This window comes from Bacillus sp. C1, assembly GCF_054570475.1.
The window spans coordinates 1-57,671 of sequence record NZ_JBTMZT010000017.1 but is presented as its reverse complement, the minus strand read 5'-3'; the positions used below and the strand labels follow the sequence as shown (position 1 = coordinate 57,671).

Here is a 57,671-nt window from a genome sequence, read left to right as displayed (position 1 = left end):
TGTGATGTCGTATTATCATATTGACACTTTACAACGTTATATCCAGCAAATAGGTTTTAAAAATATTAATAATCGCTCTATTAAAGTAAATGTGAATGGGACGACAGCTGATAACTCTTTCTATTCTCCCTCAACGAAAGCCTTAACATTCGGAACTGGTGGAGTAGATGATGCAGAGGATGCAGGAATTATTGCACATGAATATGGGCATTCCATTCAAGATAATCAAGTTCCAGGCTTCGGGAATTCTGCAGAAGGCGGGGCAATGGGAGAAGGGTTTGGAGATTTCTTAGGTGCAACATATGAAGATGCTACCTCAACTACGGGATACGGAAAAGCGTGCATTGGAGAGTGGGATGCAGCGGCATATTCCAGTTCGAATCCAACATGTTTACGCCGATTAGATAATAATAAAGTATATCCAAAAGATATCAAAAATGAAGTTCATGCAGACGGAGAAATTTGGGCGCAAGGAGAGTATGAAATGGCTCAAGTCTTTGGACGTGATGTGGCAACGAAAATTATTTTACAGTCTCATTGGTCACTTACTCCAAATGCAACATTCCGTGATGGAGCAAAAGCAATTAAGCAAGCAGATGCACTACTTTACGGGGGGCAACATGCAGCGGAAATTGATCGGATTTGGTCAGCAAGAGGAATTAGTACGAATTAATATCGCAAATAAGAAAAGAGCTGTGATGGAATGGAAAATCACAGCTCCTTTTTGCTACATACTTATTTTGCAATGTCTTTAAAAACAAAATGTTCTTTAAACTTTCTACTTTCCACTTTCTGACCATTCCGCATTGCGCGGAATGGGTGCTCTTGCCATGTAATCATGACATCTACTTCGCTTGCTTTCACGGAAACAGGAAAATTTGTATGCTCAAATCCTGTTTTTCCGCTTGCTAATCGCGCTTCTTTTAAAGAAAATAGTTCATATTTTGTCTCTGTGTTTGGTTCATTTCGGAATACTTCTACTTGAACGTTATAAACTTCATTCTTTCCAATGTTTTGTACTGAGAAGTGATACGTGTGAAAAACACCTTTTTTAGGTTGTAACATGCCTTTGTTTGTTTTCTTTACATCATCGATATTGACTTTCCATTGTTTTGAGTGTTGTGAGACAGGTAAAGATTGCGGAGAATAAGCGGATGCTTGATTTGGTATAATGAAGCATAATAGTAATAGTGAGAAACCTACAATTTTTCTCATGTATAGACCTCCAAAAGAAATTTACTCATAATATGTGTGGAAAGGTAAAGTGTTATGTAATGAAATGAAAATGATGTTATTTTAGTAAATGGATCATAAGGGGAGTATAAAAAGATGGTTTCAAAAAATAGATTCGATTTTAAAGTCAGAAAATAAAGAAAAAACACTTGCGTTTTTTCTTGTAAAGGAATAGAATACTCTGTAAATATAAAAAGTGATGATCAGGAAAAGTACATGATGCAAGGGTCTACAGAGAGCAATCGATTGCTGGGAAGATTGCGATACCACATGATGGAAAGACACCTGTGAGCGTTGCTTTGAACGTGAGGATTAGTAAAAGCAAACGGTACCTACCGTTATCAGGTCTAAGATGGTCAGTATGACAATTTGGGTGGTACCGCGGAAAAATCCGTCCCTATTTATAGGGGCGGATTTTTGTATTCTTTGAAAGGAGGTGAGTGACCGTGGATGATGACGATGACAACAATAATGTAAAAAAATACGAAAACATAGGAGGAAAGAATAATGAGTCAAACAATGAAGCGGTCGCTCATTCGGGAATGTAAAACATCTAGTGAAAAGGTGGTTTTACTGCAAGGTTGGGTGAAAAAAATTCGTCATTTGGGGAATGTCAGTTTTTTATTATTACGTGACCGTACAGGTGTCATTCAATGTGTGTTAGAAAAAGACTTGGCTGGCTATAAAGTAGATGTGGAAAGTGTTGTTCAAATTACGGGAGTACTAGTAGAGACCACGAAAACAGAATTAGGTGTAGAAGTGCTTGTAAAGGAGATAAAGGTGTTAAATGCTTCTGAACCTCTTCCGTTTGAAGTGAACAAAAAAAAGCTGCAAGTTGGTTTAGATCACATGTTAAATGAACGCGTAATATCACTTCGGCATGAACGAATACAAGCCATTTTTACGATTCAATCTACACTCGTACAGGCATTTAGTGAATTTCTAATAGAGAACGATTTCGCACGTATCTTTACACCGAAAATTGTTTCCCAAGGAGCAGAAGGAGGAGCAAATGTTTTTAAACTCCCGTATTTTCAGAAAGAGGCATATTTAGCGCAATCTCCACAATTTTATAAACAGATGATGGTCGCAGGCGGACTGGAACGTGTTTTTGAAATTGCTCCTGTTTATCGTGCGGAACATCATAACTCTTCTCGTCATTTGAATGAATATATATCACTCGATGTAGAAGTAGGTTTTATTGAAGGTTTTTATGAAGTGATGGAATTAGAAAAGGATGTTCTACGTTATATGTTTGAACAAGTAGGCCGGAAATGTGACAAAGAATTAGAGCTATTGCAAGTTACGATTCCTATCATTACGGAAATTCCGAAGGTTACACTGAGAGAGGCGCAGCGTATTTTGAAAACAAAGTATCGAAAAGAATCACCAGTAGGGGATTTAGATACAGAAGGAGAAAAGTTACTTGGAAAATATGTGAAGGAAACATACGGTAGTGATTTTGTCTTCATTACACATTATCCGAAAGACGCAAGACCGATGTACACGATGCCAAATAAAGAAAATCAAGCTGTTACGGATTCTTTTGACTTATTGTATAAAGGATTAGAAATTACGTCAGGTGCGCAGCGGATCCATGAGTATGATATGTTACTTGCTTCTTTTAAAGAAAAGGGGCTACAGCCAGAAAACTTCAAGTCTTATATTAATACATTCCGATATGGATGTCCGCCTCATGGTGGTTTTGGGATTGGGTTAGAAAGACTTGTATATAAATTTTTAGAATTATCGAATGTAAGAGAAGCGAGTGCATTTCCGAGGGATTGTACGCGGCTTGTGCCATAATAATAAATCTCCATGTATATTCGAGGGATGAAGTGAACCCAAAAAGTTAGACACATATTTTAAGCAGCTAATGAGGAATGCGTTCTGTATTGTACAGGGCTCATTCCTTTTAGTTTTGTTTTGATTCGATCATGATTATAGTAGTGAATATATTTTTCTAATTCTAATTTAAAGTATTCCGTATTTTCGAACTCTTGTAAGTAGAGTAATTCAGACTTTAATAAGCCAAAGAAATTTTCGATGAATGCATTATCTAAACAATTCCCTTTACGAGACATACTTTGTGTAATTCCTTTTTCTTTCAATACATGTTGGTATTCCTTCATTTGATAGTGCCATCCCTGATCCGAGTGGAGGATAGGAAATTCACCATCTTTTAATTGTTGAAAAGCCTTATCCAACATTTTTGAGACTAATGGGTAAACAGGACGTTTCTCTACGTTATACGCAATAATTTCACCATTATATAAATCAAGTATCGGAGATAAATACAACTTCTCACCATGTATGTGGAATTCTGTCACATCTGTAACCCACTTCTCATTTGGTTTCGTTGCTCCAAAATCACGTTTTAGAATGTTTGGTGCGATGTTGCCAACTTTCCCACGATATGAGCGATACTTCTTCATACGGACAAGAGATTTTACATTCATTTCGTTCATTAAGCGACGAACTGTTTTGTGATTTAATATCATACCTTGATTGCGTAATGTCCACGTAATACGCCGATAGCCATATCGACCTTGGTGCTTATGAAAAATCTGTTGGATCATTTCTTTCACTTCGTGATATTTATCTGGGAGGTCCATTCGTTTCACCCAGTAATAATAGGTACTGCGCGGAATATCAGCGACTTTTACTAAGTCAATGACTTTAAATTCGTGCCTCAACTCATAAATTATTTGCGCTTTGTCTTGTTCTGTGACTTTTCCTTTTCTTGAATTAAGGCATGTAACTTTTTTAAATACGCATTCTCCATACGTAATCTCTCAATTTCAGCTTTTAATGCTTCTTCTGATCCTTCTACTTGTTGATTGTTCTCTAGCTTCTTTTTCATAGGGGGACGCTCCTTCTCCTTTTGTTGAAGAGCGTCAATCCCTTTTGTTTCAAATAAATGTTTCCACTTCCACACAGTGCTAGAAGTAGGAATATTAAATACCGTAGTGGCTTCTGCGATGGACGCTCCCATCTCGTTTATAAATTTAAGTACGTCCATTTTAAACTCAACAGAGTAATTTGTATATGTCTTTTGAAGACCTGCCAATCCATGTCTTTTAAACTTAGCTACCCATTTTTTTTACATCGTCATATCTACACAATGCTTTTGAGCTACATCTTTAAAGGATTCTACGCCATTAAGATAAGCAGTAACAGCCGATAACTTGGTTTCTAAAGAGTATTTCGTCATAAAAAAACTGCACCTCCAATTGTTAGTTGTGTCTAACAATTGGGGTGCAGTTCATTGTTGATGATAGGCAACAAGTGCTTTTTTTAGCATGAAAGTTGAAAAATTACGATTCTTTGTTCAAAAGTTTCTTTATACAGCGGAATTTATCTGTGTACTCGATACTATCAAAGCATTTACAGGTAAAGAACCTGCCATAGGCAAAGAACTATCTACAAAAAAAGCTCAATACGGCAGGCTAGACGTTTCTAAACTTTTTACCAATTGAAAAAGCCTTTATTGATGTAGCGAAGAAAGTACCAAGTAAAGTAAAAGAAGGCGTATCTTTCGTTGCTTCTAACACGAAAAGTCTCGCTGATAAAGTAGGAGACCTGTGGAATAAAGTTAAAAACGATTTTATAGAAGCTGGTAAGGCATTCCGTTATGCGATGAAAAAATTGGGAGAGTATGTGCCGAAATCTGGTAGAGACCTTGCCTTTGAGACACAAATTGCAGGCAAGATTCCTAGTGGAGGAAAGAACCTGCTGCAAGATGCGTATCAGTATGTGAAGGATACTGGGGAGAAGGATGTTGTTAAGAAAAACAGTGGAGCTGATCTGGATTTTAGAAAAGTAAATGTTCAGATTAATGAGATTGGAGAAACCTTAGCTTCTCGAAAAGAAATTAGAGCATATAAAAAACAATGGGGAGAACAGGGCATCAAGGTTAATATGGATAAAAAAGGAAACGTTCTTCCAGAAAATGTGGAAGCAGCATTTGATTTTGTTAATGGGGAGATATATATAAGGAAAAATCCGTCAGTTATAAACATACATCATGAGGGATTCCATGCAGAGCAGTGGTTAGATATAGGAAAAGAGCAATATATGAATCTTAGCAGATTGGAAAGAGAAGAATATGTATTTGAACAAGTAATGAAAAATAAACATTTATTTGGTAAAGCTTCTATCGACCACTCAATAGGGTACATCGAAAGACTAAGATTAAAGTACAAATAAGAGGGGGAATTTATATGTCTTTAAATAAGTATAAAAACATGTCTGATGAAGAGTTTAAACAATTGTCTAATGAAGAATTTCAAGATTATATTAAGCTGAAGAAAGCAGATTTCTCTAGGCATTATAGAAAAATAAATGAAATTACTGTAGATGTGATATTAAGACCTGAGGAAGCAATAGCAATTGCAAAACAATACCATAAGAAAAATAACTTAGATGGAGTGGTTAATGAAGACATTCACCAACTTTTCTTTGATGAGGCTTATACATTCAAAATTGATAAAGAAAATAGAAATAATGATGATGTAAGAACGGCATGGAGAGTATTAGTAGATTTACCAGCAAACCCTTTTCTTATGGAGGACTATACATTGATTGTGTCTGATAAAGATAAAAAAGTGATGGGAATGCTTGATCCAAACGGACATCCAGTATTTAACGGAAATGAATTTACGGATGAAGATATCGAATATATTATGAATGATGAGGATACTGAAGATTAATAAAATTATTAGTTTAGTATATGGTTTTATAAATAGAATAAATCGTTATTATGCAATTTTGTGAGTTTCTCGATCATTGGTAAAGAAACATATCCACTTTATAACGTTCTTCGATGAGGTTTTTGTCTATACGATCTGAACTGGAAGATGTAAATAGTCTTCCAGTTTTTTATTGAACTGAAAAAATAGATATAATTAAAAAAGGAGATATAAGATAGTTAGAAAAACGATGAAAAATTGTTTAGAAGTTTTAACTAGCAAAAAAAATTCACATGTAAACACCAGTATCAGAGTACATACAGGTAAAAGACTTCGTCACAGGCAAAGAGCTATCCATAAAAGAAAGACTCATTGCGGCAGGTTGGACGATTTTGAACCTTACTCCGATTGGGGAAATTGGAAAAGGAATTAAATATGTCGGGAAAAAGGCTGGAGAAACCCTTCTTGATGGAGCGAAGAAAGTACCAAGTAAAGTAAAAGAAGGCGTATCCTTTGTCGCTTCTAAAACGAAAAGTCTCGTTCATAAATTAGGAGACCTGTAGAATAAAGGAAAAACCAAAATAAAAACGATTTTATAGAAGCGGATAAGGCATTCCGTTATGGGATGAAAAAATTGGGAGAGTATGTACCGGAATTTGGTGGGGGCCTTCTCTCGCAATGGAAGGTGTAGGCGCCGTTTCTGGCGGAGGAAAGAACCTGCTGAAAGATGCGTATCAGTATGTGAAGGATACTGGGGAGAAGGTTTTTGGTAAGGGTATGGATAACACTGTAAGCGATTATCTTGATGATATAGTCGAGGTTGGTAGTGTCAATGCCGCTAAGATGAATAAGCTAAAAAATGCTATTCAAAATAATACTTTTATTGTATATTTTGGAGTTACTTGACGTTTACGGTTTTATATATGAAAAAGTCCTTTTTAATGAATCAAAACTTCACTAAAAAGGACTTAATATTCTAGCTCACGCATAAGTGTATGGAGTTTACTTTATTGGAGAAGGGAATCTGGCTGCTTCAAAATGTGATCCGTCTTCAGATGAAACAATGGTTCCATCAACATTACTTTGCGCATAGATCTCTACTTGATCTCCTGCTTGTAGTTGAACAATTGTAGAAACCGATACGGCATTTATAAAATTAATTGGAGCGAAAAAATCATTATCTATTGCAATTGCTGGATTTCCATTCACACGAATTTCTACGCGAGCTCTATAGCTTTGGCTCAAATCATTCGGGAGAAAACCAATTGTTCCAATAATAGAATATACTCCCTTCGTTTTTGGAATAAACGTTGATGTTATCGGATTATATTCATTCGCTAAATCAAATTGTTCAACTTGAAATAAAACTTTAACAAAAGTATTTGCTAAAACAGTTTGAGATCCTGTATTAACTGCTCGAAATGCTGATGCTCTTACAAGGTCTCTATCTTTTTCTTTATCACAGCAACAATTGACTTCCACATTAATTTCTTTAGAACATTTCTCACACTTTTTGTAGTGATGATTCCCATGGTTTCTATTACAATGACAATGTCTATAACAATACAATGCTAATCCTCCTATCGATTTATTTTCTATATAATCTATGTAAAAAAGATTGATAGTGCTTGGACAAGTTATTCATATATTAAGAATAAAATCAAAAGATATAAAGTGAAACTTTCTTTTAAATTTATTCAACAAATGATTGATTTCGAATACAGTTAAAACTTATAACTAAGCGATTGATTTGACCAAATCTCAAACATTTTTCAAAATAGGAGATGATGAGTGAGGAGAAGGTTGGGAGAGTAAAGTGAAACCCGAACAACTCGAACAAATAGCCAAAAATACCTCAGAGATACAGAGACATAGTCAGGATATACAACACAATCTCAATTAAGAGATGTTCAGTATTCAAATACAGTGGCAAGCCTTGCTGGGAAAGCAATTAAGTATGGCGTGAAACTACTTCTTGATGGAGCGAAGAAAGTGTCAAGTAAACTGTAAGAAGGTGTATCCTTCGTCGCTTCTAAAATTAAAAGTTTCGTTAAAATAGGAGACTTATGGAACGAATGGGAAAACTGTTAAAAACGAGTTTATACATGCAAGTAAGGAATTCCATTATTCTATCAAAAAATTAGAAGAGTATGTACCGAAATCTGGTGAGGTGCCTTTTCTTGTAATAGAAGCTGCAGGCATGGTTTCTGGTAGGGGGCTGGTGAAACTCCGAAGAGTAAATATGAATCAAAGTTAAAATATGATTCGAAAAACGGATAATTTTCTGATGCAACTAAACAACCATGGGAGGAAAAATGCTTAAAGATAAAATGCAATCAATAAGGTAGGGCAGGTGAAAATTTAGTGCTAGGGTCGATAAAGGAGAGTGTCCCAACAATATTATTTCAGATAGCCTGAAACAATGCTACATACATTAATAAGACTAAAACGTGTAACATTTATTGATTTAGCTAAATAAAGGTTTTTGGAAGTAGATAGGACTTTACGTGTAGTTTACATATTAAAAAAATAAATAACTTGCTTGACAGTCATAAATATAACCGATATAATTCGTAGTAATTTAAAAAGGAAATATATTCAGAATATTAGATTGCATTGAATAGGAGTAGTAAGGTTATGTGTTTGTACAGAGAGCTATGGGGTGGTGTGACATAGTCAAATGATATCCTGAACTCGCCTAGGAGCAGTAAGGTGGAACAGAAGTCTAATTCTTAGTAAATCTTAACGGTTAACCTTCGATAACAGGTTTGTAATCAAACGATTACTGCTAAGGTGGATTCATAATGGAATCAATAAGAGTGGTACCGCGTTAAGTAAATGGCTTAGCGTCTCTTTATATAAAGAGATGCTGGGCCATTTTTTATTATATATAGAAAGAAATGGAGGTTTTATTTGGATTGGCCAACAACATTTATTTATTAATATAAAAAGATATAACTGGGAGGAAAAATGGATGAAACAGACGGAGCAATGGACTTCAAAACTAGGTTTTATTATGGCCGCAGCAGGATCTGCAATTGGACTTGGCGCAATATGGAAGTTTCCTTATATTGCTGGGAAGAGCGGGGGAGGAGCATTCTTTTTTATCTTTATCTTATTTACAGTATTAATAGGACTTCCGTTATTAATAGCTGAATTTATGGTAGGGCGCAGTACACAAAAACAAGCAATAGGAGCATTTAAAAGTATTGCACCAAATACAGGTTGGCATTGGATTGGACGTCTTGGCGTTGGTACCTGTTTTATTTTGCTATCATTTTATAGTGTCGTTGGTGGCTGGGTATTAATCTATTTGTTCAGAGGAGTAACTGGACAATTGATTACACCGCAGCAAAATTACAGTGCATTATTTACAGAAACAATCGGGGATCCACTTTGGGCAATCGTTGGTCATTTTGCTTTTATGTTTATTACGATTTGGGTTGTATCAAAAGGGGTACAAAATGGAATTGAAAAGGCGAGTAAATATATGTTACCAGCATTGTTCGTTCTGTTTGTTGCTCTTATCGTTCGCTCTTTAACACTTAACGGTGCGATGAAAGGTGTGAAATTCTTTTTACAGCCTGATTTTTCAAAGATCACATCTGAAAGTATTCTGTTTGCAATGGGCCAGTCATTCTTTGCGATTAGTATAGGGATTTCAATTATGGTCACCTATAGTTCTTACTTAAATAAAAAAGAAAGTTTACCACGTTCAGCGGTAACGATTGTTGGACTGAACTTGTTTGTTTCTCTATTTGCAGGACTTGCTATTTTCCCGGCAGTATTTTCACTAGGAATGGAGCCAACAGAAGGACCAGGTTTGTTATTTATCGTATTACCATCTGTATTTAGTCAAATTCCATTTGGAAATTTCTTCTTAACAGTATTTCTTGCACTATTTACATTTGCAACGCTAACTTCTGCATTTTCGCTACTTGAAACAGTCGTTTCGGCACTAGCGAATGGACGGCAAGAACGAAGAAAGAAATTGTCTTGGATGATTGGGTTCTGTATTTTCTTAGTAGGTATCCCATCAGCACTTTCATTTGGTGCGTGGAGTGATATTACAATCTTCAATAAAAATATTTTTGATGCGGTAGACTTTTTATCTAGTAATATATTAATGCCACTTGGAGCTTTATTTATTAGTATTTTCGTCTCATTTAAAATGGAGAAAAAAGTACTGGAAGCGGAATTTTTTGTCGGTGGGAATTACGGGAAATCAGTATTTACTTGCTGGGTGTTTCTACTTCGATATGTGGCGCCAATTGCGATTGTTATTGTCTTTTTGAATGTGATTGGGATTATTTAATTTTAATTGTTATAATATTCTGAAACGGAAGAGGTGAGGAAATGCATTATTATATTACAGATACATAACGTGTACGAATTCGTGAGCCTCCAATTGTATATAGGATCAAGATATGAAATTAGGAGGATAAAGAGATGAAACAAGCAAAAAAAGTATTATTACAAGGGGAAATGATCCAAGTACGTGGGAAAAAGCTATATGTTGAGACGTATGGATCAGAAGAAAATCATTCTGTCTTGTATCTTCATGGAGGTCCTGGCGAGATGTGTTTTGATTTTACCTACCATCAAGCGCATAGATTACAAGATTTTTTTCGACTCATTGCTATTGATCAACGCGGGGTAGGACGTTCGGAGGAAATTGGGAAGCAAGAGCAGTTTGGGTTACGGGATCTGATTGAAGATTGCGAAGAGCTAAGGAAGATGTTACAAATTGAAAAATGGTCGGTGATTGGACATTCTTTTGGCGGATTTTTAGCATTGTTATATGCAATCATGTATCCACAATCTATTCAAAAGATCATCTTTGAAGGACCGACTTTTGATTTTTCTTTAACAAGTAGAGCTTTATTGAAAAAGACGGGCGTTTTATTAAAGAAATATGGAAAAGAGAAGCAAGGGAACGAATGTATGGCTATTGCAGAAAGTGATGCTAGCTCAGTAGAATTGCTAGAAGCTTATTCGAAATTAAGTGCTGAACTAGAAGAAAATAGAATGGAAATTTATGATTACGCTGAAGATAACACGGATTATAGTTTGTATACTGATGAAGAATGGGAAGAGTTTTATGATCGTTCTGATATTCATTTTACAAGATTGAGAGAGGAAGGGGAAATTCATCAATCATTATTATCAAAATTAAAAGATGTGCAGAATCCGATGTTGCTTATTAGAGGAGAACACGATGTAGTAACGTGTGATAAGCAAATTGAATCATTTAGAAGAGATGTGCAAAACGGTAACGTCATCGTTTTTGAAGAGTGTGGTCATACACCTCACTATGAAGCAGCAGATCGATTTGCAGAAACTGTAATTGGTTTTTTAAAGTGAAATAGGAAAAGGTGCTTTATAAAAATGAGAAGCACCTTTTTCTTTATGTTTACATTTCAGGGTGGAAGATTGTGATATTAGGCCATTTACTTTGCCAGTTCTTTTTTTGTAATCTCTTTTCATACATAGTAATGTGCTCTATCTTTTCAAGGAAATGAGGAGTTGGTTTCACTTGCATTGTGAGAACATCTTCTATTCCGCAAGGGGCGGTTAACACAACATTATTTTGGTCATCTAACGTAACCCCAAGAGCAGTCGTTGTTTCTGGAAATTTAGAAATTGCATCGACTGAAGATGAATAAGGTGGCATGTTATTGACTACATGCATGCGAGCTTGATTTTTCACGGACCATGGAATAGTAGAATCTATACTTTTAAGTTTATTTTCTAATTTTTCTTCCGTGGCTTCACTAATATGTAATGAATCAAAATAGATAATATCTATGTCTGGCGTTGGCGTTCTTACTTCATATCCATGAAGAACATCCTAAATTTTAGAGCGAACAAATCCAGCGCATACCCACCAATCAGGTAGTTGTAAGGATTTCGCTGTTTGTAATATTTCCATCATCCAAGTATCGCTTTGTATGAGTTTAATAATATCTTGTTCGGTTTTTATATACATAAATTTCGCCCCTTAGTAAATGTATGTTTTCCCTCCATGAAGTACTGCTTTAGTTAATTGAACACATGGATCCTTAATTTTAAGGATAATATAATAGTCATTTAATGCGTGAGTTGGATAATCCATAAAATCCAATGTGCGCCAGGTACAAATAAGAGCTGCGCTAATAACGTACCGAGAAATCTTGAAATCATAAGCCAACCGAACATTTTGCTCATTGTATCAGCACCATTTTCTGATTGAAGTGCACGTTCTGTTAAAAGAGCAATACGTGGATCTAATAGTACCGTCAATAAGATTGTAGCAAATCCATTAATAAGGCCAGAAGCCGTGATTGCTTTCGTTGCATAAGTCGGATTTAAGTAAGAAGCATATAAGGCGGAAAGGACTCCCGCAGTATAAATTGCGGTTGCGAACATATTAATGAGCATAATTCGTTTTGGAATGCCGCCAACTCGCATACGATGGATCATTTCAAATTTGGGAAACCGAACATATTTTTTTGTATACTTCAATTTTTGCACATTGTTTGTTTTCATCATTCGAATGAATGAACCATCTGTTTCGAAGTTTTGAATTACATATCCAAAGAGTTTCGTTAAAGTTGGGTATAGAATAATGGCGAGCAGTGTACCGATAGATGCGGATAATAAAACAAGACGCATCGTACTTTCTAAATGAATTGAGGAATCACTCTTCGCCTCATCAATAATACCACCAAGTAAAAAAGCTTGTAGCAAGTTGGATGTTCGTGAAATAAGTAATACCATTCCAACTACTGATAATGCAACGGCAATCTTTTTTAAACGAACACCAGCTAGTCGAATACTATAAGAACTCGTCTCGACTGCATGGATGATAATCGTGAAAGCCATTATGAAAATTAGTGTTGTCATCATTTTGGATCACCATTTTTCTATGAAATTATATTTATCATATAACAAGAATGTAATTTTTGGTATATATATCCACGGATTAAATTTTGATAGAAAGCAAGACATGATAGGAGCGAATTGTAATGGAATGGATTTTATCGGTGTATTGTATGGATATGAAGGTAAAGAGGATTTTAAAAGAAGTAGGAGCAACATATGCTGTGAAATATGTCGAACAGTTGCGTTTCATGTGAAAGGTAAAAGGTTAATAATATATAAAGAGGAACCCTCTTTAGAATGAGTGATAGTTACTTCGTTCTCATTTAAAGGGATTTTTCTTATGCAATAGAATAGTAATACATATGCTGTTTTAATGATAAAAACTTTGTTAGAAAAAGAGGAGGAATGTCAGTATTTGAATCGTTATAAGAAAGAGGTTTTGTAAGGATACATAGAAAAAATCCAAGTTTAAAAGATTGAATTTTCAATCAATAGGAGGCGGGAAAATTGGAGCTAGTTATTATTTTATTAGCACTTAGTTTACTTATGTTTGTTGCTTATAGAGGATTTTCGGTAATTTTATTTGCACCAATTTTTGCGCTGTTTGCAGTATTTTTAACAGAACCTAGTTTTGTACTACCGTTCTTTTCGAACATCTTTATGGAGAAAATGGTCGGATTTATTAAACTATATTTCCCAGTATTTTTACTTGGAGCAATATTTGGGAAGGTAGTAGAAATGTCAGGTATTGCAGATTCGATTGCGAAAACAATTATTGGAGTAGTGGGTGAAAAAAGAACCATTTTAGCTATCGTTTTAATGGGGGCTGTTTTAACGTATAGTGGTGTCAGTGTATATGTTGTTGTGTTTGCTGTATATCCGTTTGCAGCAAAACTGTTTCGTCAAGCAAATATTCCAAAACGCCTCATTCCAGGTACGATAGTTCTTGGAGCTGTTACGTTTACGATGGATGCACTTCCGGGATCTCCGCAAATTCAAAACGTAATCCCGACAACATTTTTTAAAACAGATATTTATGCAGCACCTATACTTGGTATTCTTGGAGCTATTTTTGTATTAACGCTAGGATTGCTCTATTTAGAGAGCCGTCGTAAGAAGGCGAAAGCAGCTGGAGAAGGCTACTTTGGTTTTGAAGATGGGAATTCTGAAATGGCAGCATCACTAGAGTTAGAGCAAAAGAATCATACTTCTTTACAAAGTATTGAAATTTCGAGAGTACAGCAAGTCGTTGCTTTTGTACCACTTATTTTAGTAGGAGTTATGAATAAATTTTTTACAATCACAATACCAAAATGGTATCCAAATGGCTTTGATTTTTCTTCAATTGGAATGAAAGCGTTTGGTAAAGTAGAGTTAAGTGCAGTACTTGGTATTTGGTCAGTAGAACTAGCACTCATCATAGGAATTATAATAACCCTTTTATTATATTGGAAGCGTGTTGTAACAGGATTTCAAGCAGGATTGAATACAAGTATTGGAGGAGCGTTACTAGCAACAATGAATACAGGAGCGGAATTCGGCTTTGGTGGTGTGATTGCAGCACTTCCAGGGTTTGCGATTATGCGGGATAGCATTTCTGCAACATTTACGAATCCACTTGTGAATGGAGCGGTGACAACGAATATTCTTGCGGGGATTACAGGTTCAGCTTCAGGAGGGATGGGGATTGTTTTAAGTGCAATGGGGGATAAATTTATTGCGGCGGCTGCACAATACGATATTCCACTAGAAGTTATGCATCGTATTGTTTCAATGGCATCAGGGGGAATGGATACGCTGCCGCATAATGGAGCAATTATTACAATCCTTACTGTTACAGGGCTAACGCATAAACAATCGTATCGTGATATATTTGTGGTGACAATATTGAAAACGGTTGCTGTATTTTTAGTAATTGCCTTCTATATGTTTACAGGAATCTATTAATACATGTATGAGTTTGGAAGGAAATATTGATTCGAAGTGGAATATAACATTTGATAATTTATGTAGTAGAATTTTCACATTATAAAATATTTAGTTGGGAAAGAAGAGGTGGGGTACTTGCAAGAAATCGCGGAATTTCGTATGCCAAAGAACGTTTTATATGGGAGAAATTCACTTGATAAATTAGGAGAACAAGCAAGTAAGCTAGGAAAAAAAGCTTTCATTATCAGTGATTCTATTATGAAAAAGCTTGGATATATCGATGCGTGTGTGAAACTACTAAAAGCAAAAAAAATAGATGTCATTATCTATGAAAATGTAAATGCGGAACCAACAAATATTCATGTTTTGGAAGCGTTAACGATATGTGCAGAGTCAAAATGTGATTTTATTATTGGACTTGGTGGAGGAAGTTGTATTGATACAGCAAAGGCCGTAGCAGTTTTATTTATGAACGGGGGAGAAATTGAAGATTATGTTCAAAATCATGTAGAACTAGAAAAACAACCATTACCCCTTATTGCAATTCCGACAACATCTGGGACAGGATCAGAAGTTACAAGTGTTGCTGTGATTACAAATATAAAAACAGATATCAAAATGATGATGAAACACCCAAATTTTATACCACAAATAGCAATTATCGATCCCTTATTGACCCGTTCTGTCCCGCAAAATATTACTGCAGCAACAGGTATTGATGCACTCTGCCATGCAGTTGAAGCATATCTTTCTAGATTTTCGCAACCGCTTACAGATGTGCTAGCACTTGCGGCAATTGGAACGATTATGAAGCATTTGCGAATTGTTTATGAAAATGGGACAAATATAGAAGCACGAGAAGCTATGATGATTGCTTCTTTACAAGCTGGAATCGCCTTTTCAAACGCATCAGTTACTTTAGTTCATGGAATGTCACGTCCAATAGGAGCACTATTTCATGTTCCTCATGGTATATCAAATGCGATGTTATTACCAGCTATTTTAGATTTTACAAAAGGTTGCTCGGTCAAACGTTTTGCAGATATTGGACGGATTATCAATCCAGAATTACATTCATTATGTGATGAAGAGTTTGCTAATTATGCAATTTTTGAAATAAAGAAACTTTGTATGGATCTCCGTATTCCTAATCTTAGAGAATATGGAATTGATCAGGTTGAATTCGAAAATGCTCTTTCGAAAATGGCGAAAGATGCATTAGCTAGTGGGAGTCCGAGTAATAATCCGCGCATTCCTTCTTATCATGAAATCAAAAAATTATATCGTATATGTTTTGATTATCAATATGAAAATGCTATAAGTACCCCGGAATAATTCTGAATATTGTTAAAATATTTCCGCGGAAATGAAAAGAGGTGCAGGAGATGGAATTAATAATTATTTTATTGGCTCTTTGCATGCTGATGTTTGTTGCATATCGAGGTTTCTCGGTTATATTATTTGCCCCAATTTGTGCGCTATTTGCTGTTTTATTAACAGAACCAAGTCATGTATTACCATTTTTCTCTAATATTTTTATGGAAAAAATGGTTGGATTCATTAAATTATATTTTCCTGTTTTCTTACTTGGAGCAATTTTTGGTAAGGTAGTAGAAATGTCAGGTATTGCAGAATCTATTGCAAAAACAATTATTCAGTTAGTTGGTGTCAAACGTTCTATGCTAGCAATCGTTTTAATGGGAGCGATATTAACGTATAGCGGTGTTAGTTTGTTTGTCGTTGCTTTTGCTGTATATCCATTTGCAGCTAACCTATTTCGAGAGGCTAATATTCCAAAACGATTAATACCTGGAACGATTGCCCTTGGAGCAATTACGTTTACAATGGATGCTCTTCCCGGAACCCCGCAAATTCAAAACGTTATTCCAACCACATTTTTTAAAACAGACATCTATGCAGCACCAGTTCTTGGAATCATTGGGGCAATCTTTGTATTCCTTGTTGGTATGTTGTATTTAGAAAGAAGAAGAAAGAAAGCTGAAGAAAATGGTGAAGGCTATTATGGTTTTGAAAAAGAAAATTCAGAAATGGCAGCTACAACTGAAACAGAACAAAATGTAAAGTCAGCTATCCAAGCTCCTGAAATTACACCACTTCGCCAAGTGCTTGCATTTGTACCGCTTATTTTAGTAGGAGTAATGAATAAAGTGTTTACAGTATTAATCCCTACATGGTATCCGAAGGGCTTTGATTTTTCTTCAATTGGATTAAAGGCGTTTGGTAAAGTAGAACTTTCTGGTGTGCTAGGTGTATGGTCTGTGGAACTGGCACTTTTAATCGGAATTATTACAACGATTATTTTAAATTGGAAACGCTTATTTACTGGATTTCAAGCTGGTTTAAATGCAAGCATTGGAGGGGCATTGCTTGCAGCTATGAATACGGGAGCGGAATATGGTTTTGGAGGAGTTATCGCAGCGTTACCAGGTTTTGGAGTTATTCGAGATAGTATTTCTACAACGTTTACAGATCCGCTCGTAAATGGTGCAGTGACTACAAATGTTCTTGCCGGAATTACTGGATCAGCATCAGGGGGAATGGGGATTGCCTTAAGTGCAATGTCAGAGAAATACATTGCGGCAGCAGAGCAACATAATATTCCATTTGAAGTCATGCATAGGGTTATCTCAATGGCATCAGGAGGTATGGACACATTACCGCATAACGGTGCAGTGATTACATTATTAGCAGTAACAGGGTTAACACATAAACAATCGTATCGTGACATTTTTGCAATTACGATTATTAAAACATTAGCTGTATTTGTGGTGATTGGTGTTTATACTCTAACAGGGATTGTATAGGAAAAGGAGAAATATAAACAAGACTTTAGAAAAACATTATAAAGTCTTGTTTATTATATCAAAAGTATCTAATAAATAGCCGATAAATAGTGATTAAATTTCAAGGAAGAAAGGATTTGAATGAATGAATGGATAGATAGGAAAGTAATAGGCCTTATCGGTGGAATGAGTTGGGAGTCATCAGCTGAATATTACAAAATGTGTGAGCGAGAAAGCTCACGTGCTTTAGCCGTGGGATGAAAGCGAATAAAAAACTCCCTGTGTTCATGTTGTTTTTATAATAGACGCAAGGAAAAACCTGATAAGAAAGGAGAATACAAAATGTTTGTGACTCATTCGTTTCAAATTCCATACGAAAAAGAATTGTACGACTCCCTTCGTTCTATACAACGAGAAACAGCGTCTGTTTGGAACGATATTGTTCGCGAAGCAACAAGCTATTATTTCACGTGGAAAAAATGGCTAAGCAAAACGGAAATACAAACCGTTCGAAAACAAACGTATAATCTTCATTCTCAGACCGTGCAGGCTATCGCGGATAAATATGAAGCAAATCGTGAAACCATTCGTAAGTTGCGAAAAACAGATAAAAAGGCAAAATATCCATGGCGAAAAAAGTATTTTTAGTGTATTCCATTAAAAAAATCAAGTATGGAAATCGAAGAACAAACTATTATAATCAAACGCGTCGAATTTCAAGTGAATCTTATTGATTTATTAACGAAAAAGAAGAAAAAAAACTGGAATGAAAAATTCCCGAAGAAAAATGCACCTATCACCATTCCAAATCTAGCAATTGACGATTTGAAAGATTGTAACTACGCAGAAATTGTTTGGCGTAATGGTTCCTATTGGTTTTGTTATAGTGTTGAGGTTGCTGAAAAAGACCTTTCCAAACAAGAGCAAAAAATAGCTGGTGGAGATTTAGGTGAAATCCATGCGGTAACAGTCGCAACAGAAGATCAAGCATTATTGATTTCCGGGAGAGCGATGCGCAGTATTTCACAATTTCGCACAAAAGCATTGGCGGATTTAAATAAAAAAATGTCAAGATACAAAAAAGGTTCTCGACAATGGAAAAAATATAAAACAGCGCGAAATCGTATTCGTCAAAAAAGTAAAAACCAATTGGAATATTTAGAACACAAAACAACAAAAGAAGTAGTTGCGTTTTTAGAACAAGAAAAGGTCACACATTTTGTAATTGGAAATGTTTCAGGAATTGAAAAAAATACAAAGAAAAATGAGGAAAAGAAACAAAAAACAACAAAAAAGAAAAGACAACAATTATCACTTTGGAACCAGGGGAAAATCAAACAAAAATTAACGTACAAATCACAGTTAAAAGGTATTAAGGTTGAAGAAACAGAAGAAAGTTATACGTCACAAAACTGTCCGTTTTGCGGTGGAAGACATAAAACAAAAGGACGAAATTTCACATGTTCTGTTCACAAAACAGAAATCCATCGTGATGTAAATGGTGCACAAAATATTGCACGTAAATTATATGAGATGGACGTAAAACCAATCGAATCGATTGTATATAAACAACCAGTTTGGCATAGACGTTTTTTATCTGAAGAAAACAGACAGGAAACGAAACATCCAAAAGACAAACCCCAAAAAGTATCGCCTGTTGAATGGCGTAGTTGGCACGGACCTTGTCCTCTTTATAGTTTTTTTCACTATGTAGAGTTGTTCGCCCAAGTCTTGCCTCTGCATCTTCCACTCGAAGCATGTAAGTAGGATGTTTGCGAAAAAGAATCCCATGGCTTTAGCCGTGGGAGTGGTCAACGGATAATAAATGAAGAAGTAAAAAAGAAATTAGGAGGATTACATTCAGCGAAATGTCTATTATGTAGCGTTGACTTTGCAGAGATTGAATAATATTAGGAGGTACAGAAATAGGATTATTAGTAAAGCAAGAAGATTCTCAAGTCCCATTATTTAATACGACTTTGATACATGCTATTGAAGCTGTAAATATTTCATTAGGTAGTTATTTGGATGCAGCACAAGAAATGAAATCATAATTTCATTATGTAAACTAAACTATATAGATGGAAAACATTCAGAAAATATTTTATAATGTAAGTGGTTACAAAAAGGGGGAGTTTGGATGTTTTCACTTCAGCCGATTGCTTTTGTACATAATGAAAGAAAAATGATCATGGATGATGAATGGGGAGATGTACAATCTCTTATTACATTAACAGATTCCTTTGAAGAAGAGAGCATACAAGGAATTGAAAGTTTTTCGCATATTGAAGTAATCTTTTATTTTCATAAAGTGAAAGAGGAACAAATTCAATATTCGGCTAGACATCCACGAAATAATAAGGAATATCCAAAAGTAGGTATTTTTGCACAGCGAGGAAAAAATCGTCCAAATCGATTGGGAACAACAATTGCAAAAATCGTAAGGCGACAAGGGAAATCAATTGTAGTTGAAGGATTAGATGCAATTGATGGTACCCCTATATTGGATATAAAACCTGTTATGAGAGAATTTGTACCGAATGATGAAATTACCCAACCTAAATGGGCAACAGATCTTATGAAGGAGTATTGGAAAGGGAGCGGAGTCAAATGAAAATATATGAAGCACAAATTGCAGATTTAGATGGATTAGCAGTTGTATTTAATAATTATCGTATGTTTTATAGACAAGAATCAAATGTGGAAGAAGCGAAAGCCTTTTTGCGCAATCGCATAGAACGAGAAGAATCTATCATTTTTGTAGCAGTCGAAGATGGACAGTATCTTGGATTTACCCAGTTATATCCTTCTTTTTCATCTATTTCTATGAAAGAGTTATGGATATTGAATGATCTTTTCGTACAAGAAAGTAAACGAGGAGCTGGCGTTGGCAAGAAATTATTAGAAGCAGCTAGAAATTTTGCGTCAGAGAACGGCGCAAAAGGATTAAAACTGCAAACAGAAATAGATAACATATCAGCGCAGCGATTATATGCTGAAAATGGTTATTTAAGAGATAATCATTATTTTCATTATGAATTAACTTTTTAAACTAATATAGCAAAAATAAAGAGCCTAACATATTAGTGATCTATGTGTTAGGCTCTTTTTGTAGTACGAAGTGTTATTCTTAAAGCGGCAATATATGTCGCGCTAGAAGCCAGTTGACAGCGTCTTGAAAGTGTTCTGCAATATAACTCGGTTCAATATTAGCCCACTCGTCGCGATACGTATGTAAAGCATCATATCCAGCTCCGGTTTGAACTAAGATTGTTGTTGCGTTCACATTTGCGCCAGCAACAATATCAGTCCATCGATCACCAATGACAATACATTTTGTTAAATCAAGCTGATGTTTTTCTGCTGCTTGCAAGAGCATACCTGTACTTGGTTTTCGGCATTCACAGCCCTCTCCATGTCTGTGAGGGCAAAGGTACACGTCATCAAAACCGAATGCTTCTAGTTCTTGAATAAAATCTTCTCTAGTCGCTTTTCCATCAGCGATACCAGGTTGGTTTGTAAAGGAGAATAGTTTTATATTTTGTTCTTTTAATGTGCGTAAGGCATCCTGTGTAAATGGAAATAAAGTAAATTCGCCGGGATAATGTACAGCAGTATCTTCTCCAATTGTTCCATCACGATCAATAAATATTGCTTGAATGTTTGTCATAATAATAGTTCCTTTCAATTAGTAGATTAAAAGTATTTTACAAATCGATATCCGTTTACTTCGTATCCTAACTTTTTATAGAATGAATGAGCTTCTTTTCTTTCTGTACCACTTACAAGCCACGTTCCAATACAGCTATGCTTTTTTGCTAATTGCTCTGCATAATCCATTAAAATTTGGCCAATTCCTTTTCTGCGTGCTGCCAGGTCAACACTAATAATAGAGATCTCCCCGTATCGTGTCACATCTTCTAAGTTTTCTCGTATGCGAAATCCAAGGAGTCCGAATATCACATGATCTTCTTCGTAAACATATAGGAAATCAAATGGGCTTATTTCAACAAATTGTAAGCGATTTTCCATGTCTGTATGAGAAATAGTAGTCCCTTTTAATTCTTTTGTTAATGAACAAAGTGCTTCTATATCATTCGCTGTTGCTTTTCGAATGTGAGAGTGCATGCGCTCAACTCCATCTGTAAATATGAATTAATAACTTTAAATGTTACATATTCTGTGAAAATCCGTTTTTTCCTGCTACTGATATTAATATTTTAAGAGAAAATATGGTATGATTTTTCTGGGGTTTATTGTAAAAGAAAAGAGGGGAAACAATTTGTTACAAGTTAATATTCGCTCAGCTGGATATGAAATGGGAGGAAAAACAATCCATAATATAGCATTTTCAATTGAAAAAGGTGAATTAGTTGCTCTCATTGGTGCGAATGGTGCTGGGAAAAGTACGACGATTAAATCAATGCTCGGTTTGCTTGCAAATATGGACGGTGAAGTTTCATTCGGTGAAAAAGGCAATCCATATGCGTATGTACCAGAACACCCAACATATTATGAGTATTTAACACTATGGGAGCACATTGAATTGTTAATGGCTGCACGCGGGTGTGAAGCAGGAAGTTGGGAGGAACGCGCACGGGAGTTTTTACATACATTTCGAATGGAAAAGCATAAACATGAATACTTATCGAAGTTTTCAAAAGGTATGAAACAAAAATCAATGTTAATTTTGGCATTTTTAACCGAACCAGACTTTTATATTATAGATGAACCTTTTATTGGGTTAGATCCAGTCGCAACACGAGAATTCTTAGATTTTTTATCTAAAGAGAAAGAGCGCGGGGCAGGTATTTTACTTTGTACGCACGTACTAGATACAGCCGAGAGAATTTGTGAACGATTTTTACTTATTTCACAAGGGACTTTACTAGCAAACGGTAATTTACAAGCGATTCAATCACTAGCAGAAATGCCAGAAAGTCCATTGTTAGATTGTTTTGATGCAATCGTAAGGCGGGAACAACATGATGAAACAACAATTTTATAAAAGGTTACGTCATGAATTACAGCGAAAATGGAAATCGATTCGTTCTGTTGCTGACTGGACAATAGCTTTATATTTTATCGTTCCAGCACTTATATTTAGCGGGATTTATTATCGTTCATTATGGACGAGAGAATTATCGGCGGAAGAACCGGCTTATTTTTTATTAGGTTTGTTTGTATTTTTCTTTGTTACATATGCAAGAGGGGTGCGTTCGTTTTTGGAACAAGCCGATAGTCTATTCTTAATTCAACATCCAGTTCATATACAAAAATTAATGCAATATGGCATGCTATATACATGTATTCGAATAAGTATCACAAATATCTTTGTAGCACTCATTATGTTACCTATATTAGTTAAGAGTATGGGGGCTTCTCTTTTCCAAATCGTATTATTTTGGCTGACCTTTACTGTTTTTCGGTGTATGTTATCATTATTAGTAAGATACATAGATGTGCGCGGAGGAAAGCGCTGGGTATTATGGATTGTAAAAATTATCGTGTTTTTTATGAGTTTTATTTGTTTAGGAAGTGGAGTGTTTTTAGTTTTTCAACATTCGGTGTATGCACTGCTATTTATTGTTGTATTGATTGCAGTTAGTTGGATATTGATAAAACAAAAAATGAACTATCAGCGTTTCTTCTTTAAGGAAGTCGAAAAAGAAAAAGAAGAGAGTATGCGCTGGACGATGGAAATTATGCACTTTAGTGGTCAAACGACAAAGCCAAGTAACGCTTCGAAGCCATGGCTGTTTCCACGTTCAAAGCATATACTGGGGAAAAAATCTGATTTACGTATTATTGAATCCTTTTTAAAAGAATATTTTCGGTCAGGTACTTCTTTAAGTTTCTATATTAAAATTATCTTGATGAGTGCAGCATCTATAAAAGTAACACCATGGTGGATTGCGCTTATTATTACCGTATTTGCTTGTGTTGCAATTGCACGTTATTCTGGTGACCAATGGAATGAGTTTGCGAAAAAAATGTTTCTTCAATTGTATTGTGAGCAAGGGAAGTTGTTATTGTTAAAAGGAAGGGCAACGATGTGCTTGTTTATTCCAGCTGTTTTAATCTATGGAACGTTTCTGCTTGCACAGTTTTATCTATTACCAGCTATTGTTGTTGGAATTATGTTGCTAATACTGATTGGATGGATCGTATTTTTACCATAGAAAAAGAAAGAGCCGGGAGGGCTCTTTCTTAGTCTGCAATAGACTGATAAATAAAATATAAAAGCACAAAAATGCTTATGGCGGAGTACATGACATCTAGTGTCATTAAAAACCCTCCTCACTATTGATGTACTTATATGATATGAAATCTTACTATTCCATATTCAAATGAAAAAAATATGAAAGTTAATAAAATTGTAAAGTGCAAAAATTAGCATCATTTTGTATAATGGAAGAAACAGCCGATATAAAAATAATAAGTAGTAAAAGAGGAGGGAATAAAAAATGCCAAATTGGTTTAGAAAGACGTTAGTCGCGTTCATTACTGTATTTACATTTGGCTTAGTGACGCCTCCTTCTATTTTGCTTGATAATGCAAAAGCGGACAAGCCTACAAGGCAACAAAATTTGGAGCAGACGTCCTATACATATGAAGAAGATCGTGAAAGGCTAACCACAGACGCCTTTGTCACCTATGCAATGCAAGAGGCTGAAAAACAATCTATGCAGAAGTTTGGTTCTAAAATCGGACCTATCATTGAAGATGAGTTTAAAGATATTATTTTGCCTAAAATAGAAGAGGCAATTGCTGAACTGGCAACAGATTTACCAGAAGAGTCTTTACAATCATTAGCAATTTCACAGAAACCAACGGGTGGCAATAATGAAAAGATTTTTCATGTATATGATACGAAAACAGGAAACGACTTACTGCGTTTTCATGTAAGACGTGATCATCCACCACAAGATGGATATTATTTCAACTTCCATTATCACCGCTTTGATGATGGATATACAGCGCATCATGAGCTAGGAGATATTTATTGGAATACGAATATGCCGCCGAAGTGGCTGTCGTAATGAAAAAGAACAAGGGTGATGCCCTTGTTCTTTTTGTTTTACTTTAGTTCAATTTTGTAAATGTAAGAGGCTGTGTACTCATTATAGCTGGTACATGTAATTGGATTGTTTCAAATTGTCCTTTTGTATCCATTTCATAAGCAAGCAACACTTTCATTTCTTCGAATGGTGCAGAGAACATATCGTAGTGATGATGCTGTAATTGAACTTCCAATTCTAAAAATTGTACATATAATTCTTCGTTTTGTTTATACACTTCCAATGTTCCGTAAGCTGGGTGTTCAAATGTACCAGTAAAGTCTTTTAATGGATGAGAAGGGGCAGTTTCTTTTACTGGCTCTGGAAGTGATTGCTTGAAACTATCTATCATTTCCTTCAATTTAGCAGTGTCTACTATAGCACGCTTATGCCAATCAATTGTTTCTAATGTGAGGAGTTCATCATAAATTTGATTTGCGAGATAACTAGGAAGTAGTGTACCTTCGGCGTTCGTTAATATGACAATTCCTATATTTTCTTTTGGGATGAATGAGACAAATGCAGAAAATCCATCGATCCCTCCGCTATGATGAATCACTTTATAACCACGGTAAGTGCTAATAAACCAACCGAGACCGTAGCTATTTACTGGTGATTCAGGAGACGATAAAATTGGTTGATCAGGAATTGTATTGTGTGGTGTATACATTTGTTCTAGTAATTCAGAAGACACTAATTCATGATCTTCTATTTTTCCTTGATTAAGATGGAGAAGTACCCAATTTGCCATATCTTCAATTGTGGAGTTGATACATCCAGCAGCTCCTACTGAATCAAGATTACGGAATGGCACCTCTTTTATTTCTCCATTTTTCTCAACGTAAGGTAATGCGTAATTCTGCGTATTTTGTGAGTCTGTAACAGAAAAATTCGTTTGTTCCATTTGAAGTGGTTCTAAAATATGTTCTGTTACGTATTCTTCCCATGTTTGATTTGTAATACTTTCTACAATATAGCTAATTGTTGCATACATTAAGTTGTTATATAAGAAAGTAGTGCGGAATGGTGCATCAAGTGATAAATGCTTTATTTTTTCAATGATATCTTTTCGGGTGAAGGAAGAGTTGTACCAAAGAGCATCATGACGACTTACACCAGAACGGTGAGAGGCTAAATCCCGTGCTGTAATTTGTGAGCTTGCAAATACATCGGATAAAGAGAATGTAGGAATATAAGATTGAACAGGAGCATCCCAATCAAACTTTTTTTGCTGTGCCAATAAGCTTAAAGAAAGTGTACCAAATGCTTTTGTTGTAGAGCCGATTGCAAAACGTGTTTGAGGAGTAACCGGCTCTTTTTGTTCTAAATTTCGATAGCCAAACCCTTCTGAGACAATGACTTCACCATCTTTGATAACTGCTACAGCAGCCCCAGGGACTTGTAAATCTTTCATCATGTTTTCAATCGTTGTGTGTAATGTATGAACAACAGGGATTTCGGTTTTACTCATGTTTCTAACCTCCAAATGATATTTTATACCTTCGCACTCTACTTTCTTTGATTAGGAGTAAAACCCCTCTCGAAAGATGGAAAGTTAACAATTTTTTAATAATTATTAAAATGGATAGTCCGTATTAGATTTCAGTTAATACTTACTATATTGAAATGTTTTTTTATATGATTTGCTGAGAGTTTTGCATGCAGAATTATTTTTTGTATGATAAACTCCATATAGGAAATAGATGTGAAAGAGGGTTTTTCTTACATATGAAACATGCTGAATATGAATATTTAAATTTATGTCGCCATGTGATGGAACATGGTACAAAAAAAGAAGATCGTACAGGAACAGGAACTGTATCTGTATTTGGATACCAAATGCGTTTTGATTTGAGTAAAGGTTTTCCTTTATTAACGACAAAACGTGTACCATTTCGTTTAGTGGCTAGTGAACTGCTTTGGTTTATGAAAGGTGATACAAATATTCGTTATTTACTTCAAAATAATAATAATATTTGGAATGAATGGGCATTTAAAAGCTGGGTAGAAAGTGATGCGTATAAAGGGCCAGATATGACAGATTTTGGACTGCGTTCTCAACAGGATGAAGCATTTAAAACGCAATATGAAGAGCAAATGGAATTGTTTAAAAAGAATGTGCTAGAAGATGATGCGTTTGCAAATCAGTACGGCTATTTAGGAGATGTGTACGGAAAACAGTGGCGTGCTTGGAAGACGACAGCAGGTGAGACAATTGATCAGTTAAAAGATGTAATTGAAATGATTAAAAAAACACCAGATTCCCGTCGTTTACTTGTTTCTGCTTGGAATCCTGAAGATGTGCCAAGTATGGCACTACCGCCTTGTCACACACTTTTCCAATTTTACGTAGCAGATGGGAAATTATCGTGTCAGTTGTATCAACGTAGTGGCGATATTTTCCTTGGCATTCCATTTAATATTGCTAGCTATTCATTGTTAACACATTTAATCGCACATGAATGTGGTTTAGAAGTAGGGGAGTTCGTTCATACAATTGGAGACGCGCATATTTACACGAATCATTTCGAGCAAGTGGAAAAGCAACTAGCGCGTGAACCGCGTCCATTCCCAACACTTACATTAAATCCAGAGGTGAAATCTGTATTTGATTTTGAAATGGATGATTTAACATTAGAGGGATATGATCCGCACCCTGCCATTAAAGCACCTGTCGCAGTATAAACGCAAAAGGAGATGGAAATATGATTATTTCATTTATGGTCGCAATGGATGAAAAGAAAGTTATCGGTAAGGACAATAAGCTTCCGTGGCATTTGCCAAGTGAATTACAATATGTTAAGAAGACGACAATGGGTCATGCACTTATTATGGGAAGAAAAAATTATGAAGCAATTGGAAGACCGCTTCCAGGAAGACGAAATATTATTGTAACGCGTAATATGGATTATCATGTAGAAGGTTGCGAAGTTGCGCATTCGGTAGAAGACGTATTTGAGCTTTGTAAAAATGAAGAAGAAATCTTTATTTTTGGCGGAGCGCAAATTTATGAATTGTTCTTACCGTATGTAAACAAACTTTATATAACAAAGATTCACCATTCATTTGGCGGAGACACTTTCTTCCCAGAAATGAATATGAAAGAGTGGAAAGAAGTTTTTGTAGAAAAAGGTGTTACGGATGAAAAAAATCCATACACGTATTACTATCATATATATGAAAAAAAATAATAATGAAAAGATTGATGTGGATACTCATATCAATCTTTTTATTTGGATATAAAGATAAGACTTTATGAATGGACTTTATTGGTGCTATAATGGTAGAGGCTGTAGGCATTAGGATTTTACCCAGATTCTATGAAAGAAAGATTTCCATTCATAAATTTTTTACTTTGCTAAAGGAGGAGAATGAGTTGAAAAAATTATGGGGGCTACTTTTTCTTTGTTTCACACTTATGTTAGTAGGATGTGGGAAAGAAGAAAAGCCAGCACAAGCATTTGATACATATGCAAAAGCATGGAATAAGCAAAAATTTGCAGATATGTATGATCAGTTGTCAGAAAATGCAAAAAAAACCATTTCGAAAAAAGATTTTACAGAGAAATACGAAAAGATTTATAAAGGTATTGAAGTTGAAAATTTAAAGGTAGAAACAGGAGAAGTAAAAGAGGATAAAGAAGATAAAGGCCCCGTTCCTTTTAAAGTAAGTATGGATACTGTTGGTGGGGAAATTTCTTTTTCATATGAAGCAAAGCTGGTGAAAGAGAAGGATGGAGATAAGGAATCTTGGAAAATAGATTGGACTCCAGATTACATTTTCCCAGGTATGACAAAAGATAGTAAAATACGTATGCAAACATTTCAAGCAAAACGCGGAGAAATATATGATCGTAACGGACAAGGTCTTGTAACAAATGGAAAGGCTTCTGAAGTCGGGATCATTCCAGGACAATTAGGAGATGCTGCAGCGCAGACAAAAGAAACGGTAGCGAAACTACTTAATATGTCTGTGGAAGAAATTGACCAAAAGCTTACAGCTAAATGGGTGAAACAAGATTATTTTGTGCCAATCGGTATTTTACAAGAAGGTGCAACGCAAAATGATTATATTGATTTACAAGGTGTGTCATCACGCCCGGTAAACGTGCGTACATATCCATTAGGAGAAGCAGCAGCACATTTAACGGGATACATGGGGAAAGTGAATGCAGAGGATTTAAAAAGCCTTCAGAAAAAAGGTTATCAAGCGGATGATCCAGTTGGAAAAGCTGGTTTAGAGCAAATATTTGAAGGTGAACTACGCGGCGAAAAGGGTGGCCGTGTCTTTATGGAAGATGCAAAAGGAAAAGAAATAAAAGATTTAGCGAAAAAAGAAGCGAAAGATGGAAAAAATATTACGTTAACAATTGATAGTGCAGTTCAAGCAAAAATCTTTGCTGAAATGAAGGGAGAAGCTGGTTCAAGTGCAGCGATAAATCCACAAACTGGTGAAACAATTGCACTTGTGAGTAGCCCTGCATATAATCCAAACGTAATGGTAAGAGGCGCATCAAAAGCACAGCGCGAAGCGTGGGCGAACGATTCGAAAAAACCAATGACAAATCGATTTACACAAGCTTCGGCGCCAGGTTCTGTATTTAAACCCATTACAAGTGCAATTGGTCTTGAAACAAAAGTAATTGATCCAAAAGAGGAATTGAAAATAGAAGGGTTGCAATGGACAAAAGATTCTTCATGGGGAAATTATTATGTAACACGTGTAAAAGATGCAAGTCCAATTGATTTTGATAAAGCGATGAAGTATTCAGATAACATTTACTTCGCACAACAAGCACTAAAAATTGGTGAAGATAAATTTATGAACGAAGCAAAGAAATTTGGCTTTGATGAAAAGTTACCAATTGAATATCCATTCCCAGTTTCAACAATTGCAAAATCTAGTATGGAAAATGATATTCAAATGGCTGATACAGGGTACGGACAAGGTCAGGTGTTAATGACGCCGCTTCATTTAGCATTGACGTATGCACCAATTGTGAATGAAGGGAATATCCCGTCTCCGCACCTTATTAAAGATGATAAACAAACTAAACCTTGGAAAGAACATGTGATTTCTAAAGGAAACCAAGACATATTAAAAAATGCGTTAACAAAAGTAATTAATGATGAAGACGGTACAGGGAAAATTGCTAAGATTGACGGAATGACTCTTGCTGGAAAAACAGGAACAGCTGAGTTAAAAGAATCAAAGGACGCAGAGGGAAAAGAACTTGGATGGTTCGCTGCTTTTGATTTGAATTCACCGAATATGATTGTTACGATGATGATTGAAGATGTAAAGGGTCGTGGTGGAAGTAATATTCCTAGTGAAAAAGTAAAACATGTTTTTCAAAAATAATAGGTAAGACAAGGCTATTTCCTAAAAAGGAGATAGCTTTTTTCATGAAGAATGAATATTCGATAAAAATGTAATGAGAGAGTTTATTTACTTATTTTTAAAAAGTAACTATTTTTTGTTGACAGGAACAGAATGATCTTGTATTATACTTACATAAGATAAGTTATTTACTTTTAAACAAATAATCTCAAATTAAAGATATTGATCAAGGGAGAGAATAAAAATGACAAAAGTACTATTTATTACAGCAAATCCAAATTCAGCAGAAGCATCTTTCGGTATGGCAGTAGGGGAAGCGTTTATCGAAGCATATAAAAATGAACATCCACAAGACGAAGTAGTAACAATTGATCTATTTAATACAACTGTACCAGCAATTGATGCAGAAGTATTCGCAGCTTGGGGGAAATTTGCAGCAGGCGAAGGCTTTGAAACGTTAAGCGAAAGTCAACAGCAAAAAATTGCAGCAATGAATACAAACTTAGAAACATTTATGAATGCAGATCGCTATGTATTTGTAACACCAATGTGGAACTTCAGCTATCCACCAGTAGTAAAAGCATACTTAGATAACTTGTCTATCGCAGGTAAAACATTTAAATATACTGAAAACGGTCCAGTTGGATTACTAGAAGGTAAAAAAGCACTTCACATTCAAGCTACGGGTGGTATTTACTCTGAAGGAGCATATGCAGCAATGGACTTCGGTCGTCAACACTTACATGCAGTGCTAGGATTTATGGGAGTATCTGATGCAGAATACCTTGCAGTTGAAGGAATGAATGCAAATCCTGAGAAAGCATCAGAAATTAAAGAAGCAGCGATTGCAAGTGCACGTGAATTAGCAAAACGTTTCTAATATAGAAAACTCAAAAATGTCCAAACGCTTGTCGTTTGGACATTTTTTCTTCTTTTTCCGTCGTTTGTCTAGTATAATGAATGACGGAATGATAATAGGTGGGGGTTCTGTATGATTCAAACGTTTTTTAAAATCTTTTATTTAATTGTAATTGTAATTGGTATTACACCGAGGTTATGGCGGATAAAGCGTAAAGCAAATACGATATCGCCACAAGAAAAAGATCGTCTCGTGTATAAAACAACAAACTGGTTTGGTAAGAAAATGGTTCGTGTAGCCGGATCGACTGTACAAGTAAACGGACTTGAAAATGTACCGAAAGATAAGCCAGTACTTGTTGTAAGTAATCATCAAAGTAATATGGATATTCCTGTTTTACTTGGATACTTAAATAAACCAATTGGATTTGTTTCAAAAGCAGAAATTAAGAAATTTCCGCTTGTACCAACTTGGATGGAATTGATGAATTGTGTATTTATGGATCGTAGTGATCGTCGTCAGTCCCTTCAAGCCATTAAAGATGGAATTGAACTTTTAAAAAATGGTCATTCTATTGTAATTTTCCCAGAAGGAACGCGCAGTAAAGGTGGGGAAATAGGAGAATTTAAAGCGGGTAGTTTTCATCTTGCTGTAAAATCTGGAGTGGCGATTTTGCCGGTAACTTTAGATGGAACATATAAGATGTTTGAGGCGAATGGAAATCGAATGAAACCAGCTCAGGCAACCGTTACGATTTCAAAGCCAATTACACCGGAACAATACGAAAGTATGGACATTAAAGAATTAACAAAGTATACACAAGAAGTGATTGCTGCACAGTTACATAAGTAAAATAAAAAGGTCTCAGCTAGTAACAGCTGAGACTTTTTTATGCAGTAGGTAACACATAAAATAATACACAGAAAAACATCATTGTACTTCCGCCTAAAACAAAAAGATGCCAAATCGCATGGTTGAAGGGCAGCTTTTCCCATAGAAAGAATATTGCACCTACCGAATATAGAATCCCGCCAATTAATAATAACGAGAAGCCGTGTCCAGTTAAATTTTCGTAAAGCGGTTTAATAGCGACGATAATGAGCCAGCCCATAATGATGTAGCACAGTGTGGACATTTTAATAAAACGGCGCACAAAGAAAATTTTAAAAATGATTCCACCGATGGCCAGCGTCCAAATAATTGCAAGTAATGTCCAGCCAAGTGGTCCTCTTAGAGTGATGAGTAAGAATGGTGTATACGTACCTGCAATTAATAGGTAGATAGCTGAGTGATCTAAAATCGTGAATAGCTTTTCTACTTTTGGGTGGTGGATACTATGTAATAAAGTGGAAAATAAATATAGTAGAAACATGCTGACACCGTAAACTGTAAATCCAACAATAGCAGATACAGTACCATGCTTTGAGGCATGCATAATTAGTATTATTAATGCAGGAATGCTTAAAATGGCACCGATGCCATGGGTAACCGCATTGGCAATCTCTTCTTTTACGAACTGCGTCATTCGTGTTATTTTTTTCGGCATGATTCGAGTCCTTTCTTGTTTAAAGAAATAAGGTGTATTTCCTTTACCTTATCATATACAAAAGAAATAGAAAATGATAATTGTTCAATTGATTATATTTTTGAATTTTTTTGACAAAAGACAATAGATGCGTTGACGTTCACGGAATTTTTTGACAAAATGAAATTAAGTGAGATTAAGGGGGAAGTCATATGCCAAACATTGGGATTCCAGGTTTAATATTAATTTTAGTACTCGCTTTAATTGTTTTTGGTCCTAAAAAATTACCTGAAATTGGACGAGCATTTGGAGAAACATTAAAAGAGTTTAAAAAGTCTGCAAAAGGCCTGCACGATGATACAGATGAAAAAAAATAAATGTTGTTTCTATGCCATATAGTGAATGGGGAATGTGGTGATACGAGTGGACAATCGAGAGATGAGTGTCATAGAACATCTTGGAGAGTTAAGGAAGCGGCTCATTATAACAGCGCTGACGTTTCTGGTTTTTATTGTCATTGGCTTTTCGTTTACGAAAGAAATATATAATTTCATCGTAAAAGATTTAAATATGAAATTAACTGTTTTAGGTCCGAGTGATATTTTATGGATTTATTTTTTGATTGCAGCTGTTTTTTCAATTGTATGTACAATACCAATTGCGGCTTTACAAATCTGGCTATTTGTAAAACCAGCATTACATGAACATGAACGAAAAATGACGATTTTGTATATACCGGCATTATTTTTATTGTTTATTGGAGGACTTTGCTTCGGTTATTTTTTGATTTTACCATTTGTTTTACAATTTTTAATGAGTCTTGGAAATGATATGTTTCAGACAATGTTTACGACGGATAAGTATTTTTCATTCGTTATGAATATGACTGTACCGTTTGCAGTGATATTTGAACTTCCTGTCGTTACGATGTTTTTAACTAGTATAGGTGTGCTGAATCCAATAGCACTACAAAAAGTGAGAAGATATGCATATTTTATTTTAATTGTAATCGCTGTTTGTATTACACCACCAGATTTTATTTCTGACTTTTCGGTAGCGATACCTCTTCTTGTAATTTATGAATTAAGTATTACAGCATCAAAGTTTGTATATAAGAGGAAAATCAAACGAGAAATGAATACAGAATCAAAAAGTGCCTCATTATAAAGGCACTTTTTTCATTTATTTGTTATACTATACTTATAATCGTATACAATATAAAGAAGAAAAAAAATATGGAATCCCCGAAATTTAGACAAACTTTTCAACAATGTAAGTTTATACTAAAGTTATAAATCCAATAAAAAAGAGGATTGATATCGTGATCATGAAAAGTTTTTATTTCACTCATTCAACAGGGAATTGTGTCAAAATATTTGAAATCCCTGTCTTACAAGCACAGCATCCGTTAGCCTTTTTAATTCAATCACGCCTTCAACTATTTATTGCTAAAATTCAAAAACAAAAACAACCGAGATTCTCATATTCTTTTCGTGAATATTTACAAAGCTGCTTAAAGTGGAATGATTATTCAAATGTGTATCAAACAAACTCGCTGGAAAAAAATGCGTAATCTAAAATAGAGACAGGGCAAATGTGCTCTGTCATTTTCTTTTTTGCTATAAAAACGAAAGAAATTTGTCGAAAATCGCTTCAAACTGTTGAAAGCATTGTGAATACTAGTATAATAACAAGGAGAGCGTATTGGAAAGGGAAGAAGTAGAATATGCAAAAAATTAAAATTGTTACAGACTCAACGGCAGATTTATCACAAGATGTGATTGAGAAATATGATATTCATGTTATCCCATTATCTATTTCTGTAAATGGACAAACATACTTAGATCGAGTAGATTTACAACCTGATGAATTTATTGAAGAAATGGAAAAATCAGAGGAATTACCAAAAACATCACAACCTGCTATGGGATCATTTGTAGAAATGTATGAGAAATTAGGAGAAGATGGTAGTCAAGTTCTGTCTATTCATATGACAAGTGGAATGAGTGGTACAGTTGCAACGGCAAATAGCGCTGCATCAATGACAGAAACGAAAGTTACCGTTGTTGATTCTCAATTTATTACTCATGCTTTAGCATATCAAGTAATTGAAGCTGCAAAAATGGCACAAGCAGAACGCTCGTTAGAAGATATTTTAAATCGTATTGATGAAGTAAGAAAAAATACTCGTTTATATGTAGTTGTGGATACGTTAGAAAATTTAGTAAAAGGCGGACGTATTGGAAAAGGAAAAGCATTTATCGGTTCTTTATTAAATATTAAACCGATCGCCAGTCTTGAGGATGGCGTGTATAATCCTGTAACAAAAGTACGTAGTCAGGGTCAAATCGTAAAAACATTAGCAAAACTATTTGAACAAGATACAGCAGGAAAAGACGTAAAGGCAGTTGCTATCCCTCACGCGAAAGCACTTCCATTAGCAGAAAGCGTAAAAGAGGCTGTTGAAAAAATCAGTGGGTTTGCACAATCAGAAATTTTTTATACGACTCCAATTATTAGTACTCACACAGGAACAGGAGCAATTGGCTTTATGTACTTAGCAGAGTAAAGAAAAAGCTACCTGAACTGCACCTCAATTGTTAGACGTGGTCTAACAATTGGAGGTGCAGTTTTTTTATGGCTAAATTTTCTTCAAAAGAAAAATCCTCATCATGTATTGGTAAATAGAGTGTTTATACATGAGACTGTTCTAACGTTTGTTTGAATTCTTGTTTCTTATTAGCTGTAGGAGTAGAAATATATGTTTGACCAAGAAATAATACATGTAGTTGTTCCCAGGGTAACATACGTAAATTCCAGTTGTTACGAAGTCGTGTAATCGCCTCTCTAGGTGTCTCGTCAGCAAGTGCAAACGTACCGTAATGCATTGGGATGAAATGTGCTGCTTTTACATCTATAAAGGCTTGCACTGCTTCCTCAGGAGAAACGTGAGACACCTTCATAAACCATTCTGGTTCATATGCACCAATAGGCATTAAGGCGATATCAATATTAAACCGATTACCAATTTCTTTAAATCCTCGGAAATAGCCACTATCACCGCAAAAATAAATCGTTTCATCTGTTCTACCATTATCAATAATCCAGCCACCCCAGTGAGACGTATTCATATCAAATAAAGATCTTCTCGTCCAATGTTGCGCTGGTACGAAATGAAAGTTTACCTCATCAATTTTGGTGGATTCCCACCAATTATATTCTTCGACTCGCATAAATTTCTTTCTGGTAAATAACTTTTTTAATCCGGTAGGTACTAAGTATAGAACATCGGAATTCAATTGACGAAGTGTAGAAAAGTCCAAATGATCATAATGACCGTGTGAAATAAGGACAATATCAATGTGAGGTAGTTCATGTAATGTAAGGCCGGGATTTGTTAGCCTTGGCACAAGCTTTATTTTGTTTGACCATACTGGATCTGTTAAAATATTGAGCCCGTTTGTTTGTATTAAGAATGTTGAGTGGCCTATCCATGTAATTGTTGTTTTTTCAGTGTTTGTTCGTAAAAGCTGAGCATGCTTGATAGGTGATTGTTCTACTAGAAAGGAAAAATCTTTTTTGTTTTGTTTTCGTTCTTTACGCCAACGTAAAAACGAACGAACTGTTTTTTTTGTACTAACATTATCTATGTTTTCATACCGCTTTGTCATGAACATCACCTCATTTAAAATCGTTGTAGTTGTATTGTACCGAAATGTTGTAAAGGAAAGAAGAGAGAAAAATTGATTAATGATTAAAAAATTGTAAAAAATAGTGTAGCTATCTTTACAAAGTAAGTGATGGATTGAATTTTGTTATGTAAAGATAAGAAAAAGAGATAATTTTAGTAAACAATGAAAGAGTTGTCTAGTAATTAGCTCGAAAATAGAAAGTAACATACATAAATTCGTACGATTTCGTGAACAAATACGATAAACAATTTTCTCGTAGTGTTTACTTTTGTTATGATTAACATGACACATATAAATTTACAGAAAGAGAAGAGAGGTTTGACAATGAAGCGTTATCAAAAATTGATTGGTCTCATAGTTGTTTTTTGCTTCTTTATACTTGCAGGATGTGACTCAGGATCAAAGCTCCGTAAACCATTAAATTGGGATTTAGAAACTTTTCAATACATAAATCAAGATGGTAAACAGTTTGGGACAAAAGATTTAAAAGGAAAAGTATGGATAGCTGATTTTATGTTTACCAATTGTCAAACAGTTTGTCCTCCGATGACTGCAAATATGGCAAAGTTGCAGAAGATGGCAAAAGAGAAAAAGTTAGATGTTCAATTCGTTTCGTTTAGTGTAGATCCTGAACTGGATAAACCAGAGAATTTGAAAGCATTTATACAAAAATTCACAGAAGATACAAGTAATTGGAATTTATTGACGGGTTACTCATTGGAAGATATCAAGAAATTTTCAAAGGATAATTTCCAAGCACTTGTAGATAAACCAGAGAATGGTCAAGTTATGCACGGAACATCATTTTACTTAGTCGATCAAGAAGGTAAGGTAATGAAAAAATACAGCGGAATTAGCAATACACCATATGAAGATATTTTACGTGATATGGAACGATTATTGAAATAAAAGAAGGATGCTTAGCATCCTTCTTTTATGTGGAAAACTATATAATGGCTAATCTATAGATAAAATATCGTGCTGCCTTGGGAGCTTTGGCGTACGAATTTCTAAAACGCCGTTTGCATAAGAAGCTTTTGCGTCTTTTTTCTTAATTAAATACGGAAGTTTAATCATACGAGAAGCTTCTGACATGGAGCGTTCACGGCGATAATAATTATGTGAACCTTCATCTTTTGTTTCTTCCAGGATGTCTTCAGTAACAGATATTTTTAAGTATTCATTTTGAATTTCTATTTGAATTTGTTCCTTTTGAACACCTGGAAGTTCCGCTTTGATAATGAGTTCTTCCTCAACTTCATACAAATCAACAGGGAATGTTAGTAGACGGTTACCTTTTTGAAAAAAATGATTCAAATCAGCAATTACATTACGAAGTGGTGTTTGCTCGAAAAAATCATCAATTTGTTTTAAGTAATTGCGAACGGGTGGACGAGAAGAAGAGTCTTTTTGTTCTTCGCTCATAAATAATCCCTCCTAGAAATCAATTTGCAATATCATATGACAAATGTGTGCAAATGTGAGTGCCTATTTTTCATCTTTATTGAAAAAAGTGGGTAAAAAGTGAAATGGAGAGATTTTTTTTTAGTTTTTATCGCTATATTGAGTTGATTATGCTAGTATAAATAAGGTTGATATAGTAGTATAGAAACAGAATGAGAACTGAAAGAGGGTAAGAAGTATGTGTGGTTTTGTAGGATGTTTATGTGAAAACCCTAGAGAGTTTTCAGAAACAGAAAAACATCAATTTGAAAATATGAACACGATTATTTTCCACCGTGGTCCAGATGACGAGGGATATTTTCGTGATGAGCATGTACAATTTGGCTTCCGCCGTTTAAGTATCATTGACTTAGAGGCAGGACATCAGCCGCTAACTTATGAAAATGATCGATATGTAATTATTTTTAATGGTGAAATTTACAATTATGTAGAATTACGTGAAATGCTACTTGAAAAAGGTGCAACATTTGCAACGCAATCTGATACAGAAGTTATCATTGCACTTTATGCACACATGAAAGAAAAATGTGTAGATTACTTACGTGGTATGTTTGCATTTATGATTTGGGATCGTGAAGAAAAGAAACTTTTCGGTGCACGTGACCACTTCGGTATTAAGCCGTTATATATCGCGCAGCAAGGTGATACAACGTTCTTTGCATCTGAGAAGAAAAGTATTATGCATGTAATGCAAGATAAAGGAGTAAATCCAACTTCTCTGCAACATTACTTTACGTACCAATATGGTCCAGAACCAGAAACATTAACAACTGATATTAATAAAATCGAACCTGGACATTATTTCGTAAAAGAAGTCGGTAAAGAGATGGAAATTCATCGTTACTGGAAACCATATTTCAATGCTTCAAGTGCAACGAAAGAAGAACATATTCAAGCAATTCGCGATGTATTATATGATTCTGTAAAAGTGCATATGCGCAGTGATGTACCAGTAGGTTCATTCTTATCTGGTGGTATCGATTCATCTATTATTGCTTCGATTGCAAGAGAAATGAATCCAAATCTGTTAACATTCTCTGTTGGTTTTGAGCGCCGTGGCTTCAGTGAAGTTGACGTTGCAAAGGAAACGGCAGAAAAATTAGGTGTAACAAACCATAGTGTCTTTATTACAGCAAAAGAATTCATGGATGAATTCCCAAAAATTATTTGGCATATGGATGATCCTTTAGCTGATCCAGCTGCTGTACCGTTGTACTTCGTAGCAAAAGAAGCACGTAAACATGTAACAGTAGTTCTTTCTGGTGAAGGGGCGGACGAGCTGTTTGGCGGATATAATATTTATCGCGAGCCAAACTCTTTAAAAATGTTCTCTTATATTCCTACTCCAGGAAAAAGTGTATTAAAAGCTTTAAGCGGTGCACTTAAAGAAGGATTTAAAGGGAAAAGCTTCTTAGAGCGTGGCTGTACACCAATTGAAGAGCGTTACTATGGTAATGCGAAAATCTTCCGCGAAGAAGAAAAAGCTGAATTAATGAAATACTACAATGAAAGTGTTAACTATATGGATATCACGAAACCATTGTATAATGAAATTAAAGATTATGATGATGTAAGCAAAATGCAATATATCGACATGTTCACATGGTTACGCGGAGACATTTTATTAAAAGCTGATAAAATGACGATGGCGAATTCGCTAGAACTGCGTGTACCGTTCTTAGATAAAGAAGTATTTGATGTTGCGTCTAAAATTCCAACAGAATTAAAAATCGCAAACGGAACAACAAAAGCAATTTTACGTGAAGCAGTGCGCGGAATCGTTCCAGATCACGTATTAGATCGTAAAAAGCTTGGCTTCCCAGTGCCAATTCGTCACTGGTTAAAAGATGAAATGCACGACTGGGCTGTTAATATTATTAAAGAAAGCAAAACAGAGCATTTAATCGATAAACAGTATGTATTAAACTTACTGGAAGCACATTGTGCGGATAAAGGTGATTATAGCCGTAAAATTTGGACAGTACTTGCATTTATGGTATGGCACCAAATTTATGTAGAGCATAAATACGATACAAATGAGTTTCATGAAGAGACAAAGCGTGCGTATAGCTTAGTATAAGTAGGAAAACCTTAAGATCATATACGATCTTAAGGTTTTTTTCATAAATGTGCACGATGCTTGATACAATAATAATAAGAGGGTGGACAACATATGATTACGTTCGAAAAAGTGAATACAGAGACAAAAGAAGTTGTAGCAGAAATGTTTGCTTCTCATGGGTTACATACGCAAGAGGTTCAATATTGTATAAAAGTTGATGATACATATATCGGTATAATGGATTATGTAGTACAAGGTGACCAAGCAATCTTATTCCATTTAATCATTCATTTTGATTACCAAGGTTATGGATATGGGACAAACGCTTATTTTACATTTGAAGAAATGATGAAGCATCGAGAAATAGAGAGTATTCAGGTGATACAAGATAATGTAACGGAACAAGCTAAAGCTTTTATAGAAGGGCTTGGCTTTACACGAAACGGTGGCGCTTACATAAAGAATTTCTAGAAGAAATGAACATAAGGCAGGTGGATGTATGACGATGACGTCTGGTCTTTTACTAGTAGGGGGATGTTTCGTAGTCGCAGAACTATGTCAAATATTCATCCGGCAAAGGATGCGTAAAAATCGTAAACCGTATGAATGGCAATATATTCCGGTGTTCTCTATTTTGTTTTTAAATTTGTATATATTGCAAAATATAACGTACTTCCCACCTATGCTAAATATTTTTGTGAAGTTTGGTTTAATATATAGTGGTATTGGTATGGCTATGTTATTTAGTTTATTTTGTATACGACATATCCATTATCAGTCGTACATATTTATTTTAAATTGGCTTAATCGAGACGATAGAAACCGCCTTACATAAGGGGGTTTTTGTTTGTTTGTAACCAATTGATTTTGTTGTACATAAAATAGGACGAGCATAAATATAAGCTTAATAAATACGGAAAGGAAATAAAATATGAAACTCGTTATAGATGCAGGTCACGGGGGGCAGGATTCTGGTGCTGTTGGAAACGGTTTGGTGGAAAAAGATTTAACTCTTCAGATTGCAAAACGTGTTCAAGAGATTCTACTTGAAAATTATGCGATTGATGTTAAGATGACACGAGATAGTGATGTCTTTATCCCATTATCAGAACGTGCAAATATTGCTAATAATTTCGGTGCTGATTTTTTTATCTCATTTCATATTAATAGTGGCGGTGGAACAGGTTTTGAAAGTTATATTTATAATGGATTATCAGATAGTAGTTCTGCAGCAGCGAAACAACGAAAGATGCATGCAGCAGTGAATCCTGTTTTAACGAAATACGGTTTGCGTGATCGTGGTGCGAAGAAGGCCAATTATGCTGTATTAAGAGAAACGAATATGGATGCTTTATTAACAGAAACCGCATTTATTGATACAACCTTTGATGCAAATCTCTTGAAAAATCCGCAGTTTATAGAAGATATGAGTCAAGCATACGCAAAAGGGATTGTTGAAATTTTAGGACTCACACCAACACCAACACCAACTCCTCAAGCAAAAGGTGTAGCATATATTCGCGGCAATAATGTGAATTTAAGAGGTGGTCCATCCACCTCATCCTCAGTCATTCGTCAATTAAATTCTCCAGAATCGTATGTCGTTTATCAGGAAAGTAACGGTTGGTTAGATTTAGGTGCTGGGCAATGGATATATAATGATCCATCATATATTGATTATGTGAAATATGGAAATAGTGATGGAAGTCCAATTGGAGTGGCAGATATTCGCGGAACGAACGTGAATTTAAGGAGCGGTCCATCAACTTCATCTTCAATTATTCGAAAGTTAAATGCGCCAGAATCCTATTTAGTATACGCAAATCAAAATGGTTGGCTAAACTTAGGTGGAAATCAATGGATATATAATGATCCATCTTATGTCAAATATAGCCAATATTAAAATGTAAAGGGCTATTAATAGAAAGGAATGTTACCTCTATCTGACTCTTTTAGAGTGGGGATAGGGGTATTTGTATGCGAGATTTATAGGAAGTTAATATGAAATGGCTAAACTGCAAATGTATATTAGAAAAGTTTTTTATGTATTGACAATGTATGAGATATAGCTTAATCTTTTATTCGTTAATGATAATCAATTTCATCTTAGGAGGACATATGAAGCGTACTAAATATATTTTTATTCTCTGCATTGTAATGGTAATGGCTGTGATTGCAGGGTGTGAGAAAGAAGAGAAGAAAGAAAACAATGCAGTAAAAGGAAAGGATTCGTATGTAATTAAGCATGCGATGGGAGAAACAACGATTAAAGGGACACCTAAAAGAGTCGTCGTCCTAACAAATGAAGCGGCTGAGGCGCTTTTAGCTGTTGACGTTACACCGGTTGGTTCTACAAAACCAAGAGCTGGTGATGAATGGTATCCGCATTTGGCAAAAGAATTGAAGGATACAAAAGTTGTAGGAACTGAACGTGACGTTAACTTAGAGGCCATTATGAAATTAAAGCCGGATTTAATTATTGGAAATAAGATGCGTCATGAAAAAGTATACGAGCAATTAAAAGAGATTGCACCTACTGTGTATGCTGAAACATTACGCGGGGATTGGAAAGAAAACTTTACGTTATATACAAAAGCAGTAAATAAAGAAAAAGAAGGTCAAAAAGCGCTGGATGATTATAAGAAGCGTATTGAAGGGTTAAAAGAGAAACTAGGAGATAAAGTAGATTCTAAAGTTTCTATTATTCGTTTCGTTCCAGGTGACGTTCGTATTTATCAAAAGAATTCATTCTCGGGTGTTGTTTTAAATGATGTCGGATTTAAGCGACCACCACTTCAAGATAAAGATGATTTTGCGATAAAAGGTGTTACAAAAGAGCAAATTCCGAACATGGATGGAGATTATTTATTCTACTTCACATCTGATAAAGATGCTAATAAAAATAATCAAGGAAATACGATAGCGGAAGAATGGACAGAAGATCCACTTTTTAAACAATTACAAGCTTCCAAAAGTAATAAAGTATTTGAAGTAGATGAAGTTATTTGGAATACAGCAGGCGGCATTAAGGCTGCAAATCTCATGTTAGATGATATTGAAAAATACTTTCTGAAATAAATAAAGTAGATAGAAAGCACATCACTATTAAATTGTGATGTGCTTTTTTATACTTCAAAAAACAGAAAATTCTTTATAATCATCACGGATAAGTTGTAAAATAAAAATAATGATAAGGAAAGGAATGATAATATGACGCTAGGTGTTCATAAAGATTGGATATTGTTCAATGGAAGAATGGTGGATACGAAGGAAGAACAACCGATGGTGGCATTGGAAGATAGAGGTCTACAATTTGGGGATGGGATATATGAAGTATTTCGTTTATACAACGGGAAACCTCATTTATTAGATTTACATTTAGAGAGATTCTTTAAATCTATGCAGGAAATTCACCTTGTTCCATCGTTTACAAAAGAAGAGTTAATTGCGCAGCTTCAGCAATTAATTGAAAAGAATCAATTTCGAGAAGATGGGAATGTATATCTTCAAATTTCAAGAGGCGTGCAGCCGAGAAATCACGTATATGAATCTAATTTAGAGCCAACATATTTTGCGAATATTGTATCCTTTCCAAGACCAACTACTACTATGGAAAAAGGAATTAAAGTAATGGTGGAAGAAGATATTCGCTGGAAGTTTTGTCATATTAAATCTTTGAATCTTCTTCCTAATAGTATGATTAAAAATAAAATTAATGAAAAAGGGTATCAAGAAGCCATATTAGTTCGAGATGGGATCGTAACAGAAGGATGTCATTCGAATTTTTTTATTATAAAAAACAATAAACTAATTACACATCCAGCGGATCATTTTATTTTGCATGGAATTACTCGCCATCATGTCATTTTATTAGCAAAGGCGCTACATATTGAAGTAGAAGAGCGAGAATTTTCATTACAAGAAGTATACGAAGCAGATGAATGCTTCTTTACAGCAACGCCCCTTGAAATCTTCCCTGTTACGCAAATAGGAGATGAGCAATTTCGTAATGGCGAAAGAGGAGCGATTACAAAGCGTTTACAAGTCGCGTATGAGGAGAGTATAGCACCTTTAAAGGTTACGAATTGAATGTGCATGGAAAAAGGAGCTGGTATTCTTCCAGCTTTTTTTTGTGGTATAATCGAGCGGAAGGTGATTATTGAAAACGCTGTAAAAGGGGATTTTATGTATATGACATACGAAGAATTTAAAGAAATCATTCACGGAAGACGAAGTGTTCGGAAATTTACAGAACAAGAAGTATCTGTTAGTGATATAAAAGAAATGATTGATTGTGCTCGTTATGCACCAAGTGATACGAACTCACAAACATGGGAATTTATTGTCATTATGAATCGGGATAAAATTAAAGAAATTGAACAAATGACATGGGATGCGCTACATAAATTGGCTGCACAAGCAGCGGAAAATGGAGAAGAAAAAGCAGGGAAATTACTGACGCGTTCGTTCGGGCCATATGCGACGGCTTTTTCTGATGCACCTGTCTTAATCGTATGTTTAGCAACGCCATATGAGTCGAAATTCCGCGAAAAAATATTTGATCCAATTGATTTCGTTCCAGATTCAGTGTGGGAAGAAGAAGGCCTTAAGAGTAGTTGTTTAGCTGCACAAAATTTAATGTTAGCAGCACATGCAAGAGGACTTGGGACTTGTCCAATGACAGGGCCGGTGCTGTTAGCTCAAAATGAATTGCGCCAATATTTACAAATTGGGCCTGAGAAACAAATCAATATGGTCATTTCACTTGGCTACCCGAAAGACCAGCCGAAAAAACTTGCTCGAAAAGAAGTAGAGGATATTACAAAATTTATTTTATAGGATGTTTTATGAGAGATTAGAAAAAGACATTGGTGCATCTAATGTCTTTTTTAATTTTTCTAGGAGTGATATTTTTTTGCTAATAATGGGGTAAAATGGAGAATGAGCAGGGGTTCCTAAGTATTTCTTGGAAAAATGAATCATGTTAAAAAAGAAAGTACGATGCAGTAATGATGAACAGCATGTGTTTGTTCACGGAAGTTTTAAAAAATGAGTGTAGAACAGATAATTATTTCTGTATAATAAACAAAGAATAAATTTACAGGGGGGATGGATTTTGAAAAAATTCATAATCACTGGATTGTCTGCTTTGTTATTGTTTGGATGTAGTGCTCCAAATGGAAAAGAAGAAACTCAATCTGCAAAAGAAGAACAAGTTGTAAATGCAAGTGATGAGAGTGTAATGCCTTTTCCAGAGGGGACAACCCCAATGGGGGAAGGGAAAGTAAAGGTAATCACACCAGATGGTACGTCTGAAGATGGAAATATACCAACTGTATTTATAAAGAAGGACACTCTTATTCAGCAAGTTGAATTAGAACTTGCTAATTTTCAAAATGATAAAGAAACATTTGTATTTGTAGATCATATCTTTGAAGATAAACACCGTGTTACGAGCATGATGCAGACAACAGTTAAATTAAAACAAGAAACATTAGAGACAGGCTATCATACAGTAACTGCAGTTCAATTTGAAAATAACGATCCATCTGGAAAAGTTATTAATTTTGTGCAGGCTAAATTTGAAAATAAACCAGCCTCTTGAAATAGCTAACATAATATAAGATAAGAAGTACACTACTGAAAAATAGTGTGCTTTTTTATTTTGCACACGTTTGTGAAAGAGATGAATGATTAAGTGCAAGGATAATATGGAATTAGAGTTGTAGGGAATTTGTACGAAAATGTCGAATGTAATAAATAGCGTCGTAATAAAAGGTTTTCTATTGTTTGGCGTGAAACGAGTAGAGAGGGGAAGCTGTCATGAAACGTGCTCTTATAAATATTGATTATACATATGATTTCGTAGCTGAAGATGGTGCTTTAACATGTGGAGAACCAGGACAAGATATTGAACAGCATCTTGTAGCGATTACGAAGCAGTATATTGAAAGTGGAGATTATGTTGTGTTTGCCATTGATAAACATGAAAAAAATGATTCCTATCATCCAGAGACACAACTATTTCCACCACATAATATAGTGGGTACAAAAGGAAGAGATTTATACGGAGAATTACAAAAATTGTATGAAAAACATCAAGATAATGAGAATGTAAACTATATGGATAAAACACGTTATAGCGCTTTTGCTGGAACGGACTTAGAGATGAAATTAAGAGAAAGAGGAATACAAGAAGTGCATCTTGTTGGTGTATGTACTGATATTTGTGTTCTTCATACGGCGGTGGATGCTTATAATAAAGGATTTCATATTGTTGTACATGAGAAAGCTGTAGCCTCTTTTAATAAACAAGGACATGAATTTGCAATTGAACACTTTAAATCTTGTTTACATGCTGAGGTACAGTGAAGATATATAAGAAAATGAGAGTTATGCCTGTTGCGGATTGATTATGCACAAGAAGAGATCTTCAAAACGAAAGGTCTCTTCTTACCAATTTGCTGTTGAATAAGTTTCTTAATAAACGGACTAATATTTTCTGATAATTGATTCAAACTTAAAAATTTCACGTACCATACTATATTTAACATAAAAAATACACAATCAAAATATAAAGCAACTGATTACTGAAGTCTGGAGAGGAAAGAGCAAATAGCAAAATGAAAACTACAAATAAAAAGGAGAATATTAATATTCTTTTTATTTGTAGTTTTTAAAAATTTCTTGATGTTATAATGGTAGTGGTGATGAACATGAATTACGATGAAAAGGAAATGCGGCGGTTAGAAGCATTAAAAGAAATTGCCGAGTTATTAAATGAGGCAACTGATTTACAGGAGATGTTAGAGAAAGTATTACATACACTACTGCAAGTTATGAATTTACAAACAGGTTGGATCTTTTTTATCGATGAAAAAGGAACGTATCGTATGCTTGTTGATAGGAATTTACCACCGGCACTCACGTGGCGTGGTAAGAAACCGATGTGTGAAGGAGATTGTTGGTGCGTGAATCGATTCGTAAATGGTCGTTTAGAAAAGGCGACAAATATTATTGAATGTAAACGGATTGAAGATGCTATTGAATATAATTGGGGAGAGACCGACGAGATTACACATCATGCGACAGTTCCCCTTCGTGCTGGCAGTGAGAGGTTCGGTTTATTAAATGTTGCTTCGCCTCGTAAAACGTATTTTTCAGAGGAAGAACTAGCCTTATTAGAGGCGATTGCATTCCAAATCGGTACAACAATCCAACGAATCCAGTTAGTTGAAAAAGAGCGTAAATATGTAGTTGTAGCGGAGCGAAATCGACTTGCACGCGATTTACATGATTCGGTAAAACAATTGCTATTTTCAATTATGTTAACAGCTAGAGGTACGCTTGATATGACAAAAGACAAAACATTACAAGATATGCTTAGTTATATAGGGGAGTTATCGCAAGAAGCACTGGAAGAAATGACATTATTAATATGGCAATTACGTCCAGAAGGATTAGAAAAAGGGCTTGCAGAAGCAGTGCACAATTACGGGAAGTTATTAGGTATGCAAGTGGCGATTCGAATTGATGGAGTTATTTCAATTGGTGATGAAATAGAAGAAGTGCTGTGGCGTGTGAGCCAAGAAGCATTACATAATTGTAAAAAACATGCTTCATGTGAAAGTGTATCTGTTTACTTAAAAACAGAAAATAATAAGTTGAACTTTCAAATTGAAGATGATGGCATTGGATTTGTTAGAGAAAAAGTAAGAGATTCAGCACTTGGTTTAAAAAGTATGAAAGAACGAATTGAATTGATGAAAGGAACATTTCGAATCAAAACAAAGCCGGGACAGGGAACAAAGATTGAGATCCAATTACCGGTTTGAAAGGAAGAAGTGTATTGAAAATTAAACTATTACTTGTAGAGGATCATCATATTGTTCGGAGGGGGCTCGTATTCTTTCTAAAAACGAAAGCGGAATTTGAAATTATAGGAGAAGCGGAGAATGGAGAAGATGCGTTAGCGTTTATCAAAAAAGAAAGACCAGATGTAGTATTAATGGACGTGTCCATGCCAAAAATGGATGGAATTGAAGCGACAAAAAGATTGAAGCAATATGACGCTACAATTAAAATTCTCATGTTAAGCAGTTTTTCAGAGCAAGATTATGTTCTTCCGGCACTGGAAGCTGGCGCGGATGGCTATCAACTAAAAGAAGTACAGCCGGATCAACTTGTTGCATCCATTATTGCGGTGCACCAAGGAAATGCAAATTTTCATCCGAAAGTAACACCTGCATTATTAGGACGACCAGCAGTGAAAGAAGAAAAGAAAGATAGTTTTTCGATGCTGACCAAAAGGGAAAAAGAAGTGCTACGTGAAATCACGAAAGGAAGAAGTAATAAAGAAATAGCAGCAGAGCTTCATATTACAGAACAGACAGTTAAGACGCATGTTTCAAATGTACTTGCTAAATTAGAAGTAGATGATCGGACGCAAGCTGCTTTGTATGCTGTGAAGCATGGGGTGGTATAGAAAAAATACATAGCAATACCAAATAAAGGTTTTTCTTCTTTCGATTATTAGGTACAATAAAGCTACTATGGGAGGGGAAGATACATCATGCCTGGTACAAAAAGTGGAATAGGAAAGATTCAGGCTTCATTAAATGGGTTATCACCGAAGCTTCGAAGTATTGCTGAACATATTGTTAAACATCCGCAAGATGTTGTACATAAATCAATTACAGAACTAGCTGAGGTTACGAGCAGTTCAGAAGCGACGATCTTTCGCTTATGTAAGCATCTCGGCTTTCAAGGATTTCAAGATTTGAAAATTACATTAGCTCGTGAAATTGTCCATACACCAATGCAAAATATTCATGAAGAGGTATCGGCAGAAGATGATATGGTGACCGTTGCTAAAAAAGTTTTTCATTCACATATTACTGGATTGCAAGATACATTGCATTTATTAAATGATACAGCATTGGAAGGGGCGATCATTCTATTGCAAGCGGCTAAACGCATTGAGTTTTATGGAAATGGTGGTTCGGGTATTATTGCAATGGATGCGTATCATAAATTTATGAGAACGGGTATTTCGTGTATAGCGCATGTAGATTCACATTTTCAAATTATGGGAGCGGGCTTACTAACAAAAGAAGCGGTTGTAATTGCCATTTCTCATTCTGGGAGCAATAAAGGATTGCTTGAAGCATTAGAAGTAGCAAAAGCAAGAGGGGCACGCATTATTGCGATTACAAGTTACCAAAAATCAGCATTGAGTCAATTGGCGGACATTACATTATACACTTCAACACGTGAAACAGAATTCCGTACAGAAGCAAGTTCATCACGGTTAGCGCAGCTTAGTTTATTAGACACGTTATATGTGGGACTGTCATTACAACGACAAGAGGAAACGTTACAAAACTTACAGAGTATACGTGAAACAATTTCAATGAAGCGGATGTAAAAGCAGTGTAGCTATGCACTGTTTTTATTTTTGTTTTGGAGATATGATTGGAATAGGGCTGGAGACCAATGAAGTACCGGAAATCATGAAGAGGCAGTTTTAGTTTTAAATGAAAGCGTCTATTTGAAGGGGAAGGAGTGTCCTTTTACATAGGCGCTTTTTTACATTGGCTAAGAGAATATATCTTCAAATCACCTGATTTAAAGTAGCTTATAATATAAACGGAAAAAATTTTCTTCATAAAACTTGATTTAAGAAAAAATATTTTATATACTAATTCATGTAAACGGTTTACTAGATTTGATTTTGCTAGAAATGAAGGGACGATTCAGTATGGAAACAAGGGGGAGAGTAATCGGGATTGATATCGGTACCACAAGTACGAAAGCGGTTGTGTTTACAGAGAGAGGAAAAGTAGTTGCTTCGCATGCAATTGATTATCCAATTATTCAACCGAATGTAGGATGGGCTGAGCAAGATCCTGATGTAATATGTTCTGCTGTATATAAAACTGTAAGCGTTGCCATTAAAAAGGGTAACGTATTGCCGAAAGAGATTTCTTCAATCGGTATTAGTACTGCGATGCATGCATTAATTGCGGTCGATAAGAACGGATCTCCATTAACTCGATCTATTATTTGGGCGGATAACAGGAGTACCGAGCAAGCTGAAAAAATATTGCAACATATGAATGGCCACGAAATTTATAGGCGAACCGGTACGCCGATTCATCCGATGTCACCACTATCTAAGTTATTGTGGATGAAAGAAGAGGAACCGGAGTTGTACGAAAGTGTGTATAAATTCATTTCGATTAAAGAATATTTGATTTATCAGTTATTCTCACGCTATGTCGTTGATTATTCGATTGCATCGGCTACAGGTCTATTTAATTTAGAAACCTTGAATTGGGACTTAGATGTATTAGAGATGTTACATATAACATGTGAACAATTATCAGATCCTGTACCAACGACTTATATTTTATCGGGAATGAAGCCGGAGTTAGCTCAGAAAATGGGGATTCATGAACAAACTCCAGTTGTAATTGGAGCAAGTGATGGAGTTCTTGCCAATGTCGGTGTTGGTGCAGTATCACCTGGTGAGGCAGCGATTACAATTGGAACAAGCGGTGCTGTCCGAACCATTTCATCGAGCATTAATACTGATGAAAAAGGTAGGACGTTTTGTTACGCACTGACGGATGATCATTGGGTAGTTGGTGGTCCGACAAATAATGGCGGAATTTTATTAAGATGGTTACGTGATGAATTTGGTAGTCCAGAACAAGAGGTGGCGAAAAAACTAGGAATCGATCCGTACGATTTATTAATTGAATATGCGGAACGTGTACCAGCTGGAGCAGGCGGTTTGTTATTTTACCGTTTTTATCTGGAGAGCGAGCTCCATATTGGAATGCGAATGCACGCGGCACATTCTTTGGTATCAATCTTCAGCATAAACGAGAACATTTCATTCGCGCTGTGATGGAAGGGGTTTGTATGAGTGTATATTCAGTCGCACTTGCAATCAGGGATCAGACAGGTCCTCTTTCTGAAATTCGTGTTTCAGGCGGATTTGCGAAGTCAGCATTTTGGAGACAAATGTTATCCGATATGATGGGAAAAGAATTGCTTGTTCCAGAAAGTCATGAAGCATCTGCACTTGGGGCTGCAGCACTCGCTTTATATGCAATCGAGAAAATTGATTCACTTGAAGAAGTGAAAGATTGGATTGAAATTGTCCATCATCATGTACCAAATAAAGAAAATACGGCTTTATATTTAGAAATGTTTTACATGTATGAACGACTTTACGATCGTTTGAAAGAAGAGTTTGATTGTATAGCTGCTTTCCAACGTAAATAATAGGGGGATTGGGAGAAATGGTAGTTGGGATCGTACTAGCGGCTGTTGTCATACTACTCCTGCTTATTACAGTAGTAAAATGGCATCCATTTGTCGCTTTAATTTTAACAGCAATCGGAGTTGGGCTAGCAATGGGGATGCCCTTGATTGCGACTTCACCAAAAGATCCAGGAATTATCGATTCTATTAAACTAGGTCTTGGTAATACGTTAGGGTTTTTAGCAATTGTTTTAGCGCTAGGGACAATGCTTGGGAAAATGATGGCGGAGTCTGGCGGTGCGGAAAGAATTGCAAATACATTAATAGAGCGTTTTGGGACGAAACGTGTTCACTGGGCAATGATGGTTGTAGCATTTTTAGTAGGAATTCCGGTCTTTTTCCAAGTAGGATTTGTATTATTAATTCCACTTGTGTTTACAATTGCACTAGAAACAGGAGTTTCACTTATTACGATTGGTATTCCGCTTGTAGCAGGACTTTCTGTTGTACACGGATTAGTACCTCCACATCCCGCAGCAATGGCAGCAGTTGGTATTTTTAAAGCTGATGTAGGAAAAACAATTTTATATGCATTAATTGTTGGGCTTCCAACAGCAATTATTTCAGGTCCGATTTATGGGAAATGGATTGGTGCTCGTATACATAAAAAGGTGCCGTTAGATGTAGCTGAGCAACTTATTGAACGAGATACGAAGAAAGAACTTCCTGGATTTGGTAATACATTATTTACAATTTTGCTTCCTGTATTTTTAATGCTTGGAGCTTCAATCGCAGAAATTGTATTAGAAAAGTCCAGTCAACTTGCTAAAGTTTTACATTTTATTGGAGATCCTGTAGTTGCATTATTGATTGCGACGATTTATTCATTCTTTAGTCTTGGGTATGCAAAAGGATTTTCAAAAGACAAGGTGTTACAATTTACGAATGACTGTTTAGGCCCGATCGCAAACATACTGTTAGTTATCGGTGCGGGCGGGGCATTCAATAAAGTGTTATTAGACTCAGGAATCGGTACTACAATTGCGGATATGGCTAAAGAATCACACATTTCTCCGATACTATTAGGATGGGGAATCGCGGCGCTTATTCGAATTGCAACTGGTTCAGCAACGGTCTCGATGATGACAGCTGCGGGTATTGTAGCACCAATTGCAGCAAGCATTCCAGGGGTAAATGTAGAGTTATTAGCACTTGCAACAGGAGCCGGATCACTCATTTTATCACATGTGAATGATTCAGGATTTTGGATGATTAAAGAATACTTTGGAATGACTGTGAAAGAAACGTTATTAACATGGACAGCGATGGAGACTATTTTATCTGTTGTTGCTCTAGGACTAATATCATTATTAAATCTCATTGTATAGAAAAGGAGTTTGATTCATATGAAACTAGGATTAATTGGATTAGGAAAAATGGGTTTTCCATTAGCTGAACATTTATACGAAGACGGGCATGAGGTTGTTGTATACGATGTAAATAAAGAGCTTGTTGAAAAAGCTGAACAAGTGAGCATCACTGCTCGTAACACACTAAAAGATATGGTAGCAGAACTTGAAACACCACGTACAATTTGGGTTATGGTACCAGCTGGAGAAATTGTTGATTCAGTACTAAATGAGGTATATCCATTATTAGATAAAGGAGATATCGTAATTGAAGGTGGAAACTCCTTCTATAAAGATACATTACGCCGTGCTGAAGAAGCAAAAAGCTTCGGACTTCATTATGTAGATATCGGTACATCAGGTGGTGTAGAAGGAGCGCGCCATGGCGCTTGCTTAATGATCGGCGGAGAAAAAGAAATTTTTGATCGATTAGAGCCGTTATTTAAAGACTTATCAGTAGAAAATGGTTATTCTTATGCAGGACGAGTTGGAAGTGGGCATTTCTTAAAAATGGTTCATAACGGGATTGAATATGGAATGATGCAAGCAATTGCTGAAGGATTTGAAGTACTAGATAAAAGTGATTTCAATTATAATTATGAAGACGTGGCAAAGGTATGGGCGAATGGCTCGGTTATTCGGGGTTGGTTAATGGATTTAACGGAAAAAGCATTTGCAGATGATCCAAAATTAGATGGGATTAAAGGAGTAATGAATTCTTCAGGTGAGGGGAAATGGACAGTAGAAACAGCACTTGAATTACAAGCATCTGCTCCAGTTATTGCAATGTCGTTGTTCATGCGTTACCGTTCCCAAGAAGATGATACATTCCACGGGAAAGTTGTTTCAGCACTGCGCAATCAGTTTGGCGGACATGCCGTTGTAAAAAATGATTAATTGATACATTAGGAGCTCATACGAAAGTATGGGTTCTTTTTTTTACTTTTCATACTATTTTCTCAAAGATTTTCCCTCTTTTTACTGGTTTTATTGCGGAATATTCTGATATTATAGAGACAGAAGCTAAAACAAAGGAGAGAAAGAAACATGAAATTAGTCGTAATTAATGGAACACCACGTAAATTTGGTAGAACACGTGTCATTGCAAAATATATTACAGAGCAATTTGAAGGAGAATTATATGATTTAGCAACAGAACCATTGCCTTTATACAATGGAGAAGAATCACAACGTGAATTAGAAGCAGTCACAAAATTAAAAACATTAGTGAAAGAAGCTGATGGTGTAGTCCTTTGCACACCTGAATATCATAATGCAATGAGCGGTGCGCTTAAAAATGCATTGGATTTTTTAAGTAGTAGTGAATTTGTCCATAAACCAGTTGCTCTATTAGCAGTTGCAGGCGGTGGAAAAGGGGGCATTAATGCATTAAATAGTATGCGCACTGTCGCAAGAGGCGTATATGCGAATGCAATACCAAAACAAGTTGTATTAGACGGTTTGTATGTACAAGATGGTGATCTTAGTGAGGATGCAAAACCATTAATTCATGATCTTTTCAAAGAGTTAACAGCGTATATGAGCGTATATAAAGAAGTGAAGAAGCAATTGGGAGTGGAGTAATCATTTTTTAGGGGCAATGTGCTATTATTCATTGCCTCTAGTATTTTTGTGGAAACGATTTCAATTAGCAGACTCCGCAGCATAGTAATGTAAATAGACGAGATTTCCTTAAAGATAATTATATGTATGGAAAATAAGGTGGTGAATAAGGATGATTACACATTTTTCAGAGTTAAAGCTACAAACTGTATCTATTCAAAGTGTAGAACAAGTATATGGGGAACGTCTTGGAATTCCAATTTTATCGAAAATGGAGAAACAGATAACCTTTCGATTAACGCCACATGTAACATTATCTTTTGAAGAAGCATATGAACCAATTTCACCTGCTCATTTTGCCTTTCAAGTATCCTTTTCAAAATTTTATGAAGCAGCAAAGCGAATTCAAGAGTCTGGTTTATTTATTGCAAAATGGGAAGATGGTCATGCAATTGATGAAGAAGATGATCGATTAAATTTATATTTTCGTGATGGGGATGGAAACCTTCTAGAGATTATAGCGCACAAATATATTGATGAAGGTGTTTTAGTTCCGTATACACCTTTACACATACTGTATATGAGAGAAATAGGGTGTCCAGTTGAAAGTGTACCTATATTTAGAGAGTGGTTAAAATCTCATTTAAGCATGAAAACATTTGAAGATGGTGAAATTTTTAACTTTGTAGTTGGTGGAACGGCTCATGTTGTTGCAAGTTGGAAGGGAAGATCTTGGATTCCGATTGCAATGAAAGCCTTACCGCCGAAGATGCATGTTTCCTTTGGGACATCGAGTCTTGATTTTATTAAAATGGTTCAAAAGCAACTAAAACAAAGTGATGCACCATTTTATGTCCATAATAATGAAATATTATTTGTTCAAGAAGGCTATTCTTTTTCTATACAATATACACCGTGTTTTCAAGAAGATATTCCAAATAAGTTGAACTTACCACTTTCGATTTAGTGGTCTTTTTTTATGGTTATTATTTTGCTGTTGGTAGGTAGTAAGAGATCCGCCTTAAAATACAGAAAAATGCGAGGAAGAGGGGGGAAAATACGGCCATCCTTAAGGAACATGAAGAGCTAATCGAAAACGTATTTAAACAAACGTACGTTCTTGATTTGTTTTGATGTTTCATTGATAATAATACATATAGAAAACAATTTGTATAAATTGGAGGAGTTTATAATGGGACTTATTAACATACCTGATCTTTCATCAAGACCGTTTCATCTGAAAGTAGAACGTCTGATGGATGCATCACCTGACGTGCTGTACCAAGCTTGGACGAAACACTTTGACCGGTGGTTTGCAGCACCTGGAACGTTGTTAATGACAAGAGAAGTCAACACCGTTTTCTTTTTTGAGACAATCTATAAACCGGAAGCTGACAGTGAGGTGCAGCGTTATCCTCATTATGGGCGATTTTTAAGACTTGAGAAAAATCGTATCGTCGAAATGACGTGGGTGACTGGGAATGGGGGGACAAAGGGAGCTGAGACTGTCGTCAAAGTTGAACTAGAACCACTCGACAATGGTACTAAGTTAAGTCTTACACACAAAGGTTTTCCAGACGAGGAGTCAAAGAGTCAGCATGAACAGGCATGGCCGATTGTACTTGAACAATTAAATACATGTATGAGCGGGGACCTATTTCATAAATAATGAGACGGTACATATGCTGAAACAGGTATTTTGATGTGTATTCAAAATACCTGTGGCTTCATTTGGGTGCTATAAGGTACATTATTGATTTGGATACGTTTCTTTCAAAAAAGTTACAGACTGTTTGATTAGCGCTTGTAGAACAGTAATATCAATATCTGCTACTTTATTGATGTATATACAAGCTTTTCCAGATGTGTGTTTTCCAAAGTCTTTTAATAGTTTTTCACGCTCAGGATCACCAGTTGCAAAATATAAACTAATTTTGGCTTTTCGGGGTGAAAAACCTACTAATGGCGCATCCCCTTCATGACCGGATGCATATTTATAGTGGTATGTACCAAAGCCAATCATGCTCGGTCCCCACATTTTCGCTGGATAACCTGTTGTTTCAGTAAAAATATCTAATAATTGATATGCGTTTTCCCGCTTTTTAAGACTCCCAACAGTTTCAATGAACTCGATTACACTATTGTTGGTTTCTGTTGTTTTGAGTTTGTACATAATGGAATCGCCCCCTTTTTTAGATATAAATTTTATCACATATTTCATTATAAAGTAGGGCTTAAATCAAGGTTTATTTTCCTTTTTCATCAAAAAATAAAAGACGATTTCACATGAATCGTCTTTCATCCTTAAGAATAGCACACAATTATTTTATTTCATCTAACTTACCTATTTTTCTAAGTAAATTGGTTTTAGTTATATTTCTAGAGATAATAAATAAAAATAAGTTAATCAAAACTAAAATGATATCTATACAAATGACCCAAAAATCACTTTTTATAAAAGAATTAGTCAACACCAATATGAATAAGCTAATTCCCGAAATGAAACGTACTTTGTTTTGTTCTATTTTTAACATAAAATCATCTCCTATTAACCATATTACACCATTCTTAAATAAATGGATATATAAGTATATAAAATATAACAAATGCAAACTTTGTATTTTACATTTACATTCAGATTTCCATAATCATTAATTTTATCTTGATACCAAAATAATAAAAAATCCTCTTGAAATAAGGAGAAACTTCCACTAAATCCATTGTATGAAGTAAGAGAAAATACAAAATCTATAAAGGAACGATATAAAAAGAGGATGTGAAACAAAATGGGAAAAACGAAAGCATTAGGATCAGCGAAGCATAAAGGAAATCAAACGCAGTGTCACACATCTTCTAAAAAAGGGCGGAATGCTCAAAACGCCGGGCAACGCAGTCACTAAAAAACACTTCTGTCTCCCTTTCTTTTTCTATATAATATAAAGAAAGGGAGTGTAAGCTTATATATGAACAAATGGATATTACTTGTTATTTTATTATTTCCGCCAGTATGTATAATGTATATGACATATCGAATGAAAAAAGTTACTTATGAAAAAGTAAGTGATAACGCTCCATATGTGTTAATTTTAGGTGCAAAATTATTTGGAGATAAGCCTTCCTTATCTCTTCAAAATCGGTTGGATATAGCCCTAGTGTATCTACATTCTCATCCGGAAGCAAAAGTAATTGTTTCAGGTGGGCAAGGTGAAGATGAGGATGTTCCGGAAGCACAAAGTATGCGAAATTATTTAATACAACATGGAATTGAAGAGGAACGTATTTTTATTGAGGATCGTTCGACAAGTACTTATGAAAATTTAAAATTTAGCATGGGGTTATATGATGTAACGCATGCGGTAGTTGTGAGTAATACATATCATCTATACCGAACAAAAATAATTGCGAAGCGTTTAGGAATGAAAATGGAGCCGCTTGCTGCTCCAACGCCAAGACGTTCAAAGAAAAAAGCGTATGTGCGTGAATATGCAGCAATTATTAAAACAATAGTATTCGACCGCTAGAGCTCAAATAAGGGCTCTTTTTTCATCAATCAAAAGCGTATCATTTGAAATAGGGATAGGTTTCTATCATACCTTTCGAGAGGACTCCCACCTCTAAACAGATGTGAAGGTGGTGAGGTGAATCGAAAAAAATATGTTATGTTCAAGTGAAAAGCTAGAAACGTACGTTCTTATTTTGGTATAATATCCATAATAAGGAGGTGAAAAAATGACAGCGGAAAAGCAAACAAATTATAAAACTCTTCAAATTTGGATTAAAAAGGGACATCGTATGTATTCTTATTTTCAAGAATCTTGCCAAAACGCGAAGAATATGTACAACACGACAAACTTTTATATACGACAAGTGTATACAGGTTTGACACAAAATAAGGAGTTG

General features: G+C 35.4%; 58 protein-coding genes, 8 pseudogenes and 2 other annotated features (1 of these 68 running past the window's edge). Of the genes and pseudogenes, 53 read left to right on the top strand and 13 right to left on the bottom strand.

What is annotated here, in order from left to right; translation table 11 throughout:
* Positions 1–673: the final stretch of a M36 family metallopeptidase gene (locus ACX5JI_RS24785; protein WP_459503645.1), read on the top strand. It extends 836 nt beyond the left edge of the window; only the last 673 of its 1,509 coding nucleotides appear in the window; the start codon falls outside the window, past its left edge; it ends in the stop codon at positions 671–673.
* Positions 674–735: 62 nt separating this feature from the next.
* Here ACX5JI_RS24785 and ACX5JI_RS24780 read toward each other — a convergent pair whose 3' ends face one another.
* Entirely contained in the window at positions 736–1,215 is a 480-nt protein-coding gene (locus tag ACX5JI_RS24780; RefSeq protein ID WP_459503644.1) for a YozF family protein, read from the bottom strand.
* A 208-nt stretch (positions 1,216–1,423) separates the two neighbouring features.
* Positions 1,424–1,635: a binding site (T-box leader), on the top strand.
* Between the two features lie 105 nt (positions 1,636–1,740).
* On the opposite strand from ACX5JI_RS24780, the gene aspS reads away from it, so the two are divergent.
* On the top strand, positions 1,741–3,039 hold the full coding sequence (aspS, locus tag ACX5JI_RS24775) for an aspartate--tRNA(Asn) ligase (protein WP_459503643.1): 1,299 nt from the start codon (positions 1,741–1,743) through the stop codon (positions 3,037–3,039).
* 59 nt (positions 3,040–3,098) lie between these two features.
* Here aspS and ACX5JI_RS24770 read toward each other — a convergent pair.
* Positions 3,099–4,447 (bottom strand): annotated as a pseudogene (locus tag ACX5JI_RS24770) (IS3 family transposase).
* Positions 4,448–4,535: 88 nt separating this feature from the next.
* On the opposite strand from ACX5JI_RS24770, the gene ACX5JI_RS24765 reads away from it, so the two are divergent.
* The 6 genes and pseudogenes from ACX5JI_RS24765 to ACX5JI_RS24740 all read left to right on the top strand — a co-directional run bounded on the left by ACX5JI_RS24765 (position 4,536) and on the right by ACX5JI_RS24740 (position 6,830).
* Positions 4,536–4,712, top strand: a complete 177-nt coding sequence (locus ACX5JI_RS24765) for a hypothetical protein (RefSeq protein WP_459503642.1) — start codon at positions 4,536–4,538, stop codon at positions 4,710–4,712.
* Between the two features lie 181 nt (positions 4,713–4,893).
* Entirely contained in the window at positions 4,894–5,442 is a 549-nt protein-coding gene (locus tag ACX5JI_RS24760; protein WP_459503641.1) for a zincin-like metallopeptidase toxin domain-containing protein, read from the top strand.
* A 14-nt stretch (positions 5,443–5,456) separates the two neighbouring features.
* A complete protein-coding gene (locus tag ACX5JI_RS24755; RefSeq protein ID WP_459503640.1) occupies positions 5,457–5,945 on the top strand; it encodes a hypothetical protein in 489 nt (162 codons plus the stop codon).
* A 296-nt stretch (positions 5,946–6,241) separates the two neighbouring features.
* Positions 6,242–6,316 (top strand): annotated as a pseudogene (locus ACX5JI_RS24750) (hypothetical protein); the annotation flags it as partial.
* Positions 6,317–6,487 carry a hypothetical protein gene (locus ACX5JI_RS24745; RefSeq protein ID WP_459503638.1) on the top strand — a complete coding sequence of 57 codons (171 nt, stop codon included), beginning with the start codon at positions 6,317–6,319 and terminating at the stop codon, positions 6,485–6,487.
* 115 nt (positions 6,488–6,602) lie between these two features.
* Entirely contained in the window at positions 6,603–6,830 is a 228-nt protein-coding gene (locus ACX5JI_RS24740) for a hypothetical protein (protein ID WP_459503637.1), read from the top strand.
* A gap of 96 nt (positions 6,831–6,926) precedes the next feature.
* Here ACX5JI_RS24740 and ACX5JI_RS24735 read toward each other — a convergent pair whose 3' ends face one another.
* The gene (locus tag ACX5JI_RS24735; protein ID WP_459503635.1) at positions 6,927–7,493 is read right to left on the bottom strand and encodes a C1q-like domain-containing protein; all 567 of its coding nucleotides are present in this window, start codon (positions 7,491–7,493) and stop codon (positions 6,927–6,929) included.
* Between the two features lie 247 nt (positions 7,494–7,740).
* On the opposite strand from ACX5JI_RS24735, the pseudogene ACX5JI_RS24730 reads away from it, so the two are divergent.
* From ACX5JI_RS24730 to ACX5JI_RS24720, 3 genes and pseudogenes are all read left to right on the top strand, one after another.
* Positions 7,741–7,824, top strand: a pseudogene (locus tag ACX5JI_RS24730) (WXG100 family type VII secretion target); the annotation flags it as partial.
* A gap of 707 nt (positions 7,825–8,531) precedes the next feature.
* Positions 8,532–8,781 (top strand) — a binding site (T-box leader).
* A 117-nt stretch (positions 8,782–8,898) separates the two neighbouring features.
* Positions 8,899–10,239, top strand: coding sequence for a sodium-dependent transporter (locus ACX5JI_RS24725; protein WP_459503633.1), 1,341 nt, complete (start codon positions 8,899–8,901; stop codon positions 10,237–10,239).
* A 134-nt stretch (positions 10,240–10,373) separates the two neighbouring features.
* The gene (locus ACX5JI_RS24720) at positions 10,374–11,288 is read left to right on the top strand and encodes an alpha/beta fold hydrolase (protein WP_459503632.1); all 915 of its coding nucleotides are present in this window, start codon (positions 10,374–10,376) and stop codon (positions 11,286–11,288) included.
* 49 nt (positions 11,289–11,337) lie between these two features.
* Here ACX5JI_RS24720 and ACX5JI_RS24715 read toward each other — a convergent pair.
* Together ACX5JI_RS24715 and ACX5JI_RS24710 are read right to left on the bottom strand one after the other, a co-directional pair.
* A pseudogene (locus ACX5JI_RS24715) lies at positions 11,338–11,913 on the bottom strand (nucleotidyltransferase family protein).
* A gap of 101 nt (positions 11,914–12,014) precedes the next feature.
* Positions 12,015–12,812, bottom strand: coding sequence for a lipid II flippase Amj family protein (locus tag ACX5JI_RS24710; RefSeq protein ID WP_459503630.1), 798 nt, complete (start codon positions 12,810–12,812; stop codon positions 12,015–12,017).
* A 483-nt stretch (positions 12,813–13,295) separates the two neighbouring features.
* Here ACX5JI_RS24710 and ACX5JI_RS24705 point away from each other — a divergent pair, with 483 nt between their 5' ends.
* From ACX5JI_RS24705 to ACX5JI_RS24665, 9 genes and pseudogenes are all read left to right on the top strand, one after another.
* Complete coding sequence (locus ACX5JI_RS24705; protein ID WP_459503629.1) at positions 13,296–14,735, top strand: GntP family permease; 1,440 nt, start codon at positions 13,296–13,298, stop codon at positions 14,733–14,735.
* A gap of 108 nt (positions 14,736–14,843) precedes the next feature.
* Positions 14,844–16,052, top strand: coding sequence for an iron-containing alcohol dehydrogenase (locus ACX5JI_RS24700; RefSeq protein ID WP_459503628.1), 1,209 nt, complete (start codon positions 14,844–14,846; stop codon positions 16,050–16,052).
* Between the two features lie 50 nt (positions 16,053–16,102).
* On the top strand, positions 16,103–17,542 hold the full coding sequence (locus ACX5JI_RS24695) for a GntP family permease (RefSeq protein ID WP_459503626.1): 1,440 nt from the start codon (positions 16,103–16,105) through the stop codon (positions 17,540–17,542).
* 321 nt (positions 17,543–17,863) lie between these two features.
* On the top strand, positions 17,864–18,169 hold the full coding sequence (locus ACX5JI_RS24690; RefSeq protein WP_459503625.1) for a hypothetical protein: 306 nt from the start codon (positions 17,864–17,866) through the stop codon (positions 18,167–18,169).
* Between the two features lie 24 nt (positions 18,170–18,193).
* The gene (locus ACX5JI_RS24685) at positions 18,194–19,288 is read left to right on the top strand and encodes an RNA-guided endonuclease InsQ/TnpB family protein (protein WP_459503624.1); all 1,095 of its coding nucleotides are present in this window, start codon (positions 18,194–18,196) and stop codon (positions 19,286–19,288) included.
* A 51-nt stretch (positions 19,289–19,339) separates the two neighbouring features.
* Positions 19,340–19,426: pseudogene (locus ACX5JI_RS24680) on the top strand (aspartate racemase); the annotation flags it as partial.
* Positions 19,426–19,575, top strand: a pseudogene (locus ACX5JI_RS24675) (aspartate racemase); the annotation flags it as partial. The pseudogenes ACX5JI_RS24680 and ACX5JI_RS24675, both read left to right, overlap by 1 nt.
* 86 nt (positions 19,576–19,661) lie before the next feature.
* Positions 19,662–20,135 carry an SAM-dependent methyltransferase gene (locus ACX5JI_RS24670; RefSeq protein WP_459503623.1) on the top strand — a complete coding sequence of 158 codons (474 nt, stop codon included), beginning with the start codon at positions 19,662–19,664 and terminating at the stop codon, positions 20,133–20,135.
* The gene (locus ACX5JI_RS24665) at positions 20,132–20,572 is read left to right on the top strand and encodes a GNAT family N-acetyltransferase (protein ID WP_459503622.1); all 441 of its coding nucleotides are present in this window, start codon (positions 20,132–20,134) and stop codon (positions 20,570–20,572) included. The genes ACX5JI_RS24670 and ACX5JI_RS24665 overlap by 4 nt, the downstream gene beginning before the upstream one ends.
* 79 nt (positions 20,573–20,651) lie before the next feature.
* On the opposite strand, the gene ACX5JI_RS24660 is transcribed toward ACX5JI_RS24665, so the two are convergent.
* Both ACX5JI_RS24660 and ACX5JI_RS24655 read right to left on the bottom strand, forming a co-directional pair.
* Positions 20,652–21,191, bottom strand: coding sequence for an HAD-IIIA family hydrolase (locus tag ACX5JI_RS24660; protein WP_459503621.1), 540 nt, complete (start codon positions 21,189–21,191; stop codon positions 20,652–20,654).
* 26 nt (positions 21,192–21,217) lie between these two features.
* Positions 21,218–21,649, bottom strand: coding sequence for a GNAT family N-acetyltransferase (locus ACX5JI_RS24655; RefSeq protein WP_459503619.1), 432 nt, complete (start codon positions 21,647–21,649; stop codon positions 21,218–21,220).
* 154 nt (positions 21,650–21,803) lie between these two features.
* Between ACX5JI_RS24655 and ACX5JI_RS24650 the strand changes: the two genes are divergently transcribed.
* The 3 genes from ACX5JI_RS24650 to ACX5JI_RS24640 all read left to right on the top strand — a co-directional run bounded on the left by ACX5JI_RS24650 (position 21,804) and on the right by ACX5JI_RS24640 (position 24,564).
* Positions 21,804–22,529, top strand: a complete 726-nt coding sequence (locus ACX5JI_RS24650) for an ABC transporter ATP-binding protein (RefSeq protein ID WP_459503618.1) — start codon at positions 21,804–21,806, stop codon at positions 22,527–22,529.
* A complete protein-coding gene (locus ACX5JI_RS24645) occupies positions 22,507–23,703 on the top strand; it encodes an ABC transporter permease (protein WP_459503617.1) in 1,197 nt (398 codons plus the stop codon). The genes ACX5JI_RS24650 and ACX5JI_RS24645 overlap by 23 nt, the downstream gene beginning before the upstream one ends.
* Before the next feature lie 285 nt (positions 23,704–23,988).
* A complete protein-coding gene (locus ACX5JI_RS24640; RefSeq protein ID WP_459503616.1) occupies positions 23,989–24,564 on the top strand; it encodes a YpjP family protein in 576 nt (191 codons plus the stop codon).
* Positions 24,565–24,607: 43 nt separating this feature from the next.
* On the opposite strand, the gene ACX5JI_RS24635 is transcribed toward ACX5JI_RS24640, so the two are convergent.
* Positions 24,608–26,053 (bottom strand): serine hydrolase, encoded by a 1,446-nt coding sequence (locus ACX5JI_RS24635; protein WP_459503615.1) that lies wholly within the window; start codon positions 26,051–26,053, stop codon positions 24,608–24,610.
* Between the two features lie 257 nt (positions 26,054–26,310).
* Between ACX5JI_RS24635 and ACX5JI_RS24630 the strand changes: the two genes are divergently transcribed.
* From ACX5JI_RS24630 to ACX5JI_RS24610, 5 genes are all read left to right on the top strand, one after another.
* Positions 26,311–27,267 carry a thymidylate synthase gene (locus tag ACX5JI_RS24630; RefSeq protein ID WP_459503614.1) on the top strand — a complete coding sequence of 319 codons (957 nt, stop codon included), beginning with the start codon at positions 26,311–26,313 and terminating at the stop codon, positions 27,265–27,267.
* Between the two features lie 20 nt (positions 27,268–27,287).
* Positions 27,288–27,773 (top strand): dihydrofolate reductase, encoded by a 486-nt coding sequence (locus ACX5JI_RS24625; protein ID WP_459503613.1) that lies wholly within the window; start codon positions 27,288–27,290, stop codon positions 27,771–27,773.
* Positions 27,774–27,958: 185 nt separating this feature from the next.
* Entirely contained in the window at positions 27,959–29,944 is a 1,986-nt protein-coding gene (locus ACX5JI_RS24620; protein WP_459503612.1) for a penicillin-binding transpeptidase domain-containing protein, read from the top strand.
* Positions 29,945–30,167: 223 nt separating this feature from the next.
* Positions 30,168–30,803: an FMN-dependent NADH-azoreductase gene (locus ACX5JI_RS24615; RefSeq protein ID WP_459503611.1), complete on the top strand. Its 636-nt coding sequence runs from the start codon at positions 30,168–30,170 to the stop codon at positions 30,801–30,803.
* A 111-nt stretch (positions 30,804–30,914) separates the two neighbouring features.
* Complete coding sequence (locus ACX5JI_RS24610; protein ID WP_459503609.1) at positions 30,915–31,634, top strand: lysophospholipid acyltransferase family protein; 720 nt, start codon at positions 30,915–30,917, stop codon at positions 31,632–31,634.
* 37 nt (positions 31,635–31,671) lie between these two features.
* Here ACX5JI_RS24610 and trhA read toward each other — a convergent pair whose 3' ends face one another.
* Positions 31,672–32,328 (bottom strand): PAQR family membrane homeostasis protein TrhA, encoded by a 657-nt coding sequence (gene trhA / locus ACX5JI_RS24605; RefSeq protein ID WP_459503608.1) that lies wholly within the window; start codon positions 32,326–32,328, stop codon positions 31,672–31,674.
* A 191-nt stretch (positions 32,329–32,519) separates the two neighbouring features.
* Here trhA and tatA point away from each other — a divergent pair, with 191 nt between their 5' ends.
* The 4 genes from tatA to ACX5JI_RS24585 all read left to right on the top strand — a co-directional run bounded on the left by tatA (position 32,520) and on the right by ACX5JI_RS24585 (position 34,876).
* Complete coding sequence (tatA, locus tag ACX5JI_RS24600; protein WP_459503607.1) at positions 32,520–32,684, top strand: twin-arginine translocase TatA/TatE family subunit; 165 nt, start codon at positions 32,520–32,522, stop codon at positions 32,682–32,684.
* 25 nt (positions 32,685–32,709) lie between these two features.
* Complete coding sequence (tatC, locus tag ACX5JI_RS24595; RefSeq protein WP_459503606.1) at positions 32,710–33,474, top strand: twin-arginine translocase subunit TatC; 765 nt, start codon at positions 32,710–32,712, stop codon at positions 33,472–33,474.
* A 154-nt stretch (positions 33,475–33,628) separates the two neighbouring features.
* Positions 33,629–33,880, top strand: coding sequence for a DUF2535 family protein (locus ACX5JI_RS24590; protein WP_017149721.1), 252 nt, complete (start codon positions 33,629–33,631; stop codon positions 33,878–33,880).
* A 153-nt stretch (positions 33,881–34,033) separates the two neighbouring features.
* The gene (locus ACX5JI_RS24585; protein WP_459503604.1) at positions 34,034–34,876 is read left to right on the top strand and encodes a DegV family protein; all 843 of its coding nucleotides are present in this window, start codon (positions 34,034–34,036) and stop codon (positions 34,874–34,876) included.
* Positions 34,877–35,000: 124 nt separating this feature from the next.
* Here ACX5JI_RS24585 and ACX5JI_RS24580 read toward each other — a convergent pair whose 3' ends face one another.
* Positions 35,001–35,978: an MBL fold metallo-hydrolase gene (locus tag ACX5JI_RS24580; protein WP_459503603.1), complete on the bottom strand. Its 978-nt coding sequence runs from the start codon at positions 35,976–35,978 to the stop codon at positions 35,001–35,003.
* 345 nt (positions 35,979–36,323) lie between these two features.
* On the opposite strand from ACX5JI_RS24580, the gene ACX5JI_RS24575 reads away from it, so the two are divergent.
* Positions 36,324–36,908, top strand: a complete 585-nt coding sequence (locus ACX5JI_RS24575) for an SCO family protein (RefSeq protein ID WP_459503602.1) — start codon at positions 36,324–36,326, stop codon at positions 36,906–36,908.
* A gap of 48 nt (positions 36,909–36,956) precedes the next feature.
* Here ACX5JI_RS24575 and ACX5JI_RS24570 read toward each other — a convergent pair whose 3' ends face one another.
* On the bottom strand, positions 36,957–37,424 hold the full coding sequence (locus ACX5JI_RS24570) for an Hsp20/alpha crystallin family protein (RefSeq protein WP_459503601.1): 468 nt from the start codon (positions 37,422–37,424) through the stop codon (positions 36,957–36,959).
* Positions 37,425–37,641: 217 nt separating this feature from the next.
* Between ACX5JI_RS24570 and asnB the strand changes: the two genes are divergently transcribed.
* The 18 genes and pseudogenes from asnB (at position 37,642) to ACX5JI_RS24480 (ending at position 55,440) form a co-directional block, all read left to right on the top strand.
* Positions 37,642–39,543: an asparagine synthase (glutamine-hydrolyzing) gene (gene asnB, locus ACX5JI_RS24565; RefSeq protein ID WP_459503600.1), complete on the top strand. Its 1,902-nt coding sequence runs from the start codon at positions 37,642–37,644 to the stop codon at positions 39,541–39,543.
* Between the two features lie 93 nt (positions 39,544–39,636).
* A complete protein-coding gene (locus ACX5JI_RS24560; protein WP_459503599.1) occupies positions 39,637–39,996 on the top strand; it encodes a GNAT family N-acetyltransferase in 360 nt (119 codons plus the stop codon).
* A gap of 28 nt (positions 39,997–40,024) precedes the next feature.
* Positions 40,025–40,360: a hypothetical protein gene (locus tag ACX5JI_RS24555; RefSeq protein ID WP_459503597.1), complete on the top strand. Its 336-nt coding sequence runs from the start codon at positions 40,025–40,027 to the stop codon at positions 40,358–40,360.
* 96 nt (positions 40,361–40,456) lie between these two features.
* Positions 40,457–41,428, top strand: a complete 972-nt coding sequence (locus ACX5JI_RS24550) for an N-acetylmuramoyl-L-alanine amidase (protein ID WP_459503595.1) — start codon at positions 40,457–40,459, stop codon at positions 41,426–41,428.
* Positions 41,429–41,643: 215 nt separating this feature from the next.
* Positions 41,644–42,603, top strand: coding sequence for an ABC transporter substrate-binding protein (locus tag ACX5JI_RS24545; protein ID WP_459503594.1), 960 nt, complete (start codon positions 41,644–41,646; stop codon positions 42,601–42,603).
* 132 nt (positions 42,604–42,735) lie between these two features.
* Complete coding sequence (dat, locus tag ACX5JI_RS24540) at positions 42,736–43,614, top strand: D-amino-acid transaminase (RefSeq protein WP_459503592.1); 879 nt, start codon at positions 42,736–42,738, stop codon at positions 43,612–43,614.
* A gap of 102 nt (positions 43,615–43,716) precedes the next feature.
* A complete protein-coding gene (locus ACX5JI_RS24535) occupies positions 43,717–44,364 on the top strand; it encodes a nitroreductase family protein (RefSeq protein ID WP_459503649.1) in 648 nt (215 codons plus the stop codon).
* A 277-nt stretch (positions 44,365–44,641) separates the two neighbouring features.
* Positions 44,642–45,130, top strand: a complete 489-nt coding sequence (locus tag ACX5JI_RS24530; RefSeq protein ID WP_459503591.1) for a hypothetical protein — start codon at positions 44,642–44,644, stop codon at positions 45,128–45,130.
* Positions 45,131–45,348: 218 nt separating this feature from the next.
* Positions 45,349–45,897, top strand: a complete 549-nt coding sequence (locus ACX5JI_RS24525) for a cysteine hydrolase family protein (protein WP_459503589.1) — start codon at positions 45,349–45,351, stop codon at positions 45,895–45,897.
* A gap of 344 nt (positions 45,898–46,241) precedes the next feature.
* A complete protein-coding gene (locus ACX5JI_RS24520; RefSeq protein WP_459503588.1) occupies positions 46,242–47,360 on the top strand; it encodes a GAF domain-containing sensor histidine kinase in 1,119 nt (372 codons plus the stop codon).
* 14 nt (positions 47,361–47,374) lie between these two features.
* Entirely contained in the window at positions 47,375–48,010 is a 636-nt protein-coding gene (locus ACX5JI_RS24515; RefSeq protein ID WP_459503587.1) for a response regulator, read from the top strand.
* A gap of 87 nt (positions 48,011–48,097) precedes the next feature.
* Positions 48,098–48,952, top strand: coding sequence for a MurR/RpiR family transcriptional regulator (locus ACX5JI_RS24510; RefSeq protein ID WP_459503586.1), 855 nt, complete (start codon positions 48,098–48,100; stop codon positions 48,950–48,952).
* A gap of 333 nt (positions 48,953–49,285) precedes the next feature.
* A pseudogene (gntK, locus tag ACX5JI_RS24505) lies at positions 49,286–50,820 on the top strand (gluconokinase).
* A gap of 17 nt (positions 50,821–50,837) precedes the next feature.
* A complete protein-coding gene (locus ACX5JI_RS24500; protein WP_459503585.1) occupies positions 50,838–52,187 on the top strand; it encodes a GntP family permease in 1,350 nt (449 codons plus the stop codon).
* An 18-nt stretch (positions 52,188–52,205) separates the two neighbouring features.
* Positions 52,206–53,105 carry a phosphogluconate dehydrogenase (NAD(+)-dependent, decarboxylating) gene (gene gnd / locus ACX5JI_RS24495; RefSeq protein ID WP_459503584.1) on the top strand — a complete coding sequence of 300 codons (900 nt, stop codon included), beginning with the start codon at positions 52,206–52,208 and terminating at the stop codon, positions 53,103–53,105.
* Between the two features lie 150 nt (positions 53,106–53,255).
* A complete protein-coding gene (locus ACX5JI_RS24490) occupies positions 53,256–53,792 on the top strand; it encodes an NADPH-dependent FMN reductase (RefSeq protein ID WP_459503583.1) in 537 nt (178 codons plus the stop codon).
* Between the two features lie 151 nt (positions 53,793–53,943).
* A complete protein-coding gene (locus ACX5JI_RS24485; protein WP_459503581.1) occupies positions 53,944–54,738 on the top strand; it encodes a VOC family protein in 795 nt (264 codons plus the stop codon).
* 225 nt (positions 54,739–54,963) lie between these two features.
* Positions 54,964–55,440, top strand: a complete 477-nt coding sequence (locus ACX5JI_RS24480; protein ID WP_459503579.1) for an SRPBCC family protein — start codon at positions 54,964–54,966, stop codon at positions 55,438–55,440.
* Positions 55,441–55,521: 81 nt separating this feature from the next.
* Here ACX5JI_RS24480 and ACX5JI_RS24475 read toward each other — a convergent pair whose 3' ends face one another.
* Both ACX5JI_RS24475 and ACX5JI_RS24470 read right to left on the bottom strand, forming a co-directional pair.
* Complete coding sequence (locus tag ACX5JI_RS24475) at positions 55,522–55,944, bottom strand: DUF1801 domain-containing protein (protein WP_459503578.1); 423 nt, start codon at positions 55,942–55,944, stop codon at positions 55,522–55,524.
* A 148-nt stretch (positions 55,945–56,092) separates the two neighbouring features.
* Complete coding sequence (locus ACX5JI_RS24470; protein ID WP_459503577.1) at positions 56,093–56,305, bottom strand: hypothetical protein; 213 nt, start codon at positions 56,303–56,305, stop codon at positions 56,093–56,095.
* 429 nt (positions 56,306–56,734) lie between these two features.
* Between ACX5JI_RS24470 and ACX5JI_RS24465 the strand changes: the two genes are divergently transcribed.
* Together ACX5JI_RS24465 and ACX5JI_RS24460 are read left to right on the top strand one after the other, a co-directional pair.
* Complete coding sequence (locus ACX5JI_RS24465) at positions 56,735–57,292, top strand: YdcF family protein (protein WP_459503576.1); 558 nt, start codon at positions 56,735–56,737, stop codon at positions 57,290–57,292.
* Positions 57,293–57,500: 208 nt separating this feature from the next.
* Positions 57,501–57,671 (top strand): annotated as a pseudogene (locus ACX5JI_RS24460) (RNA-guided endonuclease InsQ/TnpB family protein); the annotation flags it as partial.

Coding starts and splice junctions, on each gene's coding strand:
- ACX5JI_RS24780 (WP_459503644.1), bottom strand. CDS start 1,215: ATGAGAAAAATTGTAGGTTTCTCACTATTACTATTATGCTTCATTATA.
- ACX5JI_RS24635 (WP_459503615.1), bottom strand. CDS start 26,053: ATGAGTAAAACCGAAATCCCTGTTGTTCATACATTACACACAACGATT.
- ACX5JI_RS24470 (WP_459503577.1), bottom strand. CDS start 56,305: ATGTTAAAAATAGAACAAAACAAAGTACGTTTCATTTCGGGAATTAGC.
- ACX5JI_RS24575 (WP_459503602.1), top strand. CDS start 36,324: ATGAAGCGTTATCAAAAATTGATTGGTCTCATAGTTGTTTTTTGCTTC.
- asnB (WP_459503600.1), top strand. CDS start 37,642: ATGTGTGGTTTTGTAGGATGTTTATGTGAAAACCCTAGAGAGTTTTCA.
- ACX5JI_RS24740 (WP_459503637.1), top strand. CDS start 6,603: ATGGAAGGTGTAGGCGCCGTTTCTGGCGGAGGAAAGAACCTGCTGAAA.
- aspS (WP_459503643.1), top strand. CDS start 1,741: ATGAGTCAAACAATGAAGCGGTCGCTCATTCGGGAATGTAAAACATCT.
- ACX5JI_RS24695 (WP_459503626.1), top strand. CDS start 16,103: ATGGAATTAATAATTATTTTATTGGCTCTTTGCATGCTGATGTTTGTT.
- ACX5JI_RS24660 (WP_459503621.1), bottom strand. CDS start 21,191: ATGACAAACATTCAAGCAATATTTATTGATCGTGATGGAACAATTGGA.
- ACX5JI_RS24580 (WP_459503603.1), bottom strand. CDS start 35,978: ATGACAAAGCGGTATGAAAACATAGATAATGTTAGTACAAAAAAAACA.
- ACX5JI_RS24720 (WP_459503632.1), top strand. CDS start 10,374: ATGAAACAAGCAAAAAAAGTATTATTACAAGGGGAAATGATCCAAGTA.
- ACX5JI_RS24555 (WP_459503597.1), top strand. CDS start 40,025: ATGACGATGACGTCTGGTCTTTTACTAGTAGGGGGATGTTTCGTAGTC.
- ACX5JI_RS24755 (WP_459503640.1), top strand. CDS start 5,457: ATGTCTTTAAATAAGTATAAAAACATGTCTGATGAAGAGTTTAAACAA.
- ACX5JI_RS24610 (WP_459503609.1), top strand. CDS start 30,915: ATGATTCAAACGTTTTTTAAAATCTTTTATTTAATTGTAATTGTAATT.
- ACX5JI_RS24685 (WP_459503624.1), top strand. CDS start 18,194: ATGGAAATCGAAGAACAAACTATTATAATCAAACGCGTCGAATTTCAA.
- ACX5JI_RS24665 (WP_459503622.1), top strand. CDS start 20,132: ATGAAAATATATGAAGCACAAATTGCAGATTTAGATGGATTAGCAGTT.
- tatC (WP_459503606.1), top strand. CDS start 32,710: ATGGGGAATGTGGTGATACGAGTGGACAATCGAGAGATGAGTGTCATA.
- ACX5JI_RS24765 (WP_459503642.1), top strand. CDS start 4,536: ATGAAAGTTGAAAAATTACGATTCTTTGTTCAAAAGTTTCTTTATACA.
- ACX5JI_RS24520 (WP_459503588.1), top strand. CDS start 46,242: ATGAATTACGATGAAAAGGAAATGCGGCGGTTAGAAGCATTAAAAGAA.
- ACX5JI_RS24640 (WP_459503616.1), top strand. CDS start 23,989: ATGCCAAATTGGTTTAGAAAGACGTTAGTCGCGTTCATTACTGTATTT.
- ACX5JI_RS24585 (WP_459503604.1), top strand. CDS start 34,034: ATGCAAAAAATTAAAATTGTTACAGACTCAACGGCAGATTTATCACAA.
- ACX5JI_RS24490 (WP_459503583.1), top strand. CDS start 53,256: ATGAAATTAGTCGTAATTAATGGAACACCACGTAAATTTGGTAGAACA.
- ACX5JI_RS24625 (WP_459503613.1), top strand. CDS start 27,288: ATGATTATTTCATTTATGGTCGCAATGGATGAAAAGAAAGTTATCGGT.
- ACX5JI_RS24480 (WP_459503579.1), top strand. CDS start 54,964: ATGGGACTTATTAACATACCTGATCTTTCATCAAGACCGTTTCATCTG.
- ACX5JI_RS24670 (WP_459503623.1), top strand. CDS start 19,662: ATGTTTTCACTTCAGCCGATTGCTTTTGTACATAATGAAAGAAAAATG.
- ACX5JI_RS24690 (WP_459503625.1), top strand. CDS start 17,864: ATGTTTGTGACTCATTCGTTTCAAATTCCATACGAAAAAGAATTGTAC.
- ACX5JI_RS24525 (WP_459503589.1), top strand. CDS start 45,349: ATGAAACGTGCTCTTATAAATATTGATTATACATATGATTTCGTAGCT.
- ACX5JI_RS24645 (WP_459503617.1), top strand. CDS start 22,507: ATGATGAAACAACAATTTTATAAAAGGTTACGTCATGAATTACAGCGA.
- tatA (WP_459503607.1), top strand. CDS start 32,520: ATGCCAAACATTGGGATTCCAGGTTTAATATTAATTTTAGTACTCGCT.
- gnd (WP_459503584.1), top strand. CDS start 52,206: ATGAAACTAGGATTAATTGGATTAGGAAAAATGGGTTTTCCATTAGCT.
- ACX5JI_RS24725 (WP_459503633.1), top strand. CDS start 8,899: ATGAAACAGACGGAGCAATGGACTTCAAAACTAGGTTTTATTATGGCC.
- ACX5JI_RS24630 (WP_459503614.1), top strand. CDS start 26,311: ATGAAACATGCTGAATATGAATATTTAAATTTATGTCGCCATGTGATG.
- ACX5JI_RS24545 (WP_459503594.1), top strand. CDS start 41,644: ATGAAGCGTACTAAATATATTTTTATTCTCTGCATTGTAATGGTAATG.
- ACX5JI_RS24500 (WP_459503585.1), top strand. CDS start 50,838: ATGGTAGTTGGGATCGTACTAGCGGCTGTTGTCATACTACTCCTGCTT.
- ACX5JI_RS24465 (WP_459503576.1), top strand. CDS start 56,735: ATGAACAAATGGATATTACTTGTTATTTTATTATTTCCGCCAGTATGT.
- trhA (WP_459503608.1), bottom strand. CDS start 32,328: ATGCCGAAAAAAATAACACGAATGACGCAGTTCGTAAAAGAAGAGATT.
- ACX5JI_RS24550 (WP_459503595.1), top strand. CDS start 40,457: ATGAAACTCGTTATAGATGCAGGTCACGGGGGGCAGGATTCTGGTGCT.
- ACX5JI_RS24560 (WP_459503599.1), top strand. CDS start 39,637: ATGATTACGTTCGAAAAAGTGAATACAGAGACAAAAGAAGTTGTAGCA.
- ACX5JI_RS24710 (WP_459503630.1), bottom strand. CDS start 12,812: ATGATGACAACACTAATTTTCATAATGGCTTTCACGATTATCATCCAT.
- ACX5JI_RS24535 (WP_459503649.1), top strand. CDS start 43,717: ATGACATACGAAGAATTTAAAGAAATCATTCACGGAAGACGAAGTGTT.
- ACX5JI_RS24510 (WP_459503586.1), top strand. CDS start 48,098: ATGCCTGGTACAAAAAGTGGAATAGGAAAGATTCAGGCTTCATTAAAT.
- dat (WP_459503592.1), top strand. CDS start 42,736: ATGACGCTAGGTGTTCATAAAGATTGGATATTGTTCAATGGAAGAATG.
- ACX5JI_RS24570 (WP_459503601.1), bottom strand. CDS start 37,424: ATGAGCGAAGAACAAAAAGACTCTTCTTCTCGTCCACCCGTTCGCAAT.
- ACX5JI_RS24475 (WP_459503578.1), bottom strand. CDS start 55,944: ATGTACAAACTCAAAACAACAGAAACCAACAATAGTGTAATCGAGTTC.
- ACX5JI_RS24485 (WP_459503581.1), top strand. CDS start 53,944: ATGATTACACATTTTTCAGAGTTAAAGCTACAAACTGTATCTATTCAA.
- ACX5JI_RS24615 (WP_459503611.1), top strand. CDS start 30,168: ATGACAAAAGTACTATTTATTACAGCAAATCCAAATTCAGCAGAAGCA.
- ACX5JI_RS24655 (WP_459503619.1), bottom strand. CDS start 21,649: ATGCACTCTCACATTCGAAAAGCAACAGCGAATGATATAGAAGCACTT.